The 56,893-nt window shown below is 73.8% G+C and carries 51 protein-coding genes (1 of these 51 cut by a window edge); 26 read left to right on the top strand and 25 right to left on the bottom strand.

Going from position 1 to position 56,893, the window contains the following annotated elements; genetic code table 11:
- Positions 1–3,554: the 3' portion of an alpha-(1->3)-arabinofuranosyltransferase domain-containing protein gene (locus BMX74_RS29870; RefSeq protein ID WP_091104011.1), read on the top strand. It extends 493 nt beyond the left edge of the window; the window shows 3,554 of its 4,047 coding nt (coding positions 494–4,047); its start codon lies beyond the left edge, outside the window; it ends in the stop codon at positions 3,552–3,554.
- On the opposite strand, the gene BMX74_RS29865 is transcribed toward BMX74_RS29870, so the two are convergent.
- Positions 3,478–4,644 (bottom strand): acyltransferase family protein, encoded by a 1,167-nt coding sequence (locus tag BMX74_RS29865; RefSeq protein WP_091104009.1) that lies wholly within the window; start codon positions 4,642–4,644, stop codon positions 3,478–3,480. The genes BMX74_RS29870 and BMX74_RS29865 overlap by 77 nt on opposite strands.
- A gap of 157 nt (positions 4,645–4,801) precedes the next feature.
- Here BMX74_RS29865 and pgfA point away from each other — a divergent pair, with 157 nt between their 5' ends.
- Complete coding sequence (gene pgfA, locus BMX74_RS29860; protein ID WP_091104008.1) at positions 4,802–5,716, top strand: cell envelope lipid trafficking protein PgfA; 915 nt, start codon at positions 4,802–4,804, stop codon at positions 5,714–5,716.
- A gap of 250 nt (positions 5,717–5,966) precedes the next feature.
- On the top strand, positions 5,967–7,073 hold the full coding sequence (locus BMX74_RS29855; protein WP_055506723.1) for an NAD(P)H-dependent flavin oxidoreductase: 1,107 nt from the start codon (positions 5,967–5,969) through the stop codon (positions 7,071–7,073).
- Positions 7,074–7,253: 180 nt separating this feature from the next.
- On the opposite strand, the gene BMX74_RS29850 is transcribed toward BMX74_RS29855, so the two are convergent.
- Positions 7,254–8,063, bottom strand: a complete 810-nt coding sequence (locus tag BMX74_RS29850; RefSeq protein ID WP_091104097.1) for a crotonase/enoyl-CoA hydratase family protein — start codon at positions 8,061–8,063, stop codon at positions 7,254–7,256.
- Between the two features lie 293 nt (positions 8,064–8,356).
- On the opposite strand from BMX74_RS29850, the gene BMX74_RS29845 reads away from it, so the two are divergent.
- Genes BMX74_RS29845 through BMX74_RS29825 form a run of 5 tightly spaced genes read left to right on the top strand, consistent with a single transcriptional unit; the run spans position 8,357 to position 14,571 of the window.
- The gene (locus BMX74_RS29845; RefSeq protein WP_091104006.1) at positions 8,357–9,910 is read left to right on the top strand and encodes an acyl-CoA synthetase; all 1,554 of its coding nucleotides are present in this window, start codon (positions 8,357–8,359) and stop codon (positions 9,908–9,910) included.
- Entirely contained in the window at positions 9,900–10,799 is a 900-nt protein-coding gene (locus BMX74_RS29840) for a Zn-ribbon domain-containing OB-fold protein (RefSeq protein ID WP_420538148.1), read from the top strand. The genes BMX74_RS29845 and BMX74_RS29840 overlap by 11 nt, the downstream gene beginning before the upstream one ends.
- Positions 10,800–10,809: 10 nt before the next feature.
- Complete coding sequence (locus BMX74_RS29835) at positions 10,810–11,829, top strand: lipid-transfer protein (RefSeq protein ID WP_055506725.1); 1,020 nt, start codon at positions 10,810–10,812, stop codon at positions 11,827–11,829.
- Between the two features lie 7 nt (positions 11,830–11,836).
- On the top strand, positions 11,837–12,982 hold the full coding sequence (locus tag BMX74_RS29830) for a thiolase domain-containing protein (RefSeq protein ID WP_055506726.1): 1,146 nt from the start codon (positions 11,837–11,839) through the stop codon (positions 12,980–12,982).
- Positions 12,982–14,571: an acyl-CoA synthetase gene (locus BMX74_RS29825; protein ID WP_091104004.1), complete on the top strand. Its 1,590-nt coding sequence runs from the start codon at positions 12,982–12,984 to the stop codon at positions 14,569–14,571. Before BMX74_RS29830 ends, BMX74_RS29825 begins: the two co-directional genes overlap by 1 nt.
- A 71-nt stretch (positions 14,572–14,642) precedes the next feature.
- Here BMX74_RS29825 and BMX74_RS29820 read toward each other — a convergent pair whose 3' ends face one another.
- Both BMX74_RS29820 and BMX74_RS29815 read right to left on the bottom strand, forming a co-directional pair.
- On the bottom strand, positions 14,643–15,278 hold the full coding sequence (locus BMX74_RS29820) for a LysE family translocator (protein ID WP_091104002.1): 636 nt from the start codon (positions 15,276–15,278) through the stop codon (positions 14,643–14,645).
- Between the two features lie 121 nt (positions 15,279–15,399).
- Positions 15,400–16,269 carry a LysR family transcriptional regulator gene (locus BMX74_RS29815; protein ID WP_091104000.1) on the bottom strand — a complete coding sequence of 290 codons (870 nt, stop codon included), beginning with the start codon at positions 16,267–16,269 and terminating at the stop codon, positions 15,400–15,402.
- Positions 16,270–16,379: 110 nt separating this feature from the next.
- Here BMX74_RS29815 and BMX74_RS29810 point away from each other — a divergent pair, with 110 nt between their 5' ends.
- Positions 16,380–16,907, top strand: a complete 528-nt coding sequence (locus BMX74_RS29810; protein ID WP_091103999.1) for a cysteine dioxygenase family protein — start codon at positions 16,380–16,382, stop codon at positions 16,905–16,907.
- A 19-nt stretch (positions 16,908–16,926) separates the two neighbouring features.
- Here BMX74_RS29810 and BMX74_RS29805 read toward each other — a convergent pair whose 3' ends face one another.
- The 3 genes from BMX74_RS29805 to BMX74_RS29795 are packed head-to-tail and all read right to left on the bottom strand — an operon-like array spanning position 16,927 to position 20,296.
- Complete coding sequence (locus BMX74_RS29805; RefSeq protein ID WP_055506731.1) at positions 16,927–17,493, bottom strand: TetR/AcrR family transcriptional regulator; 567 nt, start codon at positions 17,491–17,493, stop codon at positions 16,927–16,929.
- Entirely contained in the window at positions 17,490–19,742 is a 2,253-nt protein-coding gene (locus tag BMX74_RS29800; RefSeq protein WP_091103997.1) for a YhgE/Pip domain-containing protein, read from the bottom strand. The genes BMX74_RS29805 and BMX74_RS29800 overlap by 4 nt, the downstream gene beginning before the upstream one ends.
- Positions 19,739–20,296, bottom strand: a complete 558-nt coding sequence (locus BMX74_RS29795; RefSeq protein WP_176573505.1) for an ATP-binding cassette domain-containing protein — start codon at positions 20,294–20,296, stop codon at positions 19,739–19,741. The genes BMX74_RS29800 and BMX74_RS29795 overlap by 4 nt, the downstream gene beginning before the upstream one ends.
- Positions 20,297–20,498: 202 nt before the next feature.
- Here BMX74_RS29795 and BMX74_RS29790 point away from each other — a divergent pair, with 202 nt between their 5' ends.
- On the top strand, positions 20,499–21,083 hold the full coding sequence (locus BMX74_RS29790; RefSeq protein ID WP_055506734.1) for a winged helix-turn-helix domain-containing protein: 585 nt from the start codon (positions 20,499–20,501) through the stop codon (positions 21,081–21,083).
- 33 nt (positions 21,084–21,116) lie between these two features.
- Positions 21,117–21,350, top strand: a complete 234-nt coding sequence (locus tag BMX74_RS29785) for a hypothetical protein (RefSeq protein ID WP_055506735.1) — start codon at positions 21,117–21,119, stop codon at positions 21,348–21,350.
- A gap of 252 nt (positions 21,351–21,602) precedes the next feature.
- Here the strand turns inward: BMX74_RS29785 and BMX74_RS29780 are convergent, their stop codons facing one another.
- The 3 genes from BMX74_RS29780 to BMX74_RS29770 all read right to left on the bottom strand — a co-directional run bounded on the left by BMX74_RS29780 (position 21,603) and on the right by BMX74_RS29770 (position 24,714).
- Positions 21,603–22,571 (bottom strand): CU044_5270 family protein, encoded by a 969-nt coding sequence (locus BMX74_RS29780; RefSeq protein WP_256257353.1) that lies wholly within the window; start codon positions 22,569–22,571, stop codon positions 21,603–21,605.
- Between the two features lie 5 nt (positions 22,572–22,576).
- Entirely contained in the window at positions 22,577–23,200 is a 624-nt protein-coding gene (locus tag BMX74_RS29775; RefSeq protein WP_055506737.1) for an RNA polymerase sigma factor, read from the bottom strand.
- Between the two features lie 158 nt (positions 23,201–23,358).
- Complete coding sequence (locus tag BMX74_RS29770) at positions 23,359–24,714, bottom strand: dipeptidase (protein WP_082535417.1); 1,356 nt, start codon at positions 24,712–24,714, stop codon at positions 23,359–23,361.
- A gap of 230 nt (positions 24,715–24,944) precedes the next feature.
- Here BMX74_RS29770 and BMX74_RS29765 point away from each other — a divergent pair, with 230 nt between their 5' ends.
- Together BMX74_RS29765 and ald are read left to right on the top strand one after the other, a co-directional pair.
- On the top strand, positions 24,945–26,327 hold the full coding sequence (locus BMX74_RS29765) for an aspartate aminotransferase family protein (protein WP_055506738.1): 1,383 nt from the start codon (positions 24,945–24,947) through the stop codon (positions 26,325–26,327).
- Positions 26,328–26,379: 52 nt separating this feature from the next.
- A complete protein-coding gene (gene ald / locus BMX74_RS29760; protein ID WP_055506739.1) occupies positions 26,380–27,495 on the top strand; it encodes an alanine dehydrogenase in 1,116 nt (371 codons plus the stop codon).
- 66 nt (positions 27,496–27,561) lie between these two features.
- Here the strand turns inward: ald and BMX74_RS29755 are convergent, their stop codons facing one another.
- The 6 genes from BMX74_RS29755 to BMX74_RS29735 form a co-directional block, all read right to left on the bottom strand.
- On the bottom strand, positions 27,562–28,920 hold the full coding sequence (locus BMX74_RS29755; protein WP_176573506.1) for an SEL1-like repeat protein: 1,359 nt from the start codon (positions 28,918–28,920) through the stop codon (positions 27,562–27,564).
- A 74-nt stretch (positions 28,921–28,994) separates the two neighbouring features.
- Positions 28,995–29,936: an urease accessory protein UreH domain-containing protein gene (locus BMX74_RS29750; RefSeq protein WP_055506741.1), complete on the bottom strand. Its 942-nt coding sequence runs from the start codon at positions 29,934–29,936 to the stop codon at positions 28,995–28,997.
- Positions 29,937–30,028: 92 nt separating this feature from the next.
- Complete coding sequence (locus tag BMX74_RS44410) at positions 30,029–30,295, bottom strand: SHOCT domain-containing protein (protein ID WP_055506742.1); 267 nt, start codon at positions 30,293–30,295, stop codon at positions 30,029–30,031.
- Between the two features lie 177 nt (positions 30,296–30,472).
- Positions 30,473–31,228, bottom strand: coding sequence for a class I SAM-dependent methyltransferase (locus BMX74_RS29745; protein WP_091103990.1), 756 nt, complete (start codon positions 31,226–31,228; stop codon positions 30,473–30,475).
- A 91-nt stretch (positions 31,229–31,319) separates the two neighbouring features.
- Positions 31,320–31,967 (bottom strand): response regulator, encoded by a 648-nt coding sequence (locus BMX74_RS29740; protein ID WP_055506744.1) that lies wholly within the window; start codon positions 31,965–31,967, stop codon positions 31,320–31,322.
- Positions 31,964–33,082, bottom strand: coding sequence for a histidine kinase (locus BMX74_RS29735; protein ID WP_055506745.1), 1,119 nt, complete (start codon positions 33,080–33,082; stop codon positions 31,964–31,966). Before BMX74_RS29735 ends, BMX74_RS29740 begins: the two co-directional genes overlap by 4 nt.
- 103 nt (positions 33,083–33,185) lie before the next feature.
- Here BMX74_RS29735 and BMX74_RS29730 point away from each other — a divergent pair, with 103 nt between their 5' ends.
- Positions 33,186–34,904, top strand: a complete 1,719-nt coding sequence (locus BMX74_RS29730; protein ID WP_256257336.1) for a gamma-glutamyltransferase family protein — start codon at positions 33,186–33,188, stop codon at positions 34,902–34,904.
- A gap of 106 nt (positions 34,905–35,010) precedes the next feature.
- Here the strand turns inward: BMX74_RS29730 and BMX74_RS29725 are convergent, their stop codons facing one another.
- Together BMX74_RS29725 and BMX74_RS44405 are read right to left on the bottom strand one after the other, a co-directional pair.
- Positions 35,011–35,964, bottom strand: a complete 954-nt coding sequence (locus BMX74_RS29725; RefSeq protein WP_091103989.1) for a WD40 repeat domain-containing protein — start codon at positions 35,962–35,964, stop codon at positions 35,011–35,013.
- A gap of 120 nt (positions 35,965–36,084) precedes the next feature.
- Entirely contained in the window at positions 36,085–36,258 is a 174-nt protein-coding gene (locus BMX74_RS44405; protein WP_176573507.1) for a hypothetical protein, read from the bottom strand.
- A 106-nt stretch (positions 36,259–36,364) separates the two neighbouring features.
- On the opposite strand from BMX74_RS44405, the gene BMX74_RS29720 reads away from it, so the two are divergent.
- The gene (locus BMX74_RS29720) at positions 36,365–37,144 is read left to right on the top strand and encodes an SURF1 family protein (RefSeq protein WP_055506748.1); all 780 of its coding nucleotides are present in this window, start codon (positions 36,365–36,367) and stop codon (positions 37,142–37,144) included.
- Between the two features lie 2 nt (positions 37,145–37,146).
- On the top strand, positions 37,147–37,455 hold the full coding sequence (locus tag BMX74_RS29715; protein WP_091103987.1) for a DUF3817 domain-containing protein: 309 nt from the start codon (positions 37,147–37,149) through the stop codon (positions 37,453–37,455).
- 54 nt (positions 37,456–37,509) lie between these two features.
- Here the strand turns inward: BMX74_RS29715 and BMX74_RS29710 are convergent, their stop codons facing one another.
- The 4 genes from BMX74_RS29710 to BMX74_RS29695 form a co-directional block, all read right to left on the bottom strand.
- A complete protein-coding gene (locus BMX74_RS29710; protein WP_055506749.1) occupies positions 37,510–37,704 on the bottom strand; it encodes a hypothetical protein in 195 nt (64 codons plus the stop codon).
- A gap of 104 nt (positions 37,705–37,808) precedes the next feature.
- Entirely contained in the window at positions 37,809–39,356 is a 1,548-nt protein-coding gene (locus BMX74_RS29705; protein WP_091103986.1) for a glycosyltransferase family 39 protein, read from the bottom strand.
- Complete coding sequence (locus BMX74_RS29700; RefSeq protein ID WP_177227568.1) at positions 39,353–40,420, bottom strand: protein kinase domain-containing protein; 1,068 nt, start codon at positions 40,418–40,420, stop codon at positions 39,353–39,355. The genes BMX74_RS29705 and BMX74_RS29700 overlap by 4 nt, the downstream gene beginning before the upstream one ends.
- Positions 40,421–40,439: 19 nt before the next feature.
- The gene (locus BMX74_RS29695) at positions 40,440–41,285 is read right to left on the bottom strand and encodes an arylamine N-acetyltransferase family protein (RefSeq protein ID WP_218154098.1); all 846 of its coding nucleotides are present in this window, start codon (positions 41,283–41,285) and stop codon (positions 40,440–40,442) included.
- 73 nt (positions 41,286–41,358) lie between these two features.
- Between BMX74_RS29695 and BMX74_RS29690 the strand changes: the two genes are divergently transcribed.
- The 6 genes from BMX74_RS29690 (at position 41,359) to BMX74_RS29665 (ending at position 49,677) form a co-directional block, all read left to right on the top strand.
- Positions 41,359–42,042: a response regulator transcription factor gene (locus BMX74_RS29690; RefSeq protein WP_256257335.1), complete on the top strand. Its 684-nt coding sequence runs from the start codon at positions 41,359–41,361 to the stop codon at positions 42,040–42,042.
- Positions 42,039–45,278, top strand: coding sequence for a DUF4153 domain-containing protein (locus tag BMX74_RS46365; RefSeq protein ID WP_091103982.1), 3,240 nt, complete (start codon positions 42,039–42,041; stop codon positions 45,276–45,278). The genes BMX74_RS29690 and BMX74_RS46365 overlap by 4 nt, the downstream gene beginning before the upstream one ends.
- Before the next feature lie 11 nt (positions 45,279–45,289).
- Positions 45,290–46,816, top strand: coding sequence for an N-acyl-D-amino-acid deacylase family protein (locus BMX74_RS29680; protein WP_256257334.1), 1,527 nt, complete (start codon positions 45,290–45,292; stop codon positions 46,814–46,816).
- A 149-nt stretch (positions 46,817–46,965) separates the two neighbouring features.
- On the top strand, positions 46,966–48,042 hold the full coding sequence (locus tag BMX74_RS29675) for an alanine racemase (protein WP_236715019.1): 1,077 nt from the start codon (positions 46,966–46,968) through the stop codon (positions 48,040–48,042).
- Positions 48,043–48,077: 35 nt separating this feature from the next.
- The gene (locus tag BMX74_RS29670; protein ID WP_055506755.1) at positions 48,078–48,458 is read left to right on the top strand and encodes a RidA family protein; all 381 of its coding nucleotides are present in this window, start codon (positions 48,078–48,080) and stop codon (positions 48,456–48,458) included.
- Positions 48,459–48,480: 22 nt separating this feature from the next.
- Entirely contained in the window at positions 48,481–49,677 is a 1,197-nt protein-coding gene (locus BMX74_RS29665; RefSeq protein WP_091103980.1) for a hypothetical protein, read from the top strand.
- Positions 49,678–49,713: 36 nt separating this feature from the next.
- Here the strand turns inward: BMX74_RS29665 and BMX74_RS29660 are convergent, their stop codons facing one another.
- Positions 49,714–50,274 (bottom strand): TetR/AcrR family transcriptional regulator, encoded by a 561-nt coding sequence (locus BMX74_RS29660; RefSeq protein WP_091104093.1) that lies wholly within the window; start codon positions 50,272–50,274, stop codon positions 49,714–49,716.
- A 5-nt stretch (positions 50,275–50,279) separates the two neighbouring features.
- Positions 50,280–50,894 (bottom strand): LysE family translocator, encoded by a 615-nt coding sequence (locus tag BMX74_RS29655; protein ID WP_091103979.1) that lies wholly within the window; start codon positions 50,892–50,894, stop codon positions 50,280–50,282.
- A gap of 100 nt (positions 50,895–50,994) precedes the next feature.
- Between BMX74_RS29655 and BMX74_RS46360 the strand changes: the two genes are divergently transcribed.
- The 4 genes from BMX74_RS46360 to BMX74_RS29635 all read left to right on the top strand — a co-directional run bounded on the left by BMX74_RS46360 (position 50,995) and on the right by BMX74_RS29635 (position 56,552).
- On the top strand, positions 50,995–53,754 hold the full coding sequence (locus BMX74_RS46360) for a LuxR family transcriptional regulator (protein WP_091103977.1): 2,760 nt from the start codon (positions 50,995–50,997) through the stop codon (positions 53,752–53,754).
- Positions 53,755–53,848: 94 nt separating this feature from the next.
- Positions 53,849–55,045: a cytochrome P450 gene (locus BMX74_RS29645; protein ID WP_091103975.1), complete on the top strand. Its 1,197-nt coding sequence runs from the start codon at positions 53,849–53,851 to the stop codon at positions 55,043–55,045.
- A 115-nt stretch (positions 55,046–55,160) separates the two neighbouring features.
- Positions 55,161–55,583, top strand: coding sequence for a CBS domain-containing protein (locus tag BMX74_RS29640; protein ID WP_091103973.1), 423 nt, complete (start codon positions 55,161–55,163; stop codon positions 55,581–55,583).
- Between the two features lie 162 nt (positions 55,584–55,745).
- Positions 55,746–56,552, top strand: a complete 807-nt coding sequence (locus BMX74_RS29635; protein ID WP_055506762.1) for a slipin family protein — start codon at positions 55,746–55,748, stop codon at positions 56,550–56,552.
- 10 nt (positions 56,553–56,562) lie between these two features.
- Here the strand turns inward: BMX74_RS29635 and BMX74_RS29630 are convergent.
- The coding region (locus BMX74_RS29630) for an integrase core domain-containing protein (RefSeq protein WP_143078808.1) at positions 56,563–56,893 on the bottom strand (331 nt) is incomplete at its 5' end.

The following is a 56,893-nucleotide window of genomic DNA, read 5'->3' as shown; positions in this document are numbered from 1 at the left end:
AGCGGGCGCGCGGCGCGGTCAGGTCGGCGCTGGCCGTGGCGCTGTGCGGCGGCGTCAACGCGGTGGCCGTGCTGGCCGTGCTCGTCGCGCCCGTCCTCTGCGTGCTCACCAGGCCCCGCCCCGTGCCGCGCTGGCGGCTGCTCGGCTGGTGGTCGGGCGCCGTCGCCGTCGCCACCCTGTTCTGGTGGCTGCCGCTGCTGCTCGTCGGCCGGTACGCCTTCTCGTTCCTGCCGTACACGGAGACCGCGGGCACCACCACGCAGGTCACGTCGCTGACGAACGTGCTGCGCGGCGCCTCCGACTGGGTGCGCTACCTGCCGCTGACCGGCGTGTTCGACCAGCCGCCCGGGTTCGCGATCGCCACGTCGGCCGCCATGGTCGTGGTCACCGGCGCGCTGGCCGTGCTCGGGCTGGCCGGGCTCGCCCGCACGGACCTGCCCGCGCGCGGCTTCCTGGTCGCGCTGTTCCTGGTCGGCGTGACCGCGCTGGTCGCGGGGCACGTCAGCGCGCTGGAGCCGTTCGTGGCCGAGCAGGTGCGCTGGCTGCTGGACGGCCCGCTCGCGCCGCTGCGCAACCTGCGGAAGTTCGACCCGCTCGTGCGGCTCGCCCTCGCGTACGGGCTCGCCCACCTGCTCGTCCGCGCCCGGCTGCCACTGCGGACGATCGCCGTGGCGGCGTTCGCCGCGCTCGTGCTGCCCGTCCTCAACCAGGGCCTGGCCGCGCCCGGCGACTTCAAGGACGTGCCGCCGTACTGGCGGGAGGCCGCGTCCTGGCTGAACCAGAACGCCGGCGACGACGGCGTGCTGGTGGTGCCCGGCTCGAAGTTCGCCGAGTACGCCTGGGGCAGGCCGATGGACGAGCCGCTCCAGGCGCTCACCACGGCCCGCTGGACGGAGCGCCAGATCACGCCGCCCGGCTCGGTCGGCCTGTCGCGCCTGCTCGACGCCATCGACGAGCGGCTCGCCGCCGGCGAGGGGTCGGCCGGGGTGACCGAGGTGCTGCGCCGGATGGGCGTGCACTACCTGCTCGTCAGGAACGACCTGCTGCGCGAGACGCTGAAGGGCGCCTGGCCGGCCCGGGTGTTCGAGGCGCTGAGCGAGTCGCCCGGCATCGTCAAGGTCCGCTCGTTCGGCCCGCAGCTCGGCGACCCGGTGGGCGACGACGCCGTGGACACCCTGGACGCGCCGTTCCCCGCCCTCGACCTGTACGAGGTGACCGGCGGCTCCGACGTGGTCGCCGTGCAGCCGGCCGGGGAGTCGCTGCGGCTGCGCGGCGGGCCCGACTCGCTGCTCGCCATGGGCGACCTCGGCCTGCTCGGCGACGGCCCCGTCCTGGTGAACGACGACGCGGGCAAGCGCGAGGCGCCGACCGTGGTGAGCGACGCGCTGCGGCTGCGGGAGCGCTCGTTCGGCGAGATCAGGTCGAACGAGACGCCGACGCTGACGGCGGGAGAGCGCGCGCGGTTCACCGGCGTGCATGAGCTCGACCTGCTGGAGGACGGCTGGCTGGACGACACCGCGACCGCCGGGTACGACGGCATCGCGGGCATCACGGCGTCGTCCTCGGTGGCCGACGCCCAGGCCCCGGCGGCGCTCAGCACGCCGGGCCGCGGCCCGTGGGCGGCGATGGACGGCAACGCCGGCACCGGCTGGGAAAGCGACGGCGTCCACCCGGCGCAGGGCCAGTGGCTGCGCGTGGACCTGCCCTCTCGCCGCGAGGTCCAGGACGTCAAGGTGATGTTCACGGTGAACCCGCTGCTCGGCCCCGCCGTCACCCGGGTGGCGGTGGAGACGGAGACGGGCCGGAACGAGCTGGACGTCCGCGCCACCTCCGACCCGCAGACGCTGGCCGTGCCGCACGGCCCGACGGCCTGGATCAGGATCAGGGTGCTGGCGACGTCCGGCGCGTGGAGCTACGGGCAGCGGGTCGGCATCACCGAGCTGGCCGTCCCCGGAGTCACCGCGCAGCGCACGATCAGGCTGCCGGGGGCGGGCGGCGACGTGTTCGTCATGGACAAGGGGCTCGACGCGCGGCCCGCCTGCATGCGGGGCGCGCGCCGCTGGGTGTGCAACCCGCTAGTCCTGCCCCGGCAGGGCGAGGAGAGCGCCGGGTTCGACCGCACGTTCACCGCCGGCGCCGCGGCGACGGCCGAGGTGCGCGGGTACGCGGTGCTGCGCGACCCGAAGCTCGTGGACCGGTACGTCAGGATCGGCTCCGGCCTGCCCGTCGTGACGGGGTCGTCCCAGCTCACGCAGGACGCCATGGTGTCGCCCAGGTCCGCGTTCGACGGCGACCTCACCACGACGTGGGTGCCCGCCGCCGGGGACGCCGAGCCGACGCTGACGATCGCCTGGAAGGGCGCGAAGTCGCTCTCCCGGCTCCAGATCGGCCGTACCGGCAGCGACACGCAGCCACTCGACGTCGTGGTGACGGGCGACGGCGGCCAGATCAGGGCGGGCCGGCCGGGCGCGGACGGCTGGATGACGTTCAAGCCGATGCGGACCTCGTCGCTGAAGCTGCGCTTCTACCCCGTCGCCAAGCGGCTGCAGGTGACCGAGGTGGACGTGCCGGGCGTCAGCCGGGTGCTCAGGCCGGAAGGCGTCCCGCTGCGGCTGGCCTGCGGACTCGGGCCGAAGATCCAGGTGAACGGGCGGACGATCGACACCAAGGTGACGGGCACCCACGCCGACCTGCTGGAGCAGCGGCCCCTGCAGATCACCGGGTGCGCGAAGGCGCGGCTCGCCGAGGGCGACAACCGGGTGCGGGTCGCCGGGTGGGACCCGTTCGCCGTCCAGAGCCTGGCCGTGGGGCGGCTGCCCGAGCGGCCCGCCGCCGTCGAGGGCGCCGCCGTGCGCGGCACCTGGACGCCGTCGCTGCGCGAGGTCCAGGTGGCCGCGCCGAAGGACGCCTTCCTCGTCGTCAACGAGAACGTCAACGCCGGGTGGCGGGCCGAGATCGACGGCACGACGCTGCGCCCGGTGCGGATCGACGGGTGGAAGCAGGGCTGGGAGCTGCCCGCGGGCACCACGGGCACGGTGCGGATGGAGTACCTGCCCGACCGGCCGTACCGGCTGGCGCTGGTGCTCGGGCTGGCCGGGATCGGCCTGCTGGCGCTGCTCGCCCTGGTGCTGCGCGGCCCGCGGCCCGAGCACGTCAGGGAGACCGCGCCCGCGGCGCTGTCGCGGCTGCCGAGCTGGCGGGCGCCGTACGCGGTGGTGCTGGGGGTGGCGTTCGGCTGGTGGGTGGCGAGCTGGCCCGGCGCGCTCGCGTCCGGCGCGGCTCTGCTCGCCGCGGCGGTGCTGCGCCGGCGCGGCGTGCCCGCGCACTGGGTGGCGGCGGGGACGTTCGGCGGCGCGGCCCTGTCGCTGGCCGCGGGCCTGGTGCTGCGCGGCCACGGCGTGGACGCCGCCGCGCTGATGGACCAGGTGCCGCAGCTCGCCGGCTGCGCCGCGATGGGCGTGTTCTTCTGGCAGCTCGTCAGGGAGCCGACGCCGCCTGGGGAACCGGAGCCTCAGGAGGCGGAGCAGGTGCTGACCGGCGCCCGCTCAGCCTGAGCGCGGTGGTTTCGACGAGATGGTAGCTACCGACGCTCAGCAGCAGCGACACGACGAACGACACGACCGCCGTGGCGGCGAAGTCGCCGGTGAACGGCGCGTCGCCGGTCAGGTGGCGGTACAGCGTGATCACCGGCGCGTGCCACAGGAAGAAGCTGTAGGAGACGCGGCCGAGGTACGCCGTGACGGGGTTGCCGAGCAGCCGGTGCCGCAGGGAGCCGGGGTTCGGCGCCAGCGCGAACGGCGCGACCACGAGCACGGCCACGGCGGCCTCCAGGCTCATACGCAGCAGCGCCTGCGCGAGGGTGGGCTCGTCGAGTGTGCGCGGCCCGGCGAGGGGCGTGCTGAGCACCGCGTACAGCAGGAGGGCCAGCACCAGGAGCTGGGGCGCGATCGCGTCCACCAGCCTGCTGTGCTTGATCCAGACGGACAGCACCGCGAGCGCCATGCCGCACGCGAAGAAGATCAGGTGGTACGGCAGCAGGAGGCTGAGCTGCGGCAGCCCGGCAAGCGAGGTGACCGTCACGGTGACGGCCGAGACCGCGCCCAGCGCCGCCGTCCCCCAGAGCAGCCTGACCGGGACGTTCCCGCCCTGCCTTCCCGCGCGCGCCCACCGGTGCAGCGCCCAGGCGAGGACGGGGAGCGCCAGGTAGAAGGCCATCTCGACCGGGAGCGTCCACATCTGGTACAGCCCTTCGGCCTGCGCGTCGCCCTGCACGTAGTTCTGCAGCAGCAGCATCCAGGCGAGCCAGCCGGACCAGTCGGGCTTCGTCCAGGCCCACAGGCCCAGCCCGGCGACGAGCCAGTAGACGGGCATGACGCGGGTGACGCGGCGCCACAGGTAGCGCAGCGGCCGGGGCGGCGGCGTCCCCTCGACGGCGGCGCGGGCCCACGGCCGGTACAGCAGCAGGCCCGACAGGAGGAAGAAGACGGGCACGGCGGCGCCGAGCCGGCTCATCAGCCAGGCGTACATGCCCTCCTGGTACATGACGCCGGTGTTGCTGCCGACGTGCAGCAGCCACACGCCGAGCGCGGCGGCGGCGCGTACTCCGTCGAGGGCGGCGTCCCTGGTCTTCAATGCTCGTTCCACTTTCCCGCTTTCCTAGGCGAAACCACTGTAGAACCTGTTTCTATCGATTTGGTTGCGGGTGGTTCGCGGGACGTGACGGGTGTCACCCCCTGTCATACTTTGATGCACGACGATCGCACCGGACAGCAACACGTTCTACAAAAATATGGAGGCCTCGATGGGTCGAATGTCCACCCTGGTGCTCATCGGATTCGGGGCTTTCTTCATCGCCCTGGCGCCCCTGCTGAAGTTCTGGGCCGCTGACAAGATCGTCTCCGCTCCCGCCAATCACTTCAACCGCTCGCACCTGGTGGCCGCGGGTGCCCGGTATTTCTCGCTGCGCGACCTGAAGGTGCTCACCGGCGACCTCGACATCCTCGTCACCACCCGCGGCGACGTGAAGGAGGCCGCGGGCGACCGGGTCGTCTGGGACGAGGGCACGGTGGTCAACGACATCACCAACAACCGCCCCCAGATCGACTTCGGCGAACGGCGCAGCGCCTTCAACAAGTACACCGGCGTCGGCGTGAACTGCTGCGGCAGCAGCGTGCAGAAGGAGCCCGTCACGCTGGAGGGGCAGATCTACAAGTTCCCGTTCGACGTGGAGAAGAAGACGTACAAGGTCTTCAACTCCACGGCGCAGAAGGCGTTCGACGCGAGGTTCGTACGTGAGGACACCGTGAACGGGCTGCGCGTGTACGTCTTCGAGCAGGACGTCCCGCCCACCAAGACCGGGACCCGCAGCGCGCCCGCCAACGTCCTCGGCATCAAGGGCACCACCGGCGACGTGCAGGTGGACCGCTGGTACGACGGCAGGACGACGTACTGGATCGAGCCCGTGACCGGCGCGCCCGTCAAGCAGGAGGTGCAGCGGCACGAGGTGCTGAAGACGCAGGACGGCGTGGAGCGGATGCCGGCGTTCGTCGCCACGGCGAAGATGACCGAGGACACGGTGGACAAGCTGGTCAAGGACGCCGAGAGCAGCAAGAGCCAGATCAACCTGCTGCGCAACGTCATCCCGCTGGTGTCGCTCGTGGTCGGCGTCGCCCTGGTCCTCGGTGGCATCGTCCTCTCCCGCCGCAACACCGTCTGACTCCGGCGGCGCCGTTCCGGTCGCCGCCGGGCCGCCAAGGCCCCGGCGGCGCCGTCTCCGTCCGCCGTCCCGGGCTGACCCCGCCACTCCCGTCTCTCCTTTCCCTGAGGGCCCGCTTGCGCGGGCCCTTTTCTTTTTACGCTGCGGCCGACTAGAACGCGTTATAAATTCAAGTTACCCGCCAGTACATGCCAAACATCTCCACCTAGAACGCGTTGCAGTTCACCTCCTCCGAACGTATTGTCAGGCCATGCGGACACGGGTCACGGACATGTTCGGAATCGAACTCCCGATCTTCGCCTTCAGCCACTGCAGGGACGTGGTCGCCGCGGTCAGCCGGGCGGGCGGCATGGGCGTGCTCGGCGCGCTCTACTTCACCCCGGAGGAACTGGAGACGGAGCTGTCGTGGATCGACGCCCACGTCGACGGCAAGCCGTACGGTGTGGACGTCGTCATGCCGGCCTCGTACGAGGGGGCCGACTTCCCGCCCGAGGAGCTGGTGGGCCGCCTCCAGGCGATGATCCCCGACGGCCACCGGTCGTTCGTCGAGAAGCTCCTCGCCTCCCACGGCGTGCCGGCCCTGTCGGGGGACGCCGACGCGGGCAAGGTCCTGCTCGGCTGGACGGACGCCACCGCCAGGCCGCAGGTGGAGGTCGCCCTGCGCCACCCGATCGCGCTGCTCGCCAACGCGCTCGGACCGCCGCCCGCCGACGTGGTCGAGCAGGCGCACGCCGGCGGCGTGCAGGTCGCCGCGCTCGCCTCCACGCCCCGCCACGCCCTCAAGCAGGTCGAGGTCGGCGTGGACGTGGTGGTCGCCCAGGGCACCGAGGCGGGCGGCCACACCGGCGAGATCTCCACCATGGTGCTCATCCCGCAGGTGGTGGACGCCGTGGACGTGCCCGTGCTCGCGGCGGGCGGCATCGGCAACGGCCGCCAGATGGCCGCGGGGATGGCGCTGGGCGCGGAGGGCGTCTGGACCGGCTCCCTGTGGCTGACCGTCGAGGAGGCCGACACGCCGGAGATGGCGAAGCGTCGCATCCTCGCGGCGACGTCCCGCGACACGGTCCGCTCGCGGAGCTGGACGGGCAAGCCGGCCCGCCTGCTGAAGAACGAGTGGACCGACGCCTGGGAGTCGGAGGGCTCGCCGGGGACGCTGCCGATGCCGCTGCAGTTCATGCTGGTGTCGGACGCGCTGCGGCGCATCGGCCGCTCCGACGCCGCCGAGCTGGCGACGTTCCCGGCGGGGCAGGTCATCGGCCTCACCAACCAGGTGCGCTCCACCAAGGACGTGGTGTTCGGGCTGGTGGAGGAGTACGCCGACGCGGTCGAACGACTGAGCCGCCTGACAGACGGCTGACCGCCCGGCCCGGCTCACTGACGGATGGCCGGGCGGGCCGCCCGGCTCCGGACTGAGGGGCGGGTGGCCGGGCCGGGTGGTGCGGGCCGCCCGGCTCCGGACTGAGGAACGGGTGGCCGGGCCGGGTGTTGCGGGCTCGTTCCCCGGCGGGGGCCGGGGCGCGGCCGGGGTGGCGGTGGTTCAGTGGCCCTCGTAGGTCGGGGGGCGCTTCTCGCGGAAGGCGCGGGTGCCTTCCTTGGCGTCCTCCGAGCCGATCACCGGCCAGCCCAGGTCGTCCGACACCTTCAGCGCCTCGGGCTCCGGCATGCCGAGCGTGTCGCGGTACGTGCGGAGGATGGCCTGGACGGCCAGCGGGCCGGAGGCGGCGACGGCGGCGGCCAGCTCGCGGGCGGCCTCCAGGGCCCGGCCGTCAGGCACCACCCGGTTGACCAGGCCCATCGCCAGCGCCTCGGCCGCCGTGACCGACCGTCCCGTGAGGAGGAGGTCCATCGCGTGGCAGTACGGGATCTGCCTCGGCAGCCGTACGGCGCTGCCGCCCATGGGGAACAGCGCGCGCCTGGCCTCGAACAGGCCGAGCGTGGCCGACTCGGCCACCACCCGCAGGTCGGTGCCGACGAGCAGCTCGGTGCCGCCGGCGACGGCGTACCCCTCGACGGCGCAGATGACCGGCTTGGTGGGCAGGTCCTCGCGCAGCAGGCCCTTCCAGTGGTAGTCGGGGATGCGCGCGGCGCGCGCCCGCACCTCGGGGTCCTCCGACGGCTGCCCCATGGCCTTGAGGTCGGCGCCGGAGCAGAACGTGCCGCCGGCCCCGGTCAGGATCGCCACCCGGACGCCTGGCTCGGCCGACACGTACGCCCAGGCCGACGCCATGCCGATCAGCATGTCCGCGGACAGGGCGTTGCGGGCTGCTGGCCGGTTCATGGTGACGGTCACGACGTGGCCGTCCCGTTCGACGCGGCAGTGCGGGGTGCTGATCGGCAGGAGCTCCACGGACGCCTCCACGATGGTGATCAAGCTGGTGATCAAGCGCTTGTTCGGCGCGATCCTACCTCCGCGACCGCCCGCCGACGAGCCGTCCCCCGACAAGCCGTTCCGCGGACGAGCCGTCCCTCCTGGCAAGCCGTTCCGCGGACGAGCCGTCCCGCCCGGCAAGCGCCGATCGGGGGCGTTCGGGGCGAATCAAGCGCTTGCTACGGGCAGGTCCCCGGGTTACGCTGCCCAGCAAACGAGAACACGTTCTCGTTTCCGGCTCGGGGCCTCGAACACCTGACTGAGGAGTTCAGATGGGCACGCTCGGATTCTGGAGGCTCGCGCAGGCCGATCCCGGCTGGATCGCCGCCGTCGACCCCGAAGGGACACCGCACCGCGCCGGCGACCTGCTCGCCCGCGCGAACCGGCTCGTCCACGGGCTGCGCGACCTCGGCCTGCGCCCCGGCGACGGCGTCTGCGGCCTGGTGCCCAACGGCGCGGACGGCCTCGTCCTCTACCTCGCCGCGCTCCAGGCCGGCTGGTACTACACCCCGGTTAACTGGCACCTGACCGGCCCCGAGATCGCCTACATCGTCGCCGACAGCGAGGCGAAGGCGTTCTTCGTCCACCCGCGCTTCGCCGCCGAGGGCGCGCGGGCGGCCGAGGCGATCGAGCCGCACCGCCGGTTCCTGATCGGGGGGGCGCCGGGCGTCGAGGGGTTCAGGCAGGCGGACGAGCTGACCGACGGGCAGCCGGACACCCCGCCGAGCGGCAGGACGGCCGGCGCGACCATGCACTACACGTCGGGCACCACCGGCAAGCCGAAGGGCGTGCGCCGCCCGCTCAGCGGCGCGGACCCGGACGACGCCGCCGAGCTGATGACGTTCCTGCTCGCCCTGTTCGGCATGACCCCGGGCCGTCCGAACGCCCACCTCGTCACCTCGCCCGCCTACCACACCGCCGTCACCCAGTTCGGCGGCACGGCGCTGCACATGGGCCACACCCTCGTCTACATGGACCACTGGGACGCCGAGGAGATGCTGCGGCTGTGCGAGCGCCACCGCGTCACCAGCTCCCACATGGTCCCGACGCACTTCAAGCGGCTGCTCGCCCTGCCGGAGGAGGTGCGGAGCCGCCACGACCTGTCGTCGCTGCGCTGGATGATCCACGCCGCCGCGCCCTGCCCGGTGCCGGTGAAACGGGCGATGCTGGAGTGGTGGGGCGACTGCGTCTACGAGTACTACGCGGCGACCGAGGGCGGCGGCACCATCGCCACCCCCGAGGACTGGAAGTCGCACCCCGGGACGGTCGGCAGGCCCTGGCCGATCAGTGAGCTGCTCGTCGTGGACGACGACGGCGAGCCCGTGCCGCCCGGCACCCCCGGCACGATCTACATGAAGATGACGGGCGTCGCCTTCGAGTACAAGGGCGACCCGGCCAAGACCGCGGCGAGCCGTCTGAAGGACCACTTCACCGTCGGCGACATCGGCTACCTCGACGAGGACGGCTTCCTCTACCTCTGCGACCGCAAGGCCGACCTGATCATCTCCGGGGGAGCGAACATCTACCCCGCCGAGATCGAGAACGAGATCATGATCCACCCCAAGGTCGCGGACGTGGCCGTGTTCGGCATCCCCGACGAGGAGTGGGGCGAGCAGATCAAGGCCGTGGTCGAGCCCGCGCCGGGCGTCGCGCCCGGCCCCGCGCTGGCCGCGGAGATCCTCGCCTCGCTGGAGGGCCGCCTGTCGCGCATGAAGTGGCCGAAGAGCGTCGACTTCGTCGCGCAGATGCCCCGCGAACCCAACGGCAAGCTGCTCAAACGCAAGCTCCGCGCCCCGTACTGGGAGGGACGTGACCGTGCCATCTGACCCGCTGGTCGCCCGCCACGTGCTGGAGTTCCCCGGCGGCTACACCCGCACGACCGGGCCCGTCATCGGCCGGTTCCTCACGGAGCTGCGCGCCCGCCGCCTCGTCGGCGTGCGCACCGCCGAGGGCAGGGTGCTGGTGCCGCCGCTCGAGTACGACCCCGCCACGGGAGACCCGGTCACCGGCGAGTACGTCGAGGTCGGCCCGGCGGGCACGGTCACCGCGAGCGCCTGGGTGCGCGAGCCCAGGGCGGCGCACCCGCTCGACCGCCCGTTCGCCTGGGCGCTGATCAGGCTCGACGGCGCCGACACCGCGCTCGTCCACGCCGTGGACGCCGGCGACCCCCGCGCCGTGCCGCCCGGCACCCGCGTCTGGCCGGTCTGGAAGGACGCCCCGACCGGCCAGATCACCGACATCGCGTACTTCGCGCCCGAGGTGACGAAGATCGTCTCGCCGGTCCGCGCCGAGTACCGCCTGCGGGCCGGCGGCGCGCTGCGGGTCTTCCTGGAGGGCGTCGCGCGCGGGGTCTTCCTGGGCGGGCGCTGCGCCCGCTGCGACCAGGTGTACGTGCCGTACCGGACGTCCTGCCCGGAGTGCGGCGGCCGCATCGGCGAGCCGGTCGAGCTGCCCGGCACCGGAGTGATCACCACGTTCGCCATCAACAACCTGCCCGACCCGCGCGCGCCCGAGGTGCCGTTCGTCTCCGCGTACGTGCTGCTCGACGGCGCCGACATCCCGATGATCGCGCTGATCGGCGACGTCCCCGCGCACGAGGTGCGGCAGGGCATGCGGGTCAGGGCCGTGTGGGTGCCCGAGGAGGAACGCACTCCGTCCATGGCGAACGTGCGCTGGTTCGCCCCCACGGGCGAGCCGGACATGGAGCTGTCATGAGGGGGCTGTCATGAGAGACGTCGCGGTCGTCGCCTTCGCCCAGACCCGCCACACCCGCGAGGACGCCGGGCTGAGCGAGACCGAGCTGATCCTGCCCGTGATCGACGAGGTCAAGGAGCGCACCGGGCTGACCAGGTTCGGCTTCACCTGCTCGGGGAGCTGCGACTACCTGGCGGGCGCCCCCTTCTCGTTCGTCTCCGCGCTCGACGCGATCGGCGCCTGGCCGCCGATCTCCGAGAGCCACGTCGAGATGGACGCCGCCTGGGCGCTGTACGAGGCGTGGGTGCGCCTCCAGCACGGCGACGTCGACACCGCCCTCGTCTACGGCTTCGGCAAGTCGTCGCTCGGCGACCTGCGCGAGATCATGACGCTCCAGCTCGACCCGTACTACCTCGCACCACTCGGCCTCGACCAGGTCTCGTACGCCGCGCTCCAAGCCGCCGCCGTGGACGCCGACCGCGAACTGCTCGACGGGATCGTCAGGCGCAGCAGGGCCGACGGGCGGGCCAACCCGTACGCCCCGGACCTGCCCGAGCCCGACGTAGCCGACGGGCCGGTCGCGCCGCTCAGGGCGGCCGACCTGCCGCCGATCACCGACGGGGCGGCGGCCGTCGTGCTCGCCGCCGGCGACGCGGCGCGCGAGCTGTGCGAGCGCCCGGCGTACGTCAGGGGCATCGCCCACCGGGTCGAGCCGCACTACCTCGGCATGCGCGACCTCGGCCGCTCGGTCTCGGCGGCGGACGCGGCGCGGGCCGCCGGGGTCGGCAAGGGGCCGGTGGAGGTGGCCGAGCTGCACGCCCAGTTCCCGCACGAGGAGGTCGTCCTGCGGGAGGCGCTCGGCCTGGGCGGCGACACCGTGGTCAACCCGTCGGGCGGCCCGCTCGCCGCCAACCCCGTCATGGCGACCGGGCTCATCCGGGTCGGCGAGGCGGCGCGGCGCGTCCTCGACGGCTCCGCCCGCCGCGCCGTCGCGCACGCCGCGAACGGCCCCTGCCTGCAGCACAACCTCGTGACCGTCCTGGAGGCGTGAGCCACCCATGAACAGATGCGCCGTCATCGGGGTCGGCCAGACCCGCTACACCACCAAGCGCAGGGACGTGTCGATCGCCGGGCTGGTCCGGGAGGCGGCGTTGCGGGCCCTGGAGGACGCCGGGCTGACGTTCAAGGACATCGACGCGGTCGTCGTCGGCAAGGCGCCCGACCTGTTCGAGGGCGTCATGATGCCGGAGTCGTACCTGGCGGACGCGCTCGGCGCGGCGGGCAAGCCGGTGACGCGGGTCCACACGGCGGGCAGCGTCGGAGGCTCCACGGCGCTGGTCGGGGCGAGCCTCATCCAGGGCGGCGTCCACGACCGGGTGCTCGTCGTCGCCTTCGAGAAGCAGTCGGAGTCGAACGCCACCTGGGCGCTGTCCACGCACCTGCCGTTCAGCGCGTCGCTGGTGGTGGGCGCGGGCGGCTACTTCGCGCCGCACATCAGGGAGTACATGCGCAGGTCGGGCGCGCCCGCCCACATCGGCACGCTGGTCGCCGTCAAGGACCGGCTGAACGCGCTGAAGAACCCGTACGCGCACCTCAGGATCCCCGGCATCGACCAGGCGATGGTGGAGTCCACGCCCATGCTGTGGGAGCCGATCCGCTACCTGGAGACCTGCCCGTCCAGCGACGGCGCGTGCGCCCTGGTGCTGGCCTCGGAGGACAAGGTGACGGGCACGCCCGCCTGGGTCCACGGCGCCGCCATGCGCTCCGAGCCGATCTTCCGCGCCGGCCGCGACACCGTCAGCCCGCAGGCGGGCAAGGACTGCGCCGCCGACGTCTACCGCCAGGCCGGCGTCTGCGACCCGCGCAGGGACATCGACGTGGCCGAGGTGTACGTCCCGTTCTCCTGGTACGAGCCGATGTGGCTGGAGAACTTGGGGTTCGCGGCCGAGGGCGAGGGGTGGAAGCTCACCGAGTCCGGGGCGACCGCGCTCGACGGCGATATCCCGTGGAACGCCTCCGGCGGCGTGCTGTCCAGCAACCCGATCGGCGCGTCCGGCCTGATCAGGTTCGCCGAGGCGGCGCTCCAGGTGCGCGGCATGGCGGGGGAGCACCAGGTGGACGGCGCCCGGCTGGCGCTCGGCCACGCGTACGGCGGGGGAGCCCAGTTCTTCGCGATGTGGATCGTCGGACGGGAGAGGCCCTGATGGAGTTCAACCACGCCGACCTGTTCGAGGGGGTCGCGGACGCGATCGGGGACCGCACCGCCGTGGTCTGCGGCGACGAGCGCCGCAGCTACGCCGAGCTCGACGCCGAGGCGAACCGGCTCGCCCACCACCTGCTGGACGTCGGCGTCCGGCCGGGCCAGCACGTCGGGCTCCAGCTCCACAACGGCGTCGAGCACATCGCCGCCCTGCTCGCCACGCTCAAGATCCGCGCCGTGCCGATCAACGTCAACTACCGGTACGTGGAGTCCGAGCTGCTCTACCTGTACCGCGACTCCGACATCCGGGCGCTCGTCTACGACGTGGCGTTCGACGCCAGGGTGGCCGCCGTGGCCGGGCGGGCGCCGCTGCTGGAGCACCTGGTCGCCGTCGGCGGCGACCCCGGGATCGCGACGGCCGTGCCGTACAGGAAGGCGCTGGAGGGCGGCTCGCCCGCGCGGGGTTTCCCGCCGCGCTCCGGCCAGGACGTCTACATCATCTACACCGGCGGCACGACCGGCATGCCGAAGGGCGCGATGTGGCACGTCGAGGACCTGTTCATGGGGTTCGGCGGCGGCAACCCGTACGGCGAGCCGCGCGCCACGCCGCAGGAGGTGGTCGACGCGGCGGCGAAGGCCGACCCGGTCGTCATGATGGCGGTGCCGCCGCTCATGCACGGCGCCGCCCAGATGGCCACGTTCCTGACCTGGTGGATGGGCGGGACCGTGGTGTACGTGCGCGCGTTCGACCCCGACGCGGTGTGGCGGGCCGTCGAGCGGGAACGCGTGCTCAGCGTCAACATCACCGGTGACGCCATGGCCAGGCCGCTCGCCGAGGCGTTGGAGCGCGGCTCGTACGACGTCTCGTCGCTGCTGGTCGTCAGCTCGACCGGGGCGATACTGAGCGGCGCGGTGCGCGACCGGCTGCAGGAGCTGCTGCCGAACGTCATGATCCTCGACAGCTTCGGCTCGACCGAGTCCGGCTACACCGCGTCGGCGGTGGCGGGCTCGTCGCCGGAGAAGGGGCTGCGCTACCGGCCGAACGCCCCGGTGCGGCTGGCCGTGCTGGACGAGGGGCTGCGCCCCGTCGAGCCGGGCTCCGGCCGCGTCGGCACCCTGGCCAGGGCGGGCCGGGTCGCGTTCGGCTACTACAACGACCCAGTCAAGACCGCGCGGACGTTCGTCGCCGACGCGGACGGCACCCGGTGGCTGCTGACCGGCGACCTGGCCACCGTGGAGTCCGACGGCACCGTGACCGTGCTGGGCCGCGGCTCGCAGTGCGTCAACACCGGCGGGGAGAAGGTGTTCCCCGAGGAGGTCGAGGCGGTGCTCAAGGGGCATCCGGCGGTCTTCGACGCGGTGGTCACCGGGGTGCCCGACGAACGCTGGGGGAGCAGGGTGGCGGCCGTGGTCGAGCCGCGCGCCGGGGCCGAGGTCACGGCCGCCGAGCTGGACGCCCACTGCCGCGGGCTGCTGTCGGGCTACAAGGTGCCGCGTACGTACGCGTTCGTGCGGGAGATGGTCCGCTCCCCGGCGGGCAAGGCGGACTACCGCTGGGCCAGGGAGACGGCCCAGGCGGCGTCGTCAGGCTGAGCGGGTGGGCAAGGGGGCGTCGTGAGGCTTCGGCGTCCGGCCGGGCTTCCGCTCGGCGTCGTCCCAGGCGGTCAGGCCTTCTCGGTGGTGAGCCAGGCGGCGAGGCCGAGGTAGACCAGGCCGCTGCCGACGTCGAGGCGCCGCCGGGCGCGGCCCGAGCGGCGCAGCCGGTCCGCGAGCGCGGCCGAGGCCAGCGCGTACGTGCCGTCCGACGCCATGCCGAGCGCCATCCACAGCAGGCCGAGCACCAGGATCTGCGGGCCGACGGGGCCGCGCGAGGGGTCGGCGAACGGCGGCAGGAACGCCAGGAAGAAGATGGCCGTCTTGGGGTTCAGCACGTTGACCACGAACCCCTCCCAGAACAGCCGCCGCCTCGACTGCACCGGCAGCTCGACGGGGCCCTCCTCGGCGGTGGAGGCGTCGCGGCGCACCAGCTTGCGCAGCCCGAGCCAGAGGAGGTAGGCGACGCCGACGTACTTGACGACGGTGAACGCCGTGGCGGAGGCGGCGAGCAGGGCGCTGATGCCGAGCGTCGCGGCGGCGACGTGCACGACCGAGCCCGCGTGGACGCCGAGCACGGAGACCAGCCCGGCTGAACGGCCCTGCGCGACGCTCCTCGTCACGATGTAGAGCACCGCCGGTCCGGGCACGAGGAGCAGGGCGAGGGTGGCCGTGCAGAACAGCACGAGCGTGGAAAGGTCCGGCATGTCCCCATCGTAGGGACGCCGTCAACGGCTTTCCCGCGCCGCCCCGGCCGCCCCTCCGGCGGCTCCCCGCGCCGCCCCGGCCGACGCCCCCGGCGGCTTTCCCGCTGCGGCCGGGGCGTGGTCAGACGGCGTCCCTGAGGGCGGCGAGCAGCGCCTCGGCCGCCGGGGGATGGGGCGGGTCGCCGTGCAGGGCGGCGTAGACGTGCCTGGTCGAGCCCGGCACCTCGGACGCGCGGACGTCCGGGTGCCGGTGGGCGCGCAGGGCCAGGCCAGGGAGCAGGGTGAGCCCGAGCCCGGCCGCGACGAGCGCCTGCACGGCCACGATGTCGTCGCTGGTGAACGAGATGCGGGGGACGAACCCGGCCTTGGCGCACAGGTCGAGCAGATGGCTGCGGCACCGGTCGCACCCGGCGATCCACGGCGAGTGCGCGTGGGCGGCGAGCTCTCCGGGCTGCGCTTCCGCGGCTGCCGTGACGAGGTAGCTGGGGTCGTCGAGGAGGTGGACCGTCGTGTTGCCGCCGTCGTCGGGGGCGGTGTCGTCGTAGCGGAAGACGACGGCGACGTCGACGCGGCCGGCGCGCAGCAGCCGCAGGGCCTCGGGCGGCTCGGTCTCGGTCAGGTGCAGCCGCAGGCCGGGATGGTCGCGGGCGAGCCGCATGGCGGCACGCGGGACGAACGTGCCGAGCGCCGACGGGAAGGCCGCGAGCCGGACCCGGCCGGAGCGCAGGCCGACGTGCGCGGCCAGTTCCTCCTCGGTGGCGTCGAGGCGGCCGATGATGTCGGCGGCCCGTTCGGCGAGCAGCCGCCCGGTCTCGGTCAGGCGGACGCCCCGGCCGGCCCGCTGGAGCAGCCGGGCGCCCGTCTCGGCCTCCAGCCTGGCGAGGTGGTGGCTGATGGACGGCTGGGAGTAGTGCAGCTCCTTCGCGGCGGCGGTGAGCGAGCCGGTCCTCGCCACGGCGACCAGGACGCGGAGCCGCACCACATCAAGCATTCATCAAGAGTACCTATGGATGAGGCAGATAACTTCTGTTGGACCTATCGATGCTGGCGTAGGACCGTAGGAGGGGAGAGACTATTAGCAGCTTTCCCTAGGGGGACTACATGGAATTGACGACCATGCGACCCGGCCTCGACACGCTGGTCTCCGGAGTCTCCGGCATCGTCGCCCGCCGGCTGACCCCGCGCAAGACCGCCTTCGCCGTCGCCGACCTGCTCCGCGACCGGCTCCCCGGCCCCGACCTGCTCACCCCCGCCGAACGCGAGGGCTCTCCCGACCGCTACACCTCGCGCGTCCTGCACGCCCAGCCCGAGTTCTCCGTCGTGGCCGTGGTGTGGCGGCCCGGTCAGTACACCGCCATCCACGACCACGTCTCCTGGTGCGCCTTCGGCGTGATCAGCGGCGTCGAGGACGAGACGCTCTACCGCGACATGGGCGACCACCTGGTGGAGATCGGCCGCGCCGCCAACCGGCCGGGCGACGTCAGCGGCTTCGCGCCGCCCGGCGACATCCACCTGGTGCGCAACACCAGCGCCGAGGTCGGGATCTCCGTCCACGTGTACGGCGCCGACGTGCGCGCGCTGGGCAGCAGCGTCCGCCGCACGTACGAGCTGCCGGTGCGCGCCACCTGAGGAACCCGGCAGGGCCCCGTCACCGGATGCGGCCGTGCAGCAGGTCCACGAGCGTGCGGTGCGTCACCTCCAGGGGGCGGTCGGGGTAGAGCGCCTTGCGCTCGATCGAGACCGTCAGCACCATGCCGAACACGGCCGTCGCGGCGGTGTCCACGTCCAGGTCGTCCCTGATCTCGCCGTTCGCCACCGCCCTGCGCAGGACGTCCGCGTACACGCCGAGCGCCTGCTCGCGCAGCCGGGCCACCGCCTCCTTCCAGGCGGTGCGCCACATCTCGGCCAGCAGCACCCGCGCGAACGGGCCGTGCTCCTCGAAGAAGACGAGCTGGCCCAGCACCAGGGAGTCGAGCGCCTCCAGCGCCGTCTCCCCGGTGTCGGCCGCCCTGAGCGCGCCGGCCAGCTTGCCGATGGAGTGGTCGAGCAGCGCCCCGAACAGGCCCTCCTTGCTGCGGAAGTTGTAGAAGACGGTGCCCTTGGCCACCCCGGCGCGCTCGGCGATGGCCTCGACGGTCGTGGAGGCGTACCCCTGCTCCGCGATGAGCTCGACGGCCGCGGAGAACACCCTCTGCCGGGTGTCGTTCCTGCTCACAGCGACAGCTCCGGGTGCAGGCGTTTCACGGTCCAGGTACGGCTGCGCTCGACCGCGAGGGTGGTCAGCGCGAGCCCGAGGATGAGGAAGGCGGACAGCACGCCGCAAGCCTGCCACACCACGGTCATGTCGCCGCCGCTGATCAGCCTCCGCAGCGCCGCCACGACCCAGCTCATCGGCAGCCACGGCGAGATCGTCTGGAAGAACCCGGGCGACGTCTCGATCGGGTACGTCCCCGCGGCCGAGGTGAGCTGGAGCATGAGCAGCGCCAGCGCCACCACCCGGCCGGGCGGGCCGAGCAGCGCGTTGACGGCCTGCACCACCGCGAGGAACGCCGCCGCCGCGAGCAGCAGCAGCCCGCAGACGCCCGCCCAGTGGGCGGCCTCCAGGCCGAGCGCGAACCTCAGCACCACGGCCAGCACCCCCACCTGCGCCGCGCCGAGCGCCACCGCGGGCACCCAGCCCGCCAGCGCGATGCGCAGCGCGCCGGTGGTGCCCGCCAGGCGGCGCGGGTTGAGCGGCTTCAGCACCATGTACGCGATCATCGCGCCCACCCACAGCGACAGCGGCAGGAAGAAGGGGGCGAAACCGGTGCCGTAGTTCGGCACCTCGTTGGACACCGCCTTGTCGAGCCGCACCGGGTCGCTCATCACGCCGGCGCGGGCGTCGCGCTGCGCCTTGTCGTAGTCGGGGATCTGGTCGGCGCCGTCGTTCAGGCCGCTGGCGAGGTCCTTGGAGCCCTTGGCCAGCTTGTCCATGCCCTTGTCCACCTGGCCGGCGCCGTCGTGCAGCCGGTCCACGCCGCTGGAGAGCCGGTCCGCGCCGTCGCTCAGCTTGACGATGCCGCCGCCGAGCTGCCCGAGCCCGTTCGTGACCTGCTGGGAGCCGTTGCGCAGCTTGGTCGCGCCGTCGTAGACGCGGTCCACCCCATCGCTCGCCTTGCCCACGCCCGCGTCGACGGCCGCGGCGCCCTTGGCGAGCTTGGCGAGACCCTTGTCGAGGGCGTTGACCTGGTCGCGCACCTGGTCCACCTTGCCGCCGAGCTGCGGGGCGACCGCCGCGATCCTGCGGGCCGAGGCCGCGAGCTCGCGCGCCTTGGCCTTCAGATCGGAGCCGCCCCCCGCCCCCGTGCCGCCCTGCAGGCGCTCCGCCTGGTCGGCGGCCTGGCCCGCCGACTCGGCCGCGCTGCGCAGCAGCGAGCGCACCTCCGGGTCGGCGTCCTCGCCGAGGCGGTCGAGCGCCGCCCGCGCCTGCGACGCCGCCTCGCGGGAGCTGCTCGCCGCCCTCGCCGTGATCCCGCTGTCGGGCGCGCCGGCCACCTGGTCGGCGGCCTCGGCGACGGCGTTCGCCGCGTCGGCCACCTTCGGCCCCCACTCGTCCAGCACCGGCACGTACGTGTCGGCGAGCTGGTTCACCGTGCGGGTCTGGGCGTGCACCTGCTGCGACGCCTGTGTGGCGCCGTCCTTCAGCTGGGACGTGCCGGCGGCGAGCTTGCCCAGCCCGTCGCGCAGCTGCCCGATCGCCTGCTGCGCCTTGGTGATGCCGCCGGTGACCTGGGCGGAGCCCGACTGCAGCCGGCCCACCGCCGACCCCGCCGTGTCCAGCCCCGACGACAGCTGCCTGGCGCCGCTCTCGGCGCTGCCGAGCCCCTTGTCGAGCTGCTCGACGCCGTTGCCCGCCTTCACCGTGCCCTCGTGCAGCTTGCCCGCGCCGTCGGCGGCCTCCACGGTCTTGTCGTGGATGTCGCCGATGGAGACGAAGACCCGGTCGAAGTAGTCGCGGACCGCGGTGCGCTCGGCGGCGGCCCGCACTTCGTTGAACACCGCGTCGGAGATGCTGCCCATGATGTAGCTGCGGCCGGTGTCCACGCGCAGCCCGAGCTGGGCGGGGGTGGGGGTCGTCGCGTCGTTCGAGGGGGAGGCGAGCCTCGCGCTGAAGTCGGCCGGGATCGTGAGCGACAGGTAGTAGCCGCCGTCGGCCACGCCGTCCGCCGCCTCGCGGGCGGTCGCGTCGTGCCAGGCGAACACGTCGCGTTCGCGCAGCTCGGCGGCGAGGTCCTGGCCCGCGCGCAGTGTCTTGCCGTTCACCGTGGCCGGACGGTCCTCCACGACCAGGGCGACCGGCACGCGGTCCAGGTGGCCCTGCGGGTCCCAGAACGACCACAGGTACAGGCCGGCGTACAGCAGCGGCAGCACGACGACGGCCGCGAGCGCCGCCCGCGTCAGCCGCGAGCGCAGCATCCCCCTCATGACAGCTCCAGCAGGTGGTCGTGGCGGGCGGGCGGCTCGACGCAGGTCGCCACCACGGTGCGGCCGAGGTCGCGCAGGGTGTTCCACAGCGCCTGCCGCCTCGGGGCGGGCAGTCCGGCGTCGACGTTGTCGCAGTAGACGACGGCGGGGTCGTCCAGGAGCGCGAGCGCGATGCCGAGGCGTACCTGCTGCTCGCGGTCCAGGTCGCGCACCATCGTGCGTTCGTCCACGCTCAGCCCGGCCTGCTCCAGCGCCTTGGCGTACGGGCGGTGCCTGCGCTCGCGCAGGTGCTCCCTGACCGTCATGGACCTGTCGAGATCGGTGACGCCGTCGACGAGGCCGAGCGCGGCGACCTTGCGGATGGCGCGGGGCCGGCTCTGCCCGGCGACGCTGAGCGTGCCTTCGGTGGGCTTCATCCTGCCGGCCAGCGTGAGCAGCAGGCTGGTCCGTCCGCTGCCGGCCGGACCCGCGATCACCGTGAGCGTCCCCGGCCCGGCCTTGAGTGAGACCTCGGGGAACACCCCCTCGACCGACAACCCCTTGGCCACGATCACCACAGCTCCCTCTCTTTGAACTGACCAGTCAGTACAAAGATAGTACGCCTCCGCCCGTGACGCATGGTGGATCCGTCACTCCCCAGGGCTCGATCCGGGAAGCCGGGACCCCTACCCAGGAAGGCGGAGGGCGTGGCCGAGATTCTGTGGAAAATGGGAAAACTTTATTGCGCAATTTTTCTTTCGCATCTACCGTGGGGTCATGGCGAACAAGGAGCCACGGCGCATCCAGGACCTCGGCACGCTGAAGGCGCTCGGGCACCCCCTGCGCATGCAGCTGTTCCGCGCCCTGCACGTAGCGGGCACGGCCACCGCCTCCCAGCTGGCCGACCAGGTCGGCGAGGCGGTGTCGCTGGTGAGCTACCACCTGCGCAGGCTCGCCGCCCACGGCCTCATCGAGGAGGCCGAGGGCGGCGGCGACGCGCGCGAGCGCTGGTGGCGCATGGCGGTCGAGGGCGTGAGCGTCAAGGACAGGGACTTCCGCGACGCCCCGGAGGGCGTCGTCGCCCACTCCGTCGTGTCACGGCTGCAGGTGCGCCAGCAGAGCGAGATGTACGAGGGCTACCTCGACAGCCGGTCCGCCTGGGAGCCCGCCTGGCGCGACGCCGCCTTCAGCTCCGAGCACCTGCTGTCGCTCACGCCCGAGGAACTGCGGCTGCTGGGCCAGGAGCTCGACGCGCTCGCCGCCCGATGGAGCGCCCTCGCCAGGGCCGCCGAGGAGGCGGGCCGCACCGAGGGCCGTGAGAACGTCGCCGTCCACCTGTACGGCTTCCCGTTCCGCACCTGAGACCCCCCGACGACGCTGAGGAGGCGGCCGGCGATGGACCCCGACCTGTACCTGTACGTCACCCGCGTGAACGCGGGCGAGCTGCGCGCCGAGGCCGCGCGCCGCGCGCCCGGCGGACCGCCCCCGGACCCCGCCCGCGCGCTCGGGGCGCGACGCACGCTTTCTGTGAGAACGCCGGTGAGAACGCTGGTGACGGCCCTGGAGCGGCGGCTCGGGTGGGCGATGGTGGAAGCGGGCCTCCGCCTCATCCAACGCCACGCCGCCTGAACCACCCCGCCTGAACCACCCGGCCTGAACCAGCCGCCTGAACCAGCCGCCTGAAACACGCCGCCTGAACCGCCGTGCCCAAAGGCCCGGTCTGAACCGCCAGGCTTGATCTACCTCGCCTGAACCGCCGCACCCCGGTCACCCAGCCCCGCGAGCCCTGTCGTCGCCACCCCGCCCAACAGCCCCGGCGCTGATCGCCGGGGCCTTGCGCAGGGGGCCGTCCCCGTGGGGCCCCTGGCGGGGGTGGTGGCGTCAGGGGAGGCGGCCGGGCTCGTCGACGATGCCGGAGGCGAGCACGGACATCCCGACCGTCCTGTCGGAGTCCACGATCTTGACGCCCATGTAGTGGTAGTCGCCCTTGTCGAGGATGTAGTACGCCTTGCCCGCCGCCCCCGCGTCGAAGACGATCCCGATGCCCGGCCGCCCGTCGCTGTCCGTGGCGTCCTCCTCGACCGTCACGTTGGGCAGCTTGGCCAGCGCCCGGTACATGGCCGCCGTCGTGGCCGGCGGGATCATGGGGCCGAACTTCATGTACCAGCCGATCGCGCCCCACACCTTGACGTCGCCGGCGATCTCCGGCGGGCAGTTGGGCTCGCACAGCGACAGCGGCGTCAGCTCCCTGCCGAGGCCGCGGAAGTGGCGGATCAGCGCGTCGGGGTCGGCGGGCAGGGCCTCCACCTCGGCCTGGGTGCGGCCGGGGTGCGTCGGCCCCTTCTCGGCGTCGCCGATCTTCAGCTCGCCGCCGTCCTCTCGCAGCGCCATCCTGGTGCCGTCCAGGCGGGACCACGTCTCGAAGGCCGGCAGGTCACCGCCGAGGTGCTGCGACTCCTTGACGTAGACCCACTGATCGGGGCGGAGGGTGACGGCCTTGGAGCGGTGGGCGACGAGCGCCGCGTTCTCCAGCACCAGCCTCGCCGACGACGTGCGCGGCTGCGCCGACGACGTGCGCGGCTGCGCCTGCGCCGGCTCCCTGGTGGCGTCCGGGAGCCGCACGGCCGTCACGGTCGCGGCGGCGAGCACCGCCGCCCCCGCCAGAGCCAGCCCCCACCGCAGCCGCGCCGGCGCCCGGCGTGGCCCCCGTCCGAGCCCCCGCCCGAGTCCCCTTCCGAGTCCGCGCCCGCCGGTCCAGCCGGTGGCGCGCAGCTCGGCGAGCCGCCGCTCCACGCCGCTCAGATCGTCCTGGGCGGGCACGTCGTCCCGCAGGCTCCGCAGCAGTTCCATCTCGTTCACCTCTGAACTCCCTCCTCCGCCGCCGTGGGGTCGATGCCGCCGAGCGCGCGGCGCACCCTGCCTCTGGCCCTGTTGACGCGGGAACGCACGGTTCCCACCGGGACGCCGAGCGCCAGCGCGGCCTCCTCGTACGTCAGCTCCGCCCACGTCACGAGCAGCAGCGTGTCGCGGTGCGCGCGGGACAGGCCCGCCAGCGCGCCCGCCAGCCGCCGCCGCGCGCCGTCGGCGGTCACGCGCCGGTCCACCTCGTCCGTGAACGGCTCCGTCACCGCGTCGGTCCCCGTGCGGCTCAGTGCCCGGTACAGGGCGATCTCGCGGCGGCGGTGCCGCCCGATGAGGTTGGTGGCGATGCCGTACAGCCAGGCCCGCTCGTCGCCGCGGCCCGTGTCGTACGACTCCAGGTGCTGCAGCGCCACCGCGAACGTCTCGGCCACGATGTCGTCGGCCGGTTCCAGCCCGAGCCGCCTGACGGCGTACCGCTTGAGTTCGGGGGCGTGCCGGGTGAACAGCGTCGTGAAGCGATCGGGCTCGACAGGGCCGTGCTGGTCGTCGCGGGGGTGTTCCGCCGTGCAGGCCGCGGCGGCCCGGCCGGGCGGGCCCGTCCGGCTCTCGTGTCGCATCTGTTGCCTCTCGCGTCTCTCCGATGGGACGCAGGTAATTGCCACGAGAGGGGCCGGCGGTTCCATGAATCTTCCAGGCGTCCGTACTCGTCCCGGACAGCGGACGAGCCGCGCGGCGGGTCGCCGCGCGGCTCGTACGGGAGGAGGGAAGGGGTGAGCTAGACGCCCAGGGCCGAGGGGAGGCTCAGCTCGTGCAGGAACAGCGCCTCGGTCGTGGCGGCCCTGCGCAGCTCCTCCAGGTCCACGCGCTCGTTCGGGGCGTGGATGGCGGCCTCCTCGTCCTCGGCGCCGAACAGCAGGATCTCCGCCGCGGGGAACTGCCGCAGCAGCGTGTTCACCAGCGGGATCGAGCCGCCCGCGCCGACGTCGCGCGGCGGGCGGCCGAACGCGCGCTCCATCGCCCGGTTCAGCGCGGCGCGCGCCTTGCCGCCGGAGTCGGCCTGGAAGCCGGAGCCCACGGTGAAGTCGCCGAACGTCACCTGCACGCCCCACGGCGCGACCTGGCGCAGGAAGTCGACGACGGCGTTGACCGTGGTCTTCGGGTCGCCGGCCGGGGGCACGCGGACGGTCACCCTGGCCCGCGCGAGCGGCTGCACGGCGTTGATGGCGTGGGAGACGGACGGCACGTCCAGGCCGGTGACGGTGATCGCGTACGACGACCACAGGCGGTCGGCGAGGCTGCCGGAGCCCACCAGCGACACGCCGTCGACCACCCCGGCGGTCCTGCGGAACTCGTCCTCCGTCGGCCCCTGGCCGAGGAACGTCCCGCGGGGCAGGCCGGGCACGCGCACGTCGCCGTTGTCGTCGTGCAGCGCGGTCAGCATGCGCATCAGGGCGGCGAGGGCGTCGGGGGCCGCGCCGCCGAACGAGCCGCTGTGGACGGACTCGCGCAGCGTGCGCACCTCGACGGTGAACGCCGCCATGCCGCGCAGCGACGTGGTGACGGCCGGGTCGCCCACGCGCGGGTTGCCGGTGTCGGCGACGACGATGGCGTCGGCCCGCAGCAGCTCGGGGTTGCGCTCGACGAACGCCTCCAGGCGCTCGCCCGCGTACTCCTCCTGACCCTCGATGATGACCTTGATGCCCACGGGGAACTGGCCGCGGAACGCGCGCAGGGCGGTGACGTGCGAGATCACGCCGGACTTGTCGTCGGCGACGCCGCGGCCGTACAGGCGGCCGTCGATGAGGGTGGGTTCGAACGGCGGGGTGCGCCAGGAGGCGGGGTCGCCGGCGGGCTGCACGTCGTAGTGCGCGTACAGCAGGACGGTCGGCATGCCGGGAGGCGCGGGGGCCTCGCCGTAGACGGCGGGGAAGCTGCCTTCGACGGGGACCTGCTGGACGTGGGGCAGCCCGGTGGAACGCAGCAGCTCCTCCGTCAGGGCGGCGGCGGCGAACACCGCCTCTTCCGGGTGCCCGGGGAAGGCCACGGAGGGGATGGAGGCGAGCCTCTTGAGCTCCTCGATGGCCTGCGGCATCGAGGCGGCGACGGCGCTCTCGATCTGGTCAGGAGTCACGGGATGTCCCCCGGGGGTCGTTCTGGACAGGTGTTCTCATTGGATCACAAGCGGCCCGGAGGTACGGGAACGCGTATGTACCGGGCGCCAATCTACATGCGGATTTCGTTGTTGTTACAGACCGCTTCTACGGATCTCGATTTTCTTGCATAGTGCTACGACGCATTCACTTGGCAAACAGCAGGTGAGCGTGCACACTGTGGGGAGTTCAGACACGAGGGAAGATAACCATGACGCAGCCGGAAAACGACGTCCTCAAGGCCGCGCAGGACAACCTGTGGTTGCACTTCACCAGGCACAGCTCCTACCAGCAGACCGAGATCCCCACCATCGTCCGGGGTGAGGGCTCCTACATCTACGACATTCACGGCAAGCGCTACCTCGACGGTCTGGCGGGGCTCTTCGTCGTCCAGGTCGGCCACGGACGCAGCGAGCTGGCGGAGGCCGCCGCCAAGCAGGCGCAGGAGCTCGCCTTCTTCCCGCTGTGGTCCTACGCCCACCCCAAGGCGGCCGAGCTGGCCCAGCGCCTCGCCGAGAAGGCGCCGGGCGAGCTGAACCGCGTCTTCTTCACCACCGGCGGCGGTGAGGCGGTCGAGACCGCGTGGAAGCTGGCCAAGCAGTACTACAAGCTGATCGGCAAGCCGCTCAAGCACAAGGTCATCAGCCGCCAGATCGCCTACCACGGCACCCCGCAGGGCGCCCTGTCGATCACCGGCATCCCCGCCTTCAAGCAGATGTTCGAGCCGCTCGTCCCCGGCTCCGTCCGCGTCCCGAACACCAACTACTACCGCGCCGACGAGATCACCGGCGTCAAGGGCATGACCCCGGAGGAGTACGGCATCTGGGCCGCCGACCGGGTCGCCCGCGCCATCGAGATGGAGGGCCCCGACACGGTGGCCGCCGTCTTCGCCGAGCCCGTGCAGAACGCAGGCGGCTGCTTCCCGCCGCCCCCCGGCTACTTCCAGCGGCTGCGCGAGATCTGCGACGAGTACGACGTGCTGCTCGTCTCCGACGAGGTCATCTGCGCCTTCGGCCGCCTCGGCACCATGTTCGGCGGCGAGAAGTTCGACTACGTGCCCGACATCATCACCTGCGCCAAGGGCCTGACCAGCGGCTACTCGCCCATCGGCGCCATGATCGCCCACGAGCGGCTGTTCGAGCCGTTCAAGGGCGGCGACAACATGTTCGCCCACGGCTACACGTTCGGCGGCCACCCCGTCTCCGCCGCCGTGGCGCTGGCCAACCTCGACATCTTCGAGCGCGAGGACCTCCTCGGGCACGTCACCAGGAACGAGCCGCTGTTCCAGGCCGCGCTCGACGGCCTGCGCGACCTGCCCATCGTCGGAGACGTGCGCGGCTCCGGCTACTTCTGGGGCATCGAGCTGGTCAAGGACAAGACCACGAAGGAGACGTTCTCGGCCGACGAGTCCGAGCGGCTGCTGCGCGGCTTCCTGTCCAAGGCGCTGTTCGACGCGGGCCTGTACTGCCGCGCCGACGACCGGGGCGACCCGGTCATCCAGCTCGCGCCGCCGCTGATCGCGGGGGAGAAGGAGTTCGACGAGATCTCCTCCATCCTCCGCAACGTGCTCACCGAAGCGTGGGCCCGCCTGTAACACCCCCTCACCCGGTACGACGGAGTGCCGGTTCCAGAAAGGATCTGGGAGCATGAAGATCGGCGTGCCTGCCGAGGTCAAGAACCACGAGTACCGTGTCGCCGCCACGCCGGCCGGCGTGCACGAACTGGTCCGCAACGGCCACGACGTCATCGTCCAGCGGGGCGCCGGCCTCGGCTCGCACATCCCGGACGAGGAGTACCTCGCGGCGGGCGCGAAGATCCTCGACAGCGCCGACGCCGTCTGGGGCGAGGCGGACATGGTGCTGAAGGTGAAGGAGCCGATCGCGGAGGAGTACCACCGCCTGCGCGAGGGCCTCGTCCTGTTCACCTACCTGCACCTGGCCGCCTCCCGGCCCTGCACCGACGCGCTGCTCTCCGCCAGGACCACCGGCATCGCGTACGAGACCGTCCAGGTGGGCAACGCGCTGCCGCTGCTCGCCCCGATGTCGGAGGTCGCCGGCCGGCTCGCGCCGCAGGTGGGCGCGTACAACCTGATGCGCTTCAACGGCGGCAGGGGCGTGCTGCCCGGCGGCGTGCCCGGCGTGTCCCCGGCCAAGGTCGTCGTCATCGGCGGCGGCGTGTCCGGTCTCAACGCCGCCCAGATCGCCGTCGGCATGGGCGCCGACGTCACCGTGCTCGACACGAACATCGACCGCCTGCGTTACATCGACGCCATCTACCAGGGCCGCCTGAAGACCCTGGTCTCCACCCGATACGCGATCGAGCAGGAGGTGCTGCAGGCCGACCTGGTGATCGGCGCGGTGCTGATCCCCGGCGCCAAGGCCCCGACGCTGGTCTCCAACGACCTGGTCTCCCGCATGAAGCCCGGCTCCGTGCTCGTCGACATCGCCATCGACCAGGGCGGCTGCTTCGAGGACTCCCGTCCGACGACGCACGCCGACCCGACGTACACGGTGCACGGCTCGGTGTTCTACTGCGTCGCCAACATGCCGGGATCGGTCGCCAACACCTCCACGTACGCCCTGACCAACGCCACCCTGCCGTACGCGGTGAAGCTGGCGAACCTGGGCTGGCGCGAGGCGCTGAAGACCGACGCCGGGCTGGCCGGCGGCCTCAACACCCACGACGGCCTGCTCACCAACGCGCCTGTCGCCGAGGCGCTGGAGCTGCCGTACACGCCGGTCGCGGACGTCCTCGCGAGCTGACCGGCCGGACGGGAGGGGTGCGGCTCCTGCCGCCGCGCCCCTCCCGCCCTGTTCTCGCCGCCGGGCTCAGCGCAGGCCGAGCCGCCTGCGCAGGTCGCGGGCGGTCGCGAGGACGTGCTGCAGCTCGCCCCTGCTCGGCCACGGCCCGGTGCCGGGCCGCAGCAGCGCCCCCTGCACCGACACGAGATGCTCGATCGCGCTGGCGTGGATGCCGCTGCGGCGCACCAGCCAGCCGACCACGTCGGCGGGGTCGTGCAGCGGCCTGGTGACGAGGTCCCAGGTGCCGAGCACCTCGGTGAGCTCCGCCACCGGCAGCGGCATGCCGCCCCTGCGCCCGGTCGCGGCGGAGGCCAGCTCGGCCCGCGCGCTCAGCTCGGGCTCCGCCGGACGGTCCCACGCGGGAGGCGGAGGGTCGGCCAGCCACTCCTGCGCCTCGGCCGCCCGGCCGGACGCCTTCAGCAGCCCGGCCAGCTCCACCGCCGCCGTACGGTGCCCGGCGCGAGCCGCGTGGCGGAACCAGTGCTGGCCGCCCGCCAGGTCGTCGAACTCGGCGATCAGCAGCAGCCCCAGGTTGAAGGCCGCCTCGGGGTCCCCGCCCGCCGCCGCCCTGCCGAACCAGTGGCCCGCGGCGGCGCAGTCGCCCAGCTCCACGCAGACGAACCCGGCCATCCGCTGGTCCTCCAGCCGCCCCGTGGCGGCGGCCCGCTCGAACCAGGCGCGCGCCTCGCGCAGGTCGCCCCGGGTCAGCGCCACCCCGCCCAGCCGCGACGCCGCCCCGGGGTGCTCGCTGCGCACCGCCAGCCGGTAGTAGATCTCCGCGCCCTCAGGGTCGCGGGTGGCGTGCAGGTACAGGCCCAGGCAGTACGCCGACTCGGCGTGGCCGCCCCGCGTCGCGCACTCCCACCAGCGGACCGTCTCGGCGTCCTCGCCCGCCGCGTACGCGAGGAAGCCGAGGTCGTGCGCCGACAGCACGTCACCCTCGGCGGCGGCGCGGCGGTGCCACTCGCACGCCTGCGCGATCTCGCCGGAGTCCTCGCAGATCAGCGCCAGCCGGCGGGCCGCGCTCCTGGAGCCCGCCCTGGCCGCGCTCTCGAACCAGCTCCTCGCCGTCTGCACGTCGCCGCGCTGCTCCAGCAGGAGCGTGGCGAGGTTGACCGCGGCCTCGGCGTCGCCGGTGCCCGCCGCCATCTCGTACCAGGACACGGCCTCCTCCAGGCTTCCGTGCTGCTCGTGCCAGATGCCCAGGTTGTAGGCGCTGTCGACGTTCCCTCCCGCCGCGGCGCGCTCCCACCACCGGCGGGCGGACGCGCGGTCGCCCCGCTGGGCGTAGAGCTTTCCGAGCCGGTGCGCGGCGTGCGGGTCGCCTGCCCGAGCGGAGGCCAGCAACTCGGCCTCGTCCCCTACCCGTGGCGCCGGAACGGCCACTTCTCCTTGCCACCAGGACATGGCGACAGCGTGGCATGTGATCGCGCGATTGCGAACAGTAATCGCCGACAACTCTACGAGAAGTTGATGAACCCGGTATACATCCCCATCCCGCAGACGTAGCGCAGGGAGCCCGGGGGTTGGGGCGGCAGGCGCACGACGGCGGGCAGCGCGACGTCGCGGCCGTCGATGGTGACGGTGCCCGTGCAGCCGGGCTCGGCCACCCGGAAGTCGACGGCGACGGGGACGCCCGCCCGCGCCTCGACCATGAACGGCCGGTACCCGGTGCGGGTGGCCCACACCACGACGGTCTGCCCACCGTCGGCCGGTGGGGAGGCGTGCGCCCCTCCCGCCGATGCCGGTCCCGACGCCGGGGGCGGCGCGGCGACGGCGGAGGCGGGGGGTGGGGCGGACAGCCAGCCGCCCAGGTTGATCCCGGTGCCCACCGTCCACACGCCGGCCGCGATGCCGGCCGCCGCGGCCACCCTGGCCAGCCTGCCGCGCGACATCCGCCGCAGCAGGTAGCCGAGCAGCGCGAACGCCGGGGAGCTGCCGAGCACGAACCCCGCCATCACCGCGGCCCCGGCGACCGCCGACCCGCTGGACACCGCGATCATCTCCATGCCGAGCGTGACGCCGCACGGCACGAGGACGGTCGCCGCGCCGAGCAGCGGCGCCCGGAGCGGCGACCTCGCCCCCGCGGCCGGTGCGCAGGCCACCTGCCCGCGCCGCAGCAGCCTCACCGCGAACCCGGCGACCGTGGTGCCGGCCGCCACCAGCAGCAGCGCCCGCAGCCAGGGCGGCGGGCTCACGGCCGCGCCGAGCAGCCCGAGCAGCGCCCCGGCCGCCGTGTACGACGCCAGGCGCCCGGCGAGGAACCACGCGACCGGCGCGGCGTCGCGCCCCTGCCGTCCGAGCAGCCCGACGAGCAGCCCGCCCTGGGCGGCCGCGCAGGAGGCGGTGCCCGCCACCAGCCCCGCGGCCAGGCCGCCGGCGAGCAGACTGAGGGCCTGCATGCGAGTCCCCGTTCTCTCCAGGAGGTCCTGCCGGGAACGTAACGCCGCATGCCGAATGCGGCCAGTGACAGTTGTCGCACTATAGGTGACGTTTATCCGGTGGCGCCCCGGAGCACTGACATCTTCTCGAAGTACTCGTCGTCGCCCATCTCGCCCCTGGCGTACCGCTCGGCGAGGATCTGCTCGGCCGAGGCCGTGGGGCTCGCCGGGGGCGTCGCCGCCGAGGCGCGCGGCCTCCACCTGCCGGTGCGCCGCGCCCAGAGGGCGACGCCGACGACGGCGACCCAGAACAGCCCCCACAGCAGCGGGACGACGGGCCCCATGCCCCATCCGGCGTGCGTGAACGTGTGGTGCATCATGTCTCCTCCTCTGACGCTGCCTCCAGCGTGCCCGGGGGCGGCCGTGCCCGGCATCGGACCGTGGGCTGGAGCGCGCGTCAGCCCAGGGGAGTGCTCGCCGCCCTCCCGGCGTACGACCTGGGCGGTACACAGCCGGGGCGCGACAGCACGGCGGAGGCGGGGCGGAGGCGGGGCCGGTCAGGTCGCGGGCTTCTTCGCCTCGATGAGGAACCTGCTGGAGTGGGCCGTGAACGGGCCCTCGTCGCGGATGCGGTCGTGCAGCTCGCGCAGCCGCCCCCGGTAGCGCGCCGCGGAGAAGCCAGGGACGATCCAGATCACCTTGCGCAGGAAGTACACGACGGCGCCGACGTCGCGGAACTCCATGCGCAGCCGCTCGGTACGCAGGTCCACGACCTCCAGCCCGGCCGCCGTCGCCGCCTCCGCCGCGGCCACGGGGTCGCGCGCCGAGCCGTCGAGCGGCCCGAGGAAGAACTCCGCCAGCTCGAACACGCTGCGCGGCCCCACCTGCTGCGAGAAGTACGTGCCGCCCGGCGCCAGCACGCGGGCGATCTCGTCCCACCACGTCTCGACCGGGTGACGGCTGACCACCAGGTCGAACACGCCGTCGAGGAACGGCAGCCGCGGGCCGTCGTCGTCGGCCACGACGGCGGCGCCGCGCGGGCGCAGCCGGGAGGCGGCCAGCGCCAGGTTCGGCGGCCACGCCTCGGTGGCGACGGTGACGGGCGGCAGGACGGGCACGGCGGCCAGGATCTCGCCGCCGCCGGTCTGGACGTCGAGCGCGGCCCGCGCCCCTGCCATGCGCCCGCCGAGCAGGCGGGAGTAGCCCCACGACGGCCGCTCCTCGGTGGCCCGCCCGTCGAGCCAGGAGAAGTCCCATCCCTCGACGGAGGCGGCCTCGGCCTCGCCGACCAGTTCCTCGAACGTGCGCTCCATTCCCCGAGCCTGCCAGCACCGGCGGGGCCGTTCAACCGCTTTGCCGCGGCGCGGCGCGGGCGTCGGGGACGGCAGGGGACGTCAGGGGACGTCAGAGCCAGCCGGGCTTGACCAGACCCGACTCGTACGCGATGACGACGAGCTGGGCGCGGTCGCGGGCGTGGAGCTTCATCATGGTCCGGCTGACGTGGGTCTTGGCCGTGGCGGGCGACATGAAGAGCTTGGCGGCGATCTCGTCGTTGGTCATGCCGGTGCCGACGAGCGCGAGCACCTCCCGCTCGCGCTCGGTGAGCTGGTCGAGCTCGGACGTGGCCAGGGGCTCCTTGGCGCGGGAGGCGTACTCGGCGATGAGGCGGCGGGTGACGCTGGGCGACAGCAGCGCCTCGCCGGCGGCCACCACGCGCACGGCCTGGATCAGTTCGGCGGGCTCGGTGTCCTTGACGAGGAAGCCGCTCGCGCCGCCGCGCAGCGCCTCGAAGACGTACTCGTCCAGCTCGAACGTGGTGAGGATGATCACGCGGGGGCCGGCGGGCATCTGGCGGGTGGCGGTCAGGCCGTCGGTGCCCGGCATGCGGATGTCCATGAGCACCACGTCGGGCTGGTGCTCGCGGGCCAGCCGGACGGCCGCGGCCCCGTCGGACGCCTCGGCGACGACGGTCATGTCGGGCTGGGCGTCGAGCAGCGCCCTGAACCCGGCCCTGACCAGCGCCTGGTCGTCGGCCAGCAGAACGTTGATCATGCACTCTCCTCGGGTAGGGGCAGCCTGGCCTCCACCTGGAAGCCGGTGCCCGAGGGGCCGGCGACGAGCGTGCCGCCGAGGGCGGAGGCGCGTTCGCGCATGCCGGGGATGCCGTTGCCGCTGCCGTCCTCGGACAGCGCGCCCGGCGTGGCCGAGCCGGTGTCGGTGACCCGTACGACGAGCTCGCCGTGGCCGTACTCGAGCCGGACGGTCACCTGGGCGCCCGGCGCGTGCCTGGTGACGTTGGTGAGCGACTCCTGCACGATGCGGTACGCGGCCCGCTCGACCTGGGGCGGCAGCGGCCGGGAGCCGACGCGTTTCAGCGTGACCGGCAGCCCGGAGCGCCCGACGAGGTCGTCGAGCCGGTCGAGCCCTGCGGTGGGGGTGCGGGGCGCGCCGTCGCGCAGCACGTTCAGCACGGAGCGCATCTCGCCCAGCACCTCCTTGGAGGCCGTCTTGATCGTGGCGAGGGCGGTGCGGGCCTGCTCGGGATGGTCGTCGATGAGGTGGAGCGCGGTGCTGGCCTGGACGTGGATCAGCGAGATGTTGTGCGCGAGCACGTCGTGCAGCTCCTGGGCCATGGTGAGCCGTTCCTCGCTGGCCTGGCGCCTGGTCTCCTCCTCGGCGGCCCGCTGCTGCTGCGCGCGGCGCTCGCGGACGATCCTGACCAGCTCGGCCAGCACCATGAAGAGCATGATGAACGCGGTGATCGCCATGTCGTGGAAGAGCCCGAGCCCTTCGTGCCGCATGGAGCCGAAGTGGCCGTAGGCGATCAGGACGGCGAGCGTGACGCCCGCCATGATCCAGGCGGCGAGCCTGTGGCGTTCCAGGACGAGCGTGAACAGGACGACGACCGGCGCCATGTAGACGGGCCCGAGCGGGTAGTCGAGCCAGGTGTAGACGTAGGTGGACAGCAGGGCGACGGCGGCCGCCGGGATGGGGAACCTGCGCCTGACCGTGATCATCACGGGGCCGACCAGCAGCAGCGCGTACGCGAGCGCGTCGAGCGGGCGCCTGAACTCCCGCTGGCCCCAGGCCGCGCCCTGCGAGGTCACCACCTGGGCGACGGCGACGATGAGGCCGAAGTAGGGGTCGAAGCCGGACGTCCTGCGCACGCCCCAACGCTAGGGCAAGGCTCTGACCAGCGCATCACCCCGGGGTGGCAGGGGGCCCTACCACAACGGGCGTACCTCGTTCATCGTGGATTACATGCGCCGAATGGTCGTTACCGTAGCAACTGTCCTCATTTCGCTCGTCTCAGCGCCGCCGGCGCTGGCCGGGCCCGAGACGAAGACGCCCGTCGCCGAGGGGTACGGCGGCGCCGTCGCCACCGTTGACCTCGACGCGAGCAAGGCCGCCATCGCGGTCCTGAGGAAGGGTGGCAACGCCGTGGACGCCGCCGTCGCGGCCGGGGCGGTGCTCGGCGTGACCGAGCCGTACTCGGCGGGCCTGGCCGGCGGCGGCTTCATGGTCTACTACGACGCCGACCGGCAGAAGGTGTACACCATCGACGGCAGGGAGACCGCGCCGCGGGCGATGAACGAGACGTCCCTGCAGGGCATCCCGTTCGACGAGGCGGTGACCAGCGGGCTGTCGGCCGGCGTGCCGGGCACGGTGGCGACCTGGGACACCGCCCTGCGCAGGTTCGGCACCATCTCGCTCAGGAAGGCGCTCCAGCCCGCGATCGAGGTGGCGTCCAAGGGCTTCGTGGTGGACCAGACCTTCCACGACCAGACCGCCCAGAACGCCGACAGGTTCAAGGACTTCACCTCCACCGCGAAGCTGTACCTGCCCGGCGGCCAGCCGCCGGCCGTCGGCTCGGTGTTCAGGAACCCCGAGCTGGCCGCGACGTACAGGGAGCTCGGCAGGCGCGGCCCCGCTTGGCTGTACGGCGGGCAGCTCGGCAAGGAGATCGTGGCCACGGTCAAGCAGCCGCCGGTGACCCAGGGCAGCACCCGCAACGTCAGGCCCGGCCTGATGGAGCTGCCCGACCTCGCGGCGTACCGGGCGCTGCTGCGCGAGCCGACGCACGTCGGCTACAAGGACATGGAGGTGTATGGGATGGCGCCGCCGTCCTCGGGCGGCTCCACCGTGGGCGAGGCGCTCAACATCCTCCAGGCCCTGCCGCGGGTGGGGCTGCACGAGTACCTGGAGGCGTCCAGGCTGGCCTTCGCCGACCGCGGCAAGTACGTCGGCGACGTGCCCGGCGTGCCGCTGCGTGAGCTGCTGTCCGACGGCTTCGCCAAGGAGCGGGCCTGCCTGATCGGCGACAGGGCGATGCCGAGCCCCGCCGCTCCCGGCAGCCCCGACGGCTCGTACGAGCCGTGCCCCAGCCCGGCCGGCGCGTCCACGCCGATCGCCGACGAGGGGCCGGAGACCACCCACCTGGTGGTGGCCGACCGCTGGGGCGACGTCGTCGCCTACAACCTCACGATCGAGTCCACCGGCGGCAACGGCATCGTGGTGCCGGGCCGCGGCGTGCTGCTCAACAACGAGCTGACCGACTTCACGTTCGGCCCCGCGCCCGGCGACCCGAACCTGCCCGGCCCCGGCAAGCGGCCCCGCTCGTCCATGGCGCCGACGCTGGTGCTGAAGGGCGGCGAGCCCGTGCTCGCGGTCGGCTCGCCCGGCGGCTCCACGATCATCACGACCGTGCTCCAGATCCTGGTCAACCGCTACGAGTTCGGCATGACCCTGCCGGAGGCGCTGGCCGCGCCCCGCGCCACCCAGCGCAACACCGCACAGACGCAGGCCGAGCAGGCGTTCATCGACAAGTACGGCGCCGAGCTGCAGGCACGCGGCCACGGCTTCGCGCTGAACCCCGAGATCGGCGCGGCCACCGGCCTGGAGTTCCTCGGACGTGGGAAGGTGCAGGCCGTGGCCGAGCCGACCAGGCGCGGCGGCGGCAGCGCGCTGGTGGTGCGGCCGGGCGGGTGACGGCCGGCTGAGCTCGTGGCCGGCGGGCTTCACCCTGCGCCCGGTGCTCCGGGGTGAGGCCCGCCGTGGCGGGCGCCCGATCGGGCGCCCGATCGGGTGTCCGGGCTCAGCCGCAGGCCTCGAAGCCCCACGCCTTCGGCCGCACGGTGTAGCGGTCGCGCACCGTGAACCTGCTGGTGGCCAGGTCCAGGAGCAGGATGCTCATCCGGGTCGGCTCCCGCATGACGTCGTCCTCGACGTGCAGGGTGAGCTGCCCGTTCGCGGTCCAGTCGAGCATCTCCACCATCTGGTAGCTCTGGTGACGCGGCATCCACACCCAGACGCGGACGTTCTCCTTCCCGGTGGCCAGGTCCCACAGCACCACCCGCCGCTGCTTGTCGTGGCCCTTCATGAACGCCACCGTGCGTCCGTCGGCGTTCAGCGCGTACGGGCCGTCCTCGGGGACGGCGGAGTGGGCCAGGAGGGCGCCCGCGCGGGTGAAGGAGTACAGGTGGCGTTCGCCCTTGGCGGCGAGGACCTCGCCGCCGTCGCCGCTGAACCCCACGAAGTGGTGGCCGCGCGGCAGGGTGCCGACCAGCCTGGCGGAGGCGACGTCGTAGACGCGGTCGGGGGCGTCCGCCATGACGACGGCCAGGCTCGCGCCGTCCAGCGACAGCCTGAGGTCCGAGACGCGCCGGGCGGGCCCGGTGTCCGCGGGCATCGTGAAGAGCCCGCCGCGCAGGTCGCGCACGACCACCCGGCCGTCGCGGGCCCGCACGTACGCCACGCGCGTCCCGTCGCCGCTGACGCCGATGGGCGCGCCCCTGTCCTTGACCGGCTTGCCGTGCTTCGACAGCGGGTGCGTGCGCGCGTCGGGCAGCCTCAGCGCCGAGCCGTCACGCATGCTGACGGTCCACTGGCCGCAGGGGTCGCCGCAGTCGTCGAGCGAGACGTACCGTGCGGCGTGGACGTGGCTGGGAGTACGGGCCGCCGCGGCGGAGGCGGCGCCGGTGAAGGCGCCCGGCAAGGCGAGGGATGCGGTGACGGCGAGAGCGGCCAGGCGGGCCGGAGCGTTACGCATACCGGCTTGGACGGGACCGAGCACGCGTTTGTTCGGGAACGCCGAAAACCCGCCACGGCGTCGCGGCGGGTGGAGCGTCCCGTGCCGGAGCCCTGCGGGGTCGCGGGCCGGCGCGGGAGGTCAGCGCAGAAGGAGGAAGGCGGCGACGCCGATGACGGCGACCACGACGACGACCGCGACGATCGGCAGCAGCGGCGACTTCTTGGGGGCGGCGGCGGCCTCGTCCTCCGAGCGCTGCGCGAACGCGCGGAACGCCTGGGTGTTGCCCGCCGGGTCGATGTGCTGATCAGACATGGCCAGCAGCCTAGCGCGCCCGCCTGGTTGATTTGCCCTTTTTCTTGCCAGCGGGTATCGCCGGGTTGATGGCGGGACCGCCCGCCGGGGCGGATAGCTTGTAAGCATGCTGAGGACCCTGCTCTCGCCCCGCGTCATGGGGCTGCACGTGCTGACCATCGGGGTCCTCGTCGCGTTCATCCTGCTCGGCCGCTGGCAGCTCGGGGTGTTCGAGGACTCCGGCAAGCCGAGGAGCGCGTCCGACCCCGCCCCCGTGAACGTCACGGCCCTCGCCCAGGTGGGCGGCCAGCCGGCGGGCGACGTGGTCGGCCGCAGGGTCGCCGCCGACGGCGAGTACGACGCCGCCCGCCAGATCCTCGTCGCCGACCGGCGCCCCGACGTGTCCGCGCCCGGCGGCAACGTCTCGCGCGACCGCGGCTACTGGGTGCTCACGCCGCTCAGGCTCGACGACGGCACGCTCGTGCCCGTCGTGCGGGGCTGGGTGGCCACGGCCGGCGACCCCGGCACCGCCGTGCCGCCCGGCAGGGTCGCGGTGAGCGGCAGGATCCGTCCCCAGCAGGGCACCGACAGCGTGCAGCGGCGCCCGGAGGGGCTTCCCCAGGGGCAGGTGCAGACGGTCTCCACCGGCGAGCTGGTGAACCTGTGGAGCGGCCAGAAGGTGCGCGGCGGCTTCGTGGTGGCCGAGCCGCCGTCGGGCTCGCTCACCCAGGTCAAGGTCGAGCCGCCGGTCGTCGGTGGCACCCTGACCTGGCGTAACCTGGCTTATGCGGCCAACTGGTGGATCTTCGCGGGATTCGCCGTGTTCATGTGGTTCCACTTCGTACGGGATGCCGTGCGGGCGGATCGGGACCGCGAGAGGTCCCCCGAGATGGTTCTGGAAGGTTAACGGTGGAATCGGCTCTCAAGCCCTTCCGGGTGCTCGCCTACGTGGTCGGCGTCATGCTGCTCGTGCTGTGCCTGGCCATGGTGCTGCGGTACGGCTTCGACGCGGAGGGGATGTCGAAGGTCGTCGCCCCGATCCACGGCGGCCTCTACATGATCTACCTGGTCGCGGTGATGAACCTGGGCATGAAGGCGCGCTGGTCGTGGCCGTACATGCTGGGCGTCATGCTCGGCGGCACCGTGCCGTTCCTGTCGTTCTACGTGGAGCGCATGGTCACCACGAGGGTGGAGACCGCGACGGCGGCGGCCTCCTGACCCCGGGCCCGTGCGGCGGGGGCGCACCGGCTCGCCGGTGGCCCCCTTCGGCGTTCAGCGGCCGATGCCGCGCCTGCGGGCCCTCTTGAGCCGCTCGCGCTGCGACGGGTCGAGCATCAGGTAACCCACCACGGGGGCCGCGACCACGCCGAGGACGACCAGCAGGGTGATCAGGCCGGTACCGAAGATCATCAGCGAGAGCAGGACGGCGGCGCCGGCGCCGATGGCGTACTTCTGGACTGGCGACATGCTCAACTTCCTCCGAACGCGGAGCGCGCGCCCCGCCTCTCCCACATTCTGCGTCGCCCGTCCAACGAATGGACGCGCCACGCGGTTCCATCTCGCGATGTATCTCAATTCGCCGTGCCGCGGGCGCGGGTGTAGAGGGTGAGGCGGATCGAACCGAACGCCCGCTCCGGCCCCGCCGCCAGCGTCTCGCGCAGCACCCGGTAGCGCTCGTCGGAGGCGTACCGCGTGCCGATCCTGGGCGACACCAGCCACACCCGGTCCACGCCCGCGAGGGCCGCGCGCAGGTCCGCGGCCGTCCTCGGCTCCGCCGTGCCCCAGTCCGCGCCCGGCGGGGCCGCGCCCCCGCCGGAGGCGGGAGCCGGCGTGAGGTCCGCCAGGCGCCGGTACGGCTCCCCGTACACCGCCACGAACAGCCGGAACCGCCGCGGCACGAACAGCACCGCGTCGCCCGGCCGCTGCTCTGCCGCCAGGGTGGCCGCGAGCCCCCGCAGGTCGTCAGGACGGCTGCCCGGCTCTCTGAGCGCCGTCTGCGCGGGCACGACCAGCAGGGCGAACGCCAGCGACCCCGCCGCGGCCGTCGCCACGCCCGCCCTGAACGGCAGGCGGGCCAGCCCGACCCCGGCGAGCAGCGCCACCGCGGGCACCGCGAACAGGACGTAACGTGGGTGGTAGATCGGCTGCGCCTGCGAGAGCGCCATCGACAGCGCGGGCGGCAGCACCGCCCACGGCACCACGGGCAGGGCGTACCGCGCCCCCCACGCGGCCAGGCCGAACAGCGCGACCGCCGCGGCCGTCCCGCCCGCCACCTCCACGGGGAACGCCGCCACGTCCGCCCAGCCCGGCGGGCGCAGCCAGAACACCTGCGTGTCGCGCTGCCCGGCCGCCACCAGCACGAGCGGCGCCAGCGCCACGGCCGCGCCCGCCAGGGCCGCCACCACCCAGAGCCCTGCGGCCGGCCGTCGCGGCGGGAGCGGCCGCGCACCGGCCGGATGGGCCGAGACCAGGTGGGCCCTGACCAGGTGGGCCGTGACCAGGTGGGCGGGGACCAGCAGCAGGGCGTACAGGTGCAGCCAGCCGAGCAGCGCCACGCTCGCCCCGTACGCCGCGCACCGGCCCGCCGACGGCCGGTCGCACAGCCGCAGCAGCAGCCACACCGACAGCACGGCCACGGCGCTCACCAGGGCGTACGAGCGAGCCTCCTGCGCGTACCTGACGGCGACGGGCGTCAGCGCGTAGACCAGGCCCGCGCAGCCGCCCGCGAGCGGCCCGGCCAGCCTCCGGCCGAGCGCCGCCACCCCGGCCGCCGCGGCGGCGAAGGCCAGCACGGACGGCAGCCGCAGCGCCACCTCGGGCGCCGGCCCTCCCACGGCCGCGAACGGCCGCAGCAGCAGGTAGTACAGGGCGTGGACGGCGTCCAGGTCCGACAGGAGGTCGCGCAGCCGCGCGAGCGGCATGAGAGCGGCCAGGCCGCTCACCGACTCGTCCCGCCACAGCGACGGCGAGGAGAGGCCCCAGAGCCCGAGCGCGGCGGCCACCGCCGCGGGCACCCAGGTGACCGCCCACGCGGGCCACGCGGCGGCGGCGCGGGGGCCGGGCGCCGCGGTCGCCGCCGTCGGCTCAGCGGAAGGGGCGGCGCCCCGCCCCCGCGTCATCGGCGCACGCCCGCGACCGCCCGCAGGTCACGGCGCAGCTCGTCCACGGACGGACGGTCCGCCGGGTTGCCGGACAGGAGGCGGAACAGCACGCGTGCCAGCGTACCGGCCCTGGCCAGCAGCGCCCCCGGAGCGGGCGGCCGGCCTTCCACGGCCGTGAACAGCGTCGCGCCGAGCGACCACAGGTCCGCCTCGCGGCTCTGCGCCCCCTCCGGCGCGGTGTAGTCCGGCAGGGTGCCCGACCGCAGCGGCGCCACCAGCCTCGCCCGGCCCTCGCCGTCGACGAACACGCTCCCCGGCTGCACCGCGCCGTGGACGCCGCCCAGCGACTGGAGCTGGGCGAGGACGTCCAGCCCGATCCCCGCCACCTCGGCGGGCGGCAGCGGGCCGAGCGCCGCCACGAGGCGGTCCAGCGGCTGGTCGAGCGCGAGCCGTTGCAGCGTGTCCGCCACCACCTCGACCGACGGCGACCCCGACGGATGCAGCATGGCCCTGACCAGCGACCTGAGCGGGTCGGCGCCCTCCGCCGGCACCTGGCCGGGCGGCCTGCCCTCCACCGCGAAGTGCAGCGTCGCCGCCAGCGACCACAGGTCGGACGAGGGCCGCACGCTGAGGCTCGGCACCCCGAACCCGGCGAGCACCGCCCTGCCCGTCCACGTCAGCAGCACCTTCCCCGGATCGAGCCGGCCGTGGACGACGCCCGCCGCGTGCGCCGCCCGCAGCGCCGCCAGCACGCACACGCCCATGCGCGCCGCCTGCGCCACGGGCAGCGGACCACGGGACCGTACGGCCTGCTCCAGCGACGTTCCCCGGACGAACTCCGCGATCACCCACGGCCGCCCGGCCTCCAGCGGCACGTCCAGCACCCGCGCGATCGACGCGTGCCGCACCAGGGCGGCCATGCGGGCCTCGCGCGTCGCCGAGTCGATCAGCTCGGGCGGGACGCGCAGCTGCCTGACCACGACGTCGCGCCGCTCCAGCTCGTCGAGTCCCCGCCGCACGGAACCGGCGCCGAGGGGTTCGAGCAGCCGGTACCGCCCCGCGATCGTCCTGCCGTCAGGCATGTCCGGGTACACCATCGGATCAGGAGGCCGTCCACGCCTCGTGGGCGTCGCGCAGCCTGCGCCAGAGCCTGTCCTTCTCCGCGTCGGCCACGTCGTCCAGCGTCAGCCCGAACACGTCGCCGAGGGCCGCGTAGTAGTCACGGGCGGAGTCCAGCGTGACCGAGTGCGCGCCGGCCCCCTGCCGCGTCAGGACGAGCCCGCGCAGGACGTCCACGCCTGACGCGTCCCTGCGCAGCACCGCCGCCACCCGGACGAACCCCGAGTCCGGCGAGGTGGACAGGTGCCGGTGCATGTCCTCGAACTCCGCCATCTCCGCAGGTTCGGGGGCGAAGTCCATGCCCTCGAACGAACCCGCCGGGTCGTGGTCGAACCTCCACCCGCCCGGCGCCACCTCCGACGGCCGCAGCCCGTACGTGAAAGGCCCTTGCCGGTACGAGCCCGCGACCAGCGGCAGCGGCTCGTGCGGCCCGTCGCCCAGCCCGAGGTCCACCAGCCACGCGCCGCCCGGGTTGCCGGGGGCCGGCAGGCCGCGCGCCGTCAGCGCCAGGTGGTTGCGGGTGATGCCCGGCTCCGCGCCCCGGCTCTGCACGCCGCCCGCGTGGCGCGTGACGTCGTAGCCGAGCCGGGCGAGCAGCGTCGAGAACGCGCCGTTCAGGTGGTAGCAGTAGCCGCCCCTGCCGCCGGTGATCCGCGCCGCCGACTCCGCGGGGTCGATCCCCGTGGGACGTTCCAACCAGATGTCGAGCGCCTCGTACGGCACCCTCTCGACGTGCGCGGTGTGCAGCGCCCGCAGGCCCTCCCAGGTCGGAGGGGCGTCGAGCAGGTCGGGACGGCCGAGGCGGCGCAGGTATCCGGCGATGTTCACGGCGCCCAGTCTGCACCGGATATGCACACATTTGGGAGTGCTGTCTGCACAGCACCCTTCTAGGCTTCCCTCCGTGGCAGAGCAGCGGCGCGTCCTCGTGGTGGAGGACGACCAGACGATCGCGCTGGCCGTGCGGAACAGGCTGGCCGCCGAGGGGTTCGACGTCAGGACGGCAGGGGACGGCCACGCCGCCCTCGCCGAGTACGGGAGGTCCGACCCCGACCTCGTGATCCTCGACCGGCTCCTGCCCGGACTCGACGGCCTGGAGGTGTGCCGCAGGATGCAGGCCGCCAGGCCCGTGCCGGTGCTCATGCTGACCGCGCTCGGCGAGGAGACCGACGTGCTCGTCGGCCTCGGCGTCGGAGCCGACGACTACCTGGCCAAGCCGTTCAGCATGCGCGAGCTCGTCGCGAGGATCCACGCGCTGCTGCGCAGGGTCGAACGGGCCTCCCAGCTCGCCGCCGAGGACACCATCGTCAGGGTCGGCGACGTCGAGATCGACACCGCCGCCCGCAGGGTGTTCGTGCGCGGCGCGGAGGCGCAGCTCACCAGGACCGAGTTCGACCTGCTGCGGCGGCTCGCCGAGCGGCCCGGACAGGTCTTCGAGCGCGACAGGCTGCTGTCGGACGTGTGGGGCTTCTCCGAGGCCGCCGCCACCAGGACCGTGGACAGCCACGTGCGGGCCCTGCGCCGCAAGCTCGGCCCCGACGTCGTCAGGACCGTCCACGGCGTCGGGTACGCCCTGGTGCGCCGATGAGGCCGCTCGACTTCCTCGGGCGCATCAAGGTCAAGCTCGGCATCGTCATCGTCCTCGCCGTCGGCACCGCCTTCGTCGTCAACGAGGTCGGGCTCAACTCGGGGCTGTCGCGTGACGTCCGCATCGCCGTCGCCATGGTGCTCGCGCTGATCATGGTGCAGGTGCTGGCCAAGGGCATGACCAAGCCGCTGCGCCAGCTGGCCCGCGCCGCCCAGACCATCGCCAAGGGACAGTACGCGCTGCGCGTCACCGCCACGTCCCGGGACGAGGTGGGCGAGCTGGCCCGCGCGTTCAACGCCATGGCCGCCGACCTCGGCGAGGTCGACAGGCAGCGGCGCGAGCTCGTCGCCAACGTGAGCCACGAGCTGCGCACCCCCATCACCGGGCTGCGCGCCGTCCTCGAGAACGTCGTGGACGGCGTCTCCGCCCCCGACCCCGTCACCATGCGCACCGCCCTCGCGCAGACCGAGCGGCTCGGCCGCCTCGTCGCCCAGCTCCTCGACCTGTCGCGGCTCGACTCCGGCGTACGGCTCATCGAGCCCGAGCCCGTCGAGCTGGCCCCGCTCGTCGAACAGGCCGTGCGCGAGGCGTCGCTCGCCCGCGAGGACGTCGCCATCACCGGCGCGGCCCCCGCCGGGCTCGGCGTGCGCGCCGACCCCGACCTGCTCGCCCAGGTCCTGGCCAACCTGCTCGACAACGCCGTACGCCACAGCCCGCCCGGCGGGCTCGTGACCGTGACCTGCGCCGGCGACGGCAACAGGGTGCGGCTCACCGTGGCCGACCAGGGCCCCGGCATCCCGGTGCCGGCCAGGGCCCGCGTGTTCGAACGCTTCTCCCGCCTCGACTCCGGCCGCGCCGCCGACGGCGGGGGAGCGGGGCTGGGGCTGGCCATCGTGAAGGAGATCGCCGAACTCCACGGGGGCACCGTCCACATCGCCGACCGTCCCGGCTGCCACATGGTCGCCACCCTCCCAGGGAGAACGCACATGGGACCCACCGAAGCCGCGACCGCCGGGGACGATCCCGGGGACGCCATGACCGGGGACACCGCCGTCACCGGCGCGGACGTCCCGGAGCCAGCCGCCGCGCGGGCGGCCTCCCAGGACACCCGCCCCTCCACGACCGGCGCCCCGGCCCCGGCCGGCGCGCCCACGGCGGGCGCCGCCGCGGCGAGCCCGCCGGCGGGTGTCCTCATCCAGTACGGGGCGGCGGCGCCCGCCGTGCGGAGCCCTGGAGCGGGCGCGCCGGGCGACGGAGGTGACGGGGCTCGCAGGCGGATGGCGAGGATGATCGGCGGCGGGGCGCTCGGCGTGCTGGCCGGGCTGGTCCTCGGGATGTTCGTCGCCCTCCTGGTGACCATGATGCTGGGCGTCGCCGCGGGGTTCGTCGCGCTCGTCGTCTGCGTCGGGGTGACGGGGTCGATCGGGGCCGCCCTGGGCGACGCCTCGGCCCGCGCCGCCGCCCCGGCCCCGCCCGGCGCCGGGCAGTACGGCCCGCCCGGCCCCGGGCAGTACGGGCCGACCGGCCCCGGGCAGTACGGCCCGCCCGGCCCCGGGCAGTACGGCCCGCCCGGCCCTGGTGGGGCGGCTCCTCCGCCGCCTGGGCCGACGGCCGAGCCGCACGGGCCGGCGTCCTTCAGGGGAGGAGGGACGGCCCCCCAGGCGGGCGCGCCGCGCGATGCGGGGGCGGCTTCCCTGGGAGGGGCGGGGGACCGTCAGGGCAGCCCTCCGGTTCCTGCCGGTGGGGTCCTCGGGGGGCCGCCCGGCTATGTGCCGCCGCCGCTGTTCCCCAGGCCCGACGTCCCCGACGCGCCGCGCTGGCTGCTGCCCGCCGCCGCCGGAGCCGGGGTCTGCGCGGCGGTCGCGCTGCCCGGCGCGGGGCCGGGGCTGGGCGTGGTGCTGGCGGCGCTGGTGCCGGGCCTGGCGGCGCTGCCGGCGATCCTGCCCAGGATGACGCCCTGGGCGGCGGCGTTCGGGCTGACCGGGTACGGCCTGATCGCGATGGCGGCGGTGCGCGACGCCGGCTGGCTGGTGTCGATCCTGCTCCTGGCGGGGGCCGCGCTGGTCGCCCTCGCCGTGTCCGGCGCGGGACGCGGCTGGATCGGCGTCATCAGGGGCGTCGTGTCGGTGCTGCTGGCGCTGGGCCCGGTGGCGTGGTTCCTCGCGGGCCCCGTGAAGGGGCTGACGGCCAGGCGCCGGATCATGCCGACCCTGGCCGGGCTCGGCATCGCGGCGGTGCTGCTGCTGGTGTTCGGGGTGCTGTTCGCCTCGGCCGACCCGGTGTTCGCCTCGTACGCGGAGCGGCTGACGACGGCCCCCGAGTGGCTGGAGTCCGCGCCGCTGCGGGCCTTCCTGTTCGTGGTGTTCGCGGTGCTGCTGGCGGCGGTCGTGCTGGTGGCGCTCAGGCCGGTGGCGGACCCGCCCGGCCCCGAGGCGAAGTTCAGCGTGGGCAGGAGCGTCTGGCTGGTGCCGCTGACCGCGGTGAACCTGCTGTTCGCCGCGTTCGTCGTGGTGCAGGTCACGGCGCTGTTCGGCGGCGACGACCGGGTGCTGAGGACGGTGGGCCTGACCTACGCCGCGTACGCGCGGCAGGGCTTCTTCCAGCTCGTGGCGGTCAGCGTGGTGGTGCTGGGCATCGTCGCGGTCGCGGCCGGGCTGCTCAGGACCGAGCGCGGCGAGCGCCGGCTGCTCGCGGGGCAGCTCGGGGTGCTGTGCTCGCTGACCATGGTGGTGCTGGCGTCGGCGCTGCACCGCATGCACCTGTACATCGACGCGTACGGGTTGTCGCGGCTGCGGCTGTCGGTGGAGGCGGCCGTCTGGTGGCTGGGCGCGGTGTTCGCGCTGGTGCTCGTGGCGGGCGCGCTCCGGCTGGCCGGACGCGGGTCGGGCTGGCTCCCGCGCGCGGTGGTGCTGGTGACGGCGCTGGGGCTGGGCGCGTTCGCGCTGGTGAACCCGGACCTGCGGGTGGCGCGGACGCAGGTGGAGGTACGGGGCGTCACCCGCATCGACGCCGACTACCTGGGCGACCTGGGCGCGGAGGCCGTGCCGGCGCTGGACCGGCTGCCCGAGCCGCAGCGCAGCTGCGTCCTGGCCGACCTGGTGGCGGCCCGGGGGCTGGACCGTCCTGACCCGTGGAACGGCTGGAACCTGGCCCGCGCCCAGGCCAGGGAACTGCTGGCGCGGCGGCCCGTGACCGCGCGGTCGTGCGGATCGGCGACGGGGCGCGGCTCTGATTGAATCCTGGGGTGATGTTCGACGTAGTCATCAGCGGCGGACGGGTCCTCGACGGCACGGGCGCGCCCCCGTTCCGCGCGGACGTGGCGGTGAGGGGCGACAGGATCGCGGCCGTCGGCCGCCTGGGCGAGGCGCGGGCGGCGACCGTGATCGACGCGTCGGGACGCCTGGTCGCGCCCGGTTTCGTCGACTGCCACGCCCACGGCGACGCGGTCGTGTTCGACCCGGAGGTGCAGCGGGCGGCGCTCCGCCAGGGGGTGACGACGTTCGTCCTGGGCCAGGACGGCCTGTCGTTCGCGCCGGGCTCGGCGGCGACGGTCGCGTACGCGTCGCGCTACTTCGCGGCGGTGAACGGCGCGCTCGGCGAAGGGCCGCTCACGGTGGGGGAGCTGCTCGCCCGCTACGACCGGGCGGTGGCGCTCAACACGGCCTACCTGATCCCGCACGGCACGGTCAGGTACGACGTCATGGGGCCGTCGCCCGACGCCGCGTCGCGAACCGAGCTGGCGGCGATGCTGCGGCACGTCGAGAGGGGCCTGTCGGAGGGCGCCGTCGGGCTGTCCACCGGCCTGGAGTACCTGCCGGGCCGCTACGCCACGGCCGAGGAGCTGGCCGCGCTGTGCGCGCCGCTCGGCGGGCTGCCGTACGTGACGCACATGCGTGCCTACGGCGCGGCGGCGGGGGCCGGCATGGCCGAGGTGATGGAGATCGCGGGGCGGTCCGGCGCGGCCGTGCACGTCTCGCACCTGCACGGGCCCGCCGACGTCCTGCTGCCGCTGGTGGAGGAGGCGCTCGCCAAGGACGTGGACCTGACCTTCGACACCTACCCGTACCTGCGGGGGAGCACGATCCTGGCGATGGTGGTGCTGCCGCCGTCGGTGCCGGGGGCGGAGCCCGACCGGGCGCTGGAGATGCTGGAGTCCGGCGGGCTGGACGGCTGGTGGCCGACGCTCGACGCCTTCTGGCCCCGTCTGACCGTCTCCCACGCGCCCGGCCTGGAGTGGGCCGAGGGCCTGACGATGGTGGCGGCGGCGGAGCGGGCCGGGGTGACGCCCGCCGAGTTCTGCCGGCGGCTGCTGGTGGAGACCCGGCTGGAGGCGGGGTGCGTGTCGGCCCGCCCGGACGAGGGGCCGGAGGGCGAGGAGTCGGTGCGCAGGGTGCTGCGCCACCCGGCGCACACCGGCGGCTCCGACGGCATCTACGTGGGCGGCCACCCGCATCCGCGGGGGTTCGGGGCGTTCGCCCGCTTCCTCGGCCGCCACGTCCGCGAGCTGGGCGACTGGACGTGGGAGCAGGCGGCCGTGCACCTGGCGGCGCACCCGGCGCGGCGGTTCGGCCTGGCGGACAGGGGGCTGCTGCGGGCGGGGTTCGGGGCCGACGTGGTGGTGTTCGACCCGGACACCGTGGCCGACGCCGCCACGTACGAGGCCCCGAGGACGCTCGCGACCGGCGTCGGCGACGTCCTCGTGTCGGGCGTGCCGGTGCTGGCGGCCGGCGAGCTGACCGGGGCCACCCCGGGTCGCGCCCTGCGCCCGAGCTGACCGGGGCCACCCCCGGCCGCGCCCCGCGCCCGAGCTGACGCCCCGCCGGGCCACGGGCGCCTCCTGACGCGACGCCCACCGCGCCGTCCGGCAAGATCCGCGGGCGGCCCTGGTGGGATATGGTCGGACGCGGACAAAAGGGGGGTGCCGTGCAGGAGATCCTCGGCCGGTCGGTCCTGGAGGGGGAGCTCGGCTTCCCCCTGATGGTCGTGCACCGGGAGGCGCTGGAGCACAACATCGCCACGATGGCGGCGTTCGCGCGCGACCACGGCATGGAACTGTCGCCGCACGTCAAGACGCATATGTCGGGCGAGATCGCGGCGATGCAGCTCGCCGCGGGCGCGTGGGGGCTCACCGTGGCCACCCCCCGGCAGGCGCAGGCGGCGCGCGGGTTCGGCGCGCGGCGCGTCCTCGTGGCCAACCAGGTCGTCGACCCGGCCGGGCTGGCGTGGGCGGCGGGCGAGCTGGAGCGCGACCCGGAGTTCGAGTTCCTGTGCTTCGCCGACTCCGAGGCGGGCCTGGACATCCTGTCCCGCCACGCGGGGGCCCGGCCGTTCCGCGTGCTCGTCGAGCTGGGCCACGCGGGAGGCCGCGCCGGCTGCAGGACGCTGGACGAGCTGCTGGACGTCGCCGCGCACGCGCAGCGCGCCCCCGGCGTGGAACTGGCCGGCGTCGCCGGGTACGAGGGCGGGCTGAAGACCGCGGAGGACGTCAAGGAGTACCTGGGGCTGCTGCAGGACGCCGTCGAGCACCTGCGGGTCAGGAGGCCGATCCTGTCGGTGGGCGGCAGCCAGTGGTTCGACGTCATCGGGCGCGAGCTGGTCGCCACGCAGGCCGTCATCGTGCTGCGCAGCGGCGCGTACGTCACGCACGACGACGGCTACTACCGCGAAAGGACGCCGTTCAACCGGATCGAGGGCGAGCTGCGACCGGCGCTGGAGGTGTGGGCGCACGTGCTGTCCACGCCGGAGCCCGGCCTCGCGATCGTCGGCATGGGCAAGCGCGACGCGCCGTACGACGAGGGGCTGCCGGTGGCGCGGCGCGGCGGCGTCACCGTGACGAGGATGCAGGACCAGCACACGATCGTGCAGGCCGAGGGGCTGAAGCCGGGCGACCTGCTGGCGTTCGGCATCTCCCACCCGTGCACGGCCTTCGACAAGTGGCGGCGCCTGCCGGTGGTCGATCGCGACTACCGGGTCGTCGGCGTCGTCACCACGAACTTCTAGGAACCCGCAACCATCCACACCTCCAGGGAGGCAGCGTGAAGAAGGAGCTCAGGACCACCGAGGGCGCGGCTCCGGTCGGCGCGTACTCGCAGGGCCTCGTCGTCGGCGACTTCGTCTACACCTCCGGCATGGGCCCGCTCGACCCCCGCACGGGGGAGGTCGTCGGCGACGACGTGGCCGCCCAGACCCACCAGGTGATGAAGAACCTCGGCGCGATCCTGGCCGCCCACGGCCTCGGCTACGACGACGTGGTGAAGGCGACGGTCCACCTCCAGCACCTCAAGCGCGACTTCAAGGCGTACAACGAGGTGTACAGGAGCTACTTCACCGAGCCGTACCCGGTGCGCACGACGGTCGGCTCGGAGCTGATGGACATCCTGGTGGAGATCGACTTCGTCGCCCACAAGAGCGCGTAGTCCTGGACTGTAGGGTCGGCTCGTGGACAGTTCGGTGTACGTCTTCGTCGAGGACCTGCGCGGCGAGGGCGTCGAGAGGGTGCTGGACCGGATCAGCGGGTACGGCGTGGCGGGCGTCACGGTCGGCGCCGTGCACCACGCCTCCCAGGACGTCACCCCGCACGGGCTGTCCCGGCTGACCCTGCGGCGCGACGGGGCGCACTTCGTCCCGCGGCCCGGCCTGTTCGACGGGCTGCGCCTGGCCCCGGTGCCCGGCCACCTCGACGCCTTCGACGGGCTGCGCGAGGCGTGCGCCAGGCGCGGGCTGAAGCTGCACGGCTGGACGGTGTTCCTGCGCAACGCCACGATCGGCGCCGAGCACCCCGACGTCACGGTGCGCGACTGCTTCGGCGACAGGGGGGCGCCCGCCGCGCTGTGCCCGGCGCACCCCGACGTGCGCGAGTACGCGGTGGCGCTGGCCAGGGCGGTGGCCGCGCTCGGCGTCGACAGCGTGGTGGCCGAGTCGCTGCACTTCCGCCCGCTGCGCGCGGAGCGGTCGTTCGTGCCGCTCGGGCCGATGGACGCGTACCTGTTCGGGCTCTGCTTCTGCGACTACTGCATGCGCCGCGCCACCGACCTGGGCGTGAACGCCGGCGTGGCGCGCGACGAGTGCGCGCGGATCCTGGGCCGCGTCCTGGAGGGCGACCCGCCGGCGCAGGGCGAGGTGACGCGGGCGGCGCTCACCGCGTACGCGGGGCCGGAGGTCGTGGCGTACGCGCGGGCCCGTTCGGAGACGGTGACGACGCTGGTGTCCGAGGTGGCGTCGGCGGTGGCCGACGAGGGGTCGAAGCTGGTGTTCGTCGACTCGACGGGCGCGGTGAAGGGCTACCGCGACGGGCTGCCCTCGCCGGGGCTGGCCGCGCACGACGCCTGGCAGCTCGGCGTCGATCTCGTGGCGCTGGGCGACCTGGTGCCGGCGTTCGGCGTGCTCGCGTACGCGCGCGACGCGGCCAGGGTGGCCGACGACGTGGGCGCGTACCTGCGGTCGGTGGGCAAGGACCGCGAGGTGCGGGCGGTGCTGCGTCCCGGGCATCCCGACAGCGACGCGCCGGACCGGCTGGTGGCGAAGGCGCGGGCGGCCAAGGCGGCCGGCGCGCTCGCCGTGGACTTCTACGCGTACGGGCTGGTGCCGCACCCGGTGCTCGACCGCATCCCGTCGGCGCTGTCGGAGGTGCTCTGACCCGTCAGGGCCCGCACCCGTCGAGCACGGCCCCGGTCACCGGCTGCCGGAAGCCGCGCCGACGCCGTCGAGCACGGCGGCGACGACCTCGGCCGCGAAGCCCTCCGGCACAGGCAGGCCCCTGAGCACCGCCCGCATCCAGAAGGCGCCCGCCAGGAGGTCGAGCAGCAGCATGGGATCGGCCGACGGCGGCAGCTCGCCGCGCCGCCGCGCCCGCTCGAAGATCTCCCGCTCGCGCGCGAACCTGTCGGCGAAGAAGCGCCGCCCGTCGAGCTCGGGATGGCGGACGGCGGCGGCGAGCGCGGCCACGGCGATGTCCGCCGACGGCGGCTCGGTGAGCAGCACCCGCAGCTGGTCGGCGAGGGCGACGAGGTCGCCGCGCAGGCTGCCGGTGTCGGGCGGCGTGAACGCGAGCAGGTCCGACTCGACGAGCGCGGCGCCGAGCAGCGCGGCCTTGGACGGCCACCAGCGGTAGATGGTGGTCTTGTTGACGCCGGAGCGCTCGGCGACCCCTTCGACGGTGAGCCCGTCGTAGCCTCTCTCCGCGACCAGCCGCAGCGTCGCGTCGAAGATCTCCCGCTGCTTCCTCGGCGCCATGCAGGTCATTGTCTCCCGGCGAACGCGGTGGCCACGCCGAGCCCGAGGTAGACGACGCCGCCCGCCCGCCGCAGCGTCCGCGCGCGGCGGCCGAGCCGGGCGCCGAGCGTGCCGGCCGTGAGGGCGTAGACGACGTCGGAGAGCAGGCCGAGGGCCAGCAGCGTGACGCCGAGCACGGCGACCTGGAGCGCGGGGGAGCCGGCGCCCGGGTCGAGGAACTGCGGCAGCAGCGCGAGGAAGAACAGCGCCACCTTCGGGTTCAGCACGTTGACGAGCACGCCTTCGAGGAAGACCTTGGGCAGTGGCTGCGGGGCGGGCCCGCCCGCGGCCTCGTCCTTGGAGGTGAACGCGCGGACGCCGAGGTAGACGAGGTAGGCCACGCCCGCCCACTTGACGACGGCGAACAGGGCCGCCGAGGTCGAGATCACGTACGACAGGCCGGCGGAGGCGGCCGCGATGTGCACGAGGGTGCCGGTCTCCACGCCGAGCGCGCTCGCCAGGCCCGCCGCCCTGCCCTGGGCGAGGCCCCTGGCCGCGATGTACAGGTGGTTGGGGCCGGGCACGAGCACCAGGGCGAGCGAGGCGGTGACGAAGAGCAGGAAGGTCGAAGGCGAGATCACGGCGCCAGGGTAGGCGGGGTTTGGTCCTGCGCTCCAGGCCAATGATGGCCCGCATGGATGGGCCAATCGGGGTGTCGGGCCCGCGTGGCATAGTGGCTGCGTGAACGGTCTTCTCGTCGGGCGCTCAGCCGAACTCGCCAGGCTCGCGCGAGTGCTGCAGTCCGCCGCCGAAGGCACAGCGGGGGTGGCGCTCGTCGGCGGCGACGCGGGCATCGGCAAGACGAGGCTGGTCTCCGAGCTGGTCGCCGAGGCCAGGGGCCGGGGCTTCCACGTCATGGTCGGCCAGTGCGCCGAGCTGGGCGACGCCCTGCCGTACCTGCCGCTGGCCGACGCGCTGCGCGGCGCCGACCCGGCGGTGTGCGCGGCGGCGTCGGGCCGCCCGCTGCTGGGCCAGCTCCTGCCCGGCACCGAGAGCGCGCCGTCCACGGGCCTGACCCAGCAGCGGCTGTTCGGCTCGCTGCTGGGGCTGCTGGCAGAGGTGCAGCCGGTGCTGTTCGTGATCGAGGACCTTCACTGGGCCGATCGCTCCACGCGCGACCTGCTGGTGTTCCTCAGCCGCATGGTGCAGTCCGAGCAGGTGTGCGTGGTGGGCACGTACCGCACCGACGACCTGCACAGGCGCCACCCGCTCCGCTCGGTGCTGGCCGAGCTGAAGCGGCTGCCCACGGTGACGGGCGTCGAGCTGGGGCCGCTCGGCACGGGCGAGATGTCCGATTACGTCGCCTCGCTGGGCGAGGTCGGCGCGCGGGAGCTCGGGCTCATCGTCTCCCGCGCCGACGGCAACCCGTTCTACGCCGAGGAGCTGTTCGCGGCCCTGGCCGAGGGCGACACCCTGCCCGACGGCCTGGCCAGCCTGCTGCTGTCACGCGTCGAGGTGCTGTCGGAGGCCGGTCAGCGGGTGCTGCGCGCCGCCGCCGTGGCGGGCCGCCGGGTCGAGGACGAACTGCTGCGCGAGGTGTCCGGCCTGCCGCTGCCCGAGTTCGAGGAGGCCGTGCGCGAGATCGTCTCGCGCGGCCTGCTCAAGGTCGACGGCTACGGCTACGCCTTCCGCCACGCCCTCCTGCAGGAGGCCGTCTACACCGACCTGCTGCCCGGCGAGCGCACCCGGCTGCACGCCGCCTTCGCCGCCCTGCTCACGTCCCCCGCCGAGCTCGCCCACCACCACCTCGCCGGCCACGACCTCGCCGGAGCGCTGGCCGCCTCCGTCCAGGCGGGGCGTGAGGCCGAGCGGGTCGGCGCGCCCGCCGAGGCGCACAGCCACTACGACCGCGCGCTCGGGCTGTGGGACCGCGTCGCGGACGCCGCCGAGCTGGCCGGGGCGAGCCGCGCCGCGCTGGCCTTCCGCAGCGCCGTCACGGCCGCCGCCAGCGGCGACAACCATCGGGCGATCACGCAGCTCAAGGCGCTGCCGCCGACGTCCGAGGTGAGCGAGCGGCTCGCCTACTACCTGTTCGAGACCGACGACGACTACGAGAGCGCGGTGGCCGCCGCACGCCGGGCCGTCGAGAGCGCCGCCGACGAGCGGTCGCTGGCCCGCGCGCTCGCGACGCAGGCCCGCGCCCTCACCCACGGGCCCCGGGGCGACGAGCTGGAGGCGCTCGCCGTCCGCGCCCTGGAGGCCGCCCGCGCGTCGGGCGCCCGCGACGCGGAGGTGGGCGCCATGCTCACGCTCGCCACCTACCTGGAGCAGCGGCGCGGCGACGTCGCCCGCGCCCGCGAACTGGCCGAGGCGGCCTCCGCCACGCCCACCGGCGACCTGGCGATGGACCTTCGCGCCCGCTTCCACCACGCCCGCATCCACTACGAGCAGGGGCTGCTGGACAAGGCCGCCGAGGTGGCCGACGAAGGCGTCGCCATGGCGCTGGAGACCGGGCTGAAGTGGAGCACGTACGGCACCGACCTGCGGTTCCTGCGCTTCCTCATCCACTACGCGGCGGGCGAGTGGGACCACGCCGAGGCGGTCGCCGCGAGCTTCCCCGCCAGGCCGGGCACGGCGTCCGAGGCCGTCCTGTCGTCGTTCGCGCTGTTCATCGAGGTGGGCCGCGGCCTGCCCGGCGTGGAGAGGCGCCTCGGGTGGCTGCGCCCGTTCTGGTCCGAGGAGCTCGTCCTGTACATGTCGCGCGGCATGGCGGCCGAGCACGCCCTGTGGCACGGCGACCCGGCGGCGGCGCTGGAGCACGTCCACGCGGTGCTCGACCGGCTGGTGCCCGGCGACAACGGCGCGCTTCGCGTCGCCACCGTCGGGCTGTGGGCGCTGGCCGAACTGGGCACCGCCGAGGGCGCCGACGAGCTGCTCGCGCGGGCCCGCCACGTCCTGGAGCGCGGCCTGCACGGCGAGCCCATCCACCTGGGGCCCGAGGGTGTGGCGTGGGGGCTGCGGGCCGAGGCGGAGTGGCACCGCGTCCACGGCAGGCTCGACGTCGAGCTGTGGCGGCGGGTGGTGGCGGCGTTCGACTTCGGCTTCGTGTACGAGGCGGCCCGCTGCCGCTGGCGGCTGGCCGAGGCGCTGCTCGCGGCGGGCGAGCGCGACGCGGCGCAGCACGAGTGGGAGTTGGCCAGGGAGACCGCGGGCAAGCTGCGGGCGGGGCCGTTCGAGGCGGCGCTGCTGGAGTTCGGCAGGCGGGCGAGGTTCGGCGGCGGCCGGCCCGACGGCGGCCGGCCCGGCGGCGGGCTGACCGCGCGCGAGGCCGAGGTGCTGCGGCTGGTCGCCGAGGGTCTCACCAACAGGGAGATCGCCGAGCGGCTGTTCATCGCCCAGAAGACGGTGAGCGTGCACGTCTCGAACATCCTGGCCAAGCTGGAGGTCTCCACCCGCACGCAGGCCGCGGCCGCCGCCCGGCAGCGCGGCCTGCTGACCTGACCTGACCGGCACGCCGCCGACCGTTCGCCGCATGGAGGTGGGGCGGGGGTGACTATAGGGGGAGAGGCCGTGCGGAACCGATCAAAGGGGTCACATGAGCGAGTCCTCGACGCTGCCGCTCTACATGCGGCGCACGGAGTTCGACCCGGCACCGGAGCTGGGGCAGGTACGTGAGGAATCAGGCGTCAGGCGCGTCAGCACCCCGTTCGGGGTGGACGCCTGGCTGGTCACCCGGTACGCGGACGTGCGCGCGGTGCTGGGCGACGCCGAACGCTTCTCGATCGCGCAGCGGGGCATCGGGCAACTCCCCGGCGCGCCGAGGCTGACCGAGGAGGAGGCGCGGAGGCTGCGCGCGGGCAACCTGCTCGGCGTAGACCCGCCGGAGCACACCCGGCTGCGCAGGATGCTCACGCCGGAGTTCACGATCAGGCGGATGCGCCGGCTGGAGCCGCGCATCACCCGCATCGTCGAGGACCACCTCGACGCGATGGAGCGGGACGGCTCGCCCGCCGACCTGGTGCGCTCGTTCGCGCTGCCGGTCCCGTCGCTGGTGATCTGCGAGCTGCTCGGCGTCCCGTACGAGGACCGCGAGGGGTTCCAGTACCGTACGGGCCGCATGCTGGACATGTCCGTCCCCATCGAGGAGCGGGTGGCGCTGCAGCTGGAGTCGCGGGCGTACATGGCGGACCTGGTGGCCCGCATCAAGGCCGACCCGGGCGAGGAACTGCTCGGCATGCTGGTGCGCGAGCACGGCGACGACCTGTCCACGGACGAGCTGGTCGGCATCGGCAGCCTGCTGCTGCTCGCCGGGCACGAGACGACGTCCAACATGCTGTCGCTGGGCACGCTCGCCCTGCTGCGCCACCCCGACCAGCTCGAGCTCCTGCGCAAGGAGCCCGACCGGGTCGACGCGGCGGTGGAGGAGCTGCTGCGCTGGCTCAGCATCGTCCACTCGGGCACGTTCAAGCTGACGAAGACGGACGTCGAGATCGACGGGCAGGCCATCGGCGCCGGCGAGCTGGTGGTGTGCGCGCTGCCCGCCGCGAACCGCGACCCGGCCTTCATCCCCGACCCTGACGCGCTGGACATCGCGCGGGGCGCGCCGGGCCATGTCGCGTTCGGTCACGGCGTGCACCACTGCCTCGGCGCGCCGCTGGCCAGGATGGAGATGCGCATCGCGTTCCCCGCGCTGCTGCGGCGGTTCCCGGGCCTGCACGCGGTCTCGCCGGAGGCGCACTTCCGCTCCTTCCACATCGTCTACGGCCTGACCTCGCTGGAGGTGGCCTGGTAGCGGGCGAGGGGCGAAAGCCCCTGCCGGGGTGACCTTCAGCCCTACTCCGTCCGCCGCGACCCGGCGACCATGGTGCCTGGCCGGTCGGGCCGTGGGACGGACGGAGGTGGGCGTGATGGCGCCGCAGGTGAAGGACGTGATGGGCCGCAGGGCGGTCGCGCTGGCGGAGGCCACACCCGTGGCACGGGTGGCGTGGGCGTTACGCGTGTACGCCGAGGCCGCCATGCCCGTGGTCGACGGCGAGGGCCGCGTCGTCGGCATCGTGTCCGAGGACGACGTCCTGGTCAGGGAGTGGGCGCGGGCGCCGCTGCCGGCGAAGGCGTCGGGCACGACCGCCGCGCAGATCATGACGCGGCCCGCCCTCACCGTGCGGATGGACACCACGGTGCGTGAGGCGGCCGAGCTGATGCACGAGCACGGCGTCAGGGTGATGCCGGTGGTGGAGCCGGCGTCGGGGCGGATGCTTGGCCTGCTGCGCCGGTCCGACCTGCTGCGGCTGGTCACCGAGCTGCGCGGGGAGGAGGTGCCCGCCGCCTGAGGCCGCCCCGGGGGCAGGCCTGGTGAGGGACCGCCTGGGCAGAGCCGAGGAGGCAGGGCCGAAGGTCGGCCGGATCGGGGACCAACGTCGCTCGACGAGCGGCGTTGGTCCCTGACCGTCCCCGGCCGGGCGGGGAAGGGTGGGGGTGATGGAGAGGAGGCGATGACCGTGCCCAACCTCGGTATCGCCATCGTCCGCCAGTACGAGCGCGGCGTCGTGTTCAGGCTCGGCGAGGTGCGCGGCGTGCGCGAGCCGGGCCTGCGGCTGATGATCCCGCTGGTCGACAGGATGCGGAAGGTGAGCCTGCGCACCGTCACCATGCCGGTGCCGTCGCAGCAGGTCATCACGCGGGACAACGTGTCGATCGGCGTGGCCGCCGTGGCGTACTTCCGCCGGGTGGACCCGGTGAAGTCGATCGTGGAGATCGAGGACGTCGACTCCGCGGTGAACCAGATCGCGCAGACGACCGTGCGCAACGTCGTGGGCCGCTCGCTGCTGGACCAGGTGCTCACGGACACCCAGACGCTCAACGAGTCGATCAAGGACATCCTCGACCGCATCACGCAGCAGTGGGGCGTGTTCGTCCACCTGGTGGAGTTGAAGGACATCGAGCTGCCGCAGACGATGCAGCGCGCCATGGCCAGGCAGGCCGAGGCCGAGCGGGAGAAGCGCGCGAAGATCATCGCGGCGGAGGGCGAGGCGCTGTCGGCCGGGCGGCTGGCGGAGGCGGCGGACGTCATCGCGGAGCACCCGATCGCGCTGCAACTGCGCAACCTCCAGGTGCTCGGCGAGATCGCCGTGGAGCGCAACTCGACGATCGTCTTCCCCGCCCAGTTCCTGACCGGGGTCGAGGAGCTCGTCCACTTCGTGGAGCGGCAGCGCGAGGGCGCGGCGGGACTGCAGCCGCTCGCCAGGCCCACAGCGGTCCGCACGAGCACGGGCGAACCAGCCGTGCCCCGCCCGCGCTAGCTGTACTTGGTCATGAACTTGGTGTCAGTCGGCTGATGGGTGGCCGGCCGCCGAGGGCTGAGTGTGGTCTCGCGGTGTTGTAGTGCTTCAGCCAGGGGCCGAGGGCCTGGGTGCGGTGCTGGTTGCTGGTGTAGGGCCGGTGGTAGGCCCATTCGGTGGCCAGGGTGCGGTTGAAGCGTTCGGCCTTGCCGTTGGTCCACGGGCAGTGTGGGCGGGTGAACTTCTGGCGGGCTCCCAGTTCGGCGCAGGCTTGCTGGAAGGCGTGGCTGATGCGGTAGTTCTTGGCGTTGTCGGTCAGGACCCGGTGGATGCGGGTGATGCCGTGGGTGGCGAAGAAGGCG

Origin of the sequence: Nonomuraea pusilla (assembly GCF_900109355.1) — a bacterium.
GTDB lineage: Bacteria > Actinomycetota > Actinomycetes > Streptosporangiales > Streptosporangiaceae > Nonomuraea > Nonomuraea pusilla.
The sequence above is the reverse complement of the archived record's forward strand: the minus strand, read 5'-3'. Positions and strand labels throughout refer to the sequence as shown.

Coding starts and splice junctions, on each gene's coding strand:
- pgfA (WP_091104008.1), top strand. CDS start 4,802: ATGGGTCGAATGTCCACCCTGGTGCTCATCGGATTCGGGGCTTTCTTC.
- BMX74_RS29855 (WP_055506723.1), top strand. CDS start 5,967: ATGCGGACACGGGTCACGGACATGTTCGGAATCGAACTCCCGATCTTC.
- BMX74_RS29845 (WP_091104006.1), top strand. CDS start 8,357: ATGGGCACGCTCGGATTCTGGAGGCTCGCGCAGGCCGATCCCGGCTGG.
- BMX74_RS29835 (WP_055506725.1), top strand. CDS start 10,810: ATGAGAGACGTCGCGGTCGTCGCCTTCGCCCAGACCCGCCACACCCGC.
- BMX74_RS29830 (WP_055506726.1), top strand. CDS start 11,837: ATGAACAGATGCGCCGTCATCGGGGTCGGCCAGACCCGCTACACCACC.
- BMX74_RS29825 (WP_091104004.1), top strand. CDS start 12,982: ATGGAGTTCAACCACGCCGACCTGTTCGAGGGGGTCGCGGACGCGATC.
- BMX74_RS29820 (WP_091104002.1), bottom strand. CDS start 15,278: ATGCCGGACCTTTCCACGCTCGTGCTGTTCTGCACGGCCACCCTCGCC.
- BMX74_RS29815 (WP_091104000.1), bottom strand. CDS start 16,269: ATGCTTGATGTGGTGCGGCTCCGCGTCCTGGTCGCCGTGGCGAGGACC.
- BMX74_RS29810 (WP_091103999.1), top strand. CDS start 16,380: ATGGAATTGACGACCATGCGACCCGGCCTCGACACGCTGGTCTCCGGA.
- BMX74_RS29800 (WP_091103997.1), bottom strand. CDS start 19,742: ATGAGGGGGATGCTGCGCTCGCGGCTGACGCGGGCGGCGCTCGCGGCC.
- BMX74_RS29790 (WP_055506734.1), top strand. CDS start 20,499: ATGGCGAACAAGGAGCCACGGCGCATCCAGGACCTCGGCACGCTGAAG.
- BMX74_RS29785 (WP_055506735.1), top strand. CDS start 21,117: ATGGACCCCGACCTGTACCTGTACGTCACCCGCGTGAACGCGGGCGAG.
- BMX74_RS29780 (WP_256257353.1), bottom strand. CDS start 22,571: ATGGAACTGCTGCGGAGCCTGCGGGACGACGTGCCCGCCCAGGACGAT.
- BMX74_RS29775 (WP_055506737.1), bottom strand. CDS start 23,200: ATGCGACACGAGAGCCGGACGGGCCCGCCCGGCCGGGCCGCCGCGGCC.
- BMX74_RS29765 (WP_055506738.1), top strand. CDS start 24,945: ATGACGCAGCCGGAAAACGACGTCCTCAAGGCCGCGCAGGACAACCTG.
- ald (WP_055506739.1), top strand. CDS start 26,380: ATGAAGATCGGCGTGCCTGCCGAGGTCAAGAACCACGAGTACCGTGTC.
- BMX74_RS29750 (WP_055506741.1), bottom strand. CDS start 29,936: ATGCAGGCCCTCAGTCTGCTCGCCGGCGGCCTGGCCGCGGGGCTGGTG.
- BMX74_RS44410 (WP_055506742.1), bottom strand. CDS start 30,295: ATGATGCACCACACGTTCACGCACGCCGGATGGGGCATGGGGCCCGTC.
- BMX74_RS29745 (WP_091103990.1), bottom strand. CDS start 31,228: ATGGAGCGCACGTTCGAGGAACTGGTCGGCGAGGCCGAGGCCGCCTCC.
- BMX74_RS29740 (WP_055506744.1), bottom strand. CDS start 31,967: ATGATCAACGTTCTGCTGGCCGACGACCAGGCGCTGGTCAGGGCCGGG.
- BMX74_RS29730 (WP_256257336.1), top strand. CDS start 33,186: ATGGTCGTTACCGTAGCAACTGTCCTCATTTCGCTCGTCTCAGCGCCG.
- BMX74_RS29725 (WP_091103989.1), bottom strand. CDS start 35,964: ATGCGTAACGCTCCGGCCCGCCTGGCCGCTCTCGCCGTCACCGCATCC.
- BMX74_RS44405 (WP_176573507.1), bottom strand. CDS start 36,258: ATGTCTGATCAGCACATCGACCCGGCGGGCAACACCCAGGCGTTCCGC.
- BMX74_RS29720 (WP_055506748.1), top strand. CDS start 36,365: ATGCTGAGGACCCTGCTCTCGCCCCGCGTCATGGGGCTGCACGTGCTG.
- BMX74_RS29710 (WP_055506749.1), bottom strand. CDS start 37,704: ATGTCGCCAGTCCAGAAGTACGCCATCGGCGCCGGCGCCGCCGTCCTG.
- BMX74_RS29705 (WP_091103986.1), bottom strand. CDS start 39,356: ATGACGCGGGGGCGGGGCGCCGCCCCTTCCGCTGAGCCGACGGCGGCG.
- BMX74_RS29700 (WP_177227568.1), bottom strand. CDS start 40,420: ATGCCTGACGGCAGGACGATCGCGGGGCGGTACCGGCTGCTCGAACCC.
- BMX74_RS46365 (WP_091103982.1), top strand. CDS start 42,039: ATGAGGCCGCTCGACTTCCTCGGGCGCATCAAGGTCAAGCTCGGCATC.
- BMX74_RS29680 (WP_256257334.1), top strand. CDS start 45,290: ATGTTCGACGTAGTCATCAGCGGCGGACGGGTCCTCGACGGCACGGGC.
- BMX74_RS29660 (WP_091104093.1), bottom strand. CDS start 50,274: ATGGCGCCGAGGAAGCAGCGGGAGATCTTCGACGCGACGCTGCGGCTG.
- BMX74_RS29645 (WP_091103975.1), top strand. CDS start 53,849: ATGAGCGAGTCCTCGACGCTGCCGCTCTACATGCGGCGCACGGAGTTC.
- BMX74_RS29640 (WP_091103973.1), top strand. CDS start 55,161: ATGGCGCCGCAGGTGAAGGACGTGATGGGCCGCAGGGCGGTCGCGCTG.
- BMX74_RS29635 (WP_055506762.1), top strand. CDS start 55,746: ATGACCGTGCCCAACCTCGGTATCGCCATCGTCCGCCAGTACGAGCGC.